Annotated in this window: 52 protein-coding genes (1 of these 52 only partly in view); 16 read left to right on the top strand and 36 right to left on the bottom strand. The window is 66.0% G+C overall.

Annotated elements, in window-relative coordinates; translation table 11 throughout:
* Positions 1–631 precede the first annotated feature (631 nt).
* Entirely contained in the window at positions 632–1,030 is a 399-nt protein-coding gene (locus J2X50_RS21415) for a VOC family protein (protein WP_429097929.1), read from the top strand.
* 112 nt (positions 1,031–1,142) lie between these two features.
* Here the strand turns inward: J2X50_RS21415 and J2X50_RS21420 are convergent, their stop codons facing one another.
* Together J2X50_RS21420 and J2X50_RS21425 are read right to left on the bottom strand one after the other, a co-directional pair.
* Complete coding sequence (locus tag J2X50_RS21420) at positions 1,143–4,226, bottom strand: efflux RND transporter permease subunit (protein WP_429097930.1); 3,084 nt, start codon at positions 4,224–4,226, stop codon at positions 1,143–1,145.
* The gene (locus J2X50_RS21425; RefSeq protein ID WP_429097931.1) at positions 4,223–5,395 is read right to left on the bottom strand and encodes an efflux RND transporter periplasmic adaptor subunit; all 1,173 of its coding nucleotides are present in this window, start codon (positions 5,393–5,395) and stop codon (positions 4,223–4,225) included. The genes J2X50_RS21420 and J2X50_RS21425 overlap by 4 nt, the downstream gene beginning before the upstream one ends.
* A gap of 155 nt (positions 5,396–5,550) precedes the next feature.
* On the opposite strand from J2X50_RS21425, the gene J2X50_RS21430 reads away from it, so the two are divergent.
* Positions 5,551–6,114, top strand: a complete 564-nt coding sequence (locus J2X50_RS21430) for a TetR/AcrR family transcriptional regulator (protein WP_429097932.1) — start codon at positions 5,551–5,553, stop codon at positions 6,112–6,114.
* Positions 6,115–6,182: 68 nt separating this feature from the next.
* On the opposite strand, the gene J2X50_RS21435 is transcribed toward J2X50_RS21430, so the two are convergent.
* From J2X50_RS21435 to J2X50_RS21445, 3 genes are all read right to left on the bottom strand, one after another.
* Positions 6,183–9,641: an AAA family ATPase gene (locus J2X50_RS21435; protein ID WP_429097933.1), complete on the bottom strand. Its 3,459-nt coding sequence runs from the start codon at positions 9,639–9,641 to the stop codon at positions 6,183–6,185.
* Between the two features lie 60 nt (positions 9,642–9,701).
* Positions 9,702–10,433 (bottom strand): DsbA family protein, encoded by a 732-nt coding sequence (locus tag J2X50_RS21440; protein WP_429097934.1) that lies wholly within the window; start codon positions 10,431–10,433, stop codon positions 9,702–9,704.
* Positions 10,434–10,573: 140 nt separating this feature from the next.
* On the bottom strand, positions 10,574–11,068 hold the full coding sequence (locus J2X50_RS21445; protein WP_429097935.1) for a DUF721 domain-containing protein: 495 nt from the start codon (positions 11,066–11,068) through the stop codon (positions 10,574–10,576).
* A 75-nt stretch (positions 11,069–11,143) separates the two neighbouring features.
* Between J2X50_RS21445 and mutY the strand changes: the two genes are divergently transcribed.
* Both mutY and J2X50_RS21455 read left to right on the top strand, forming a co-directional pair.
* Positions 11,144–12,256 (top strand): A/G-specific adenine glycosylase, encoded by a 1,113-nt coding sequence (gene mutY / locus J2X50_RS21450; protein ID WP_429097936.1) that lies wholly within the window; start codon positions 11,144–11,146, stop codon positions 12,254–12,256.
* A 4-nt stretch (positions 12,257–12,260) separates the two neighbouring features.
* The gene (locus tag J2X50_RS21455) at positions 12,261–12,872 is read left to right on the top strand and encodes an HAD family hydrolase (RefSeq protein WP_429097937.1); all 612 of its coding nucleotides are present in this window, start codon (positions 12,261–12,263) and stop codon (positions 12,870–12,872) included.
* 160 nt (positions 12,873–13,032) lie between these two features.
* Here J2X50_RS21455 and J2X50_RS21460 read toward each other — a convergent pair whose 3' ends face one another.
* Positions 13,033–14,166, bottom strand: coding sequence for a site-specific DNA-methyltransferase (locus tag J2X50_RS21460; protein ID WP_429097938.1), 1,134 nt, complete (start codon positions 14,164–14,166; stop codon positions 13,033–13,035).
* Positions 14,167–14,337: 171 nt separating this feature from the next.
* Here J2X50_RS21460 and J2X50_RS21465 point away from each other — a divergent pair, with 171 nt between their 5' ends.
* Positions 14,338–15,027 (top strand): HAD family hydrolase, encoded by a 690-nt coding sequence (locus J2X50_RS21465; protein WP_429097939.1) that lies wholly within the window; start codon positions 14,338–14,340, stop codon positions 15,025–15,027.
* A 40-nt stretch (positions 15,028–15,067) separates the two neighbouring features.
* On the opposite strand, the gene J2X50_RS21470 is transcribed toward J2X50_RS21465, so the two are convergent.
* On the bottom strand, positions 15,068–15,607 hold the full coding sequence (locus J2X50_RS21470) for a hypothetical protein (protein ID WP_429097940.1): 540 nt from the start codon (positions 15,605–15,607) through the stop codon (positions 15,068–15,070).
* A gap of 185 nt (positions 15,608–15,792) precedes the next feature.
* Between J2X50_RS21470 and thrC the strand changes: the two genes are divergently transcribed.
* The 4 genes from thrC to J2X50_RS21490 are packed head-to-tail and all read left to right on the top strand — an operon-like array spanning position 15,793 to position 22,000.
* Positions 15,793–17,190: a threonine synthase gene (gene thrC, locus J2X50_RS21475; RefSeq protein ID WP_429097977.1), complete on the top strand. Its 1,398-nt coding sequence runs from the start codon at positions 15,793–15,795 to the stop codon at positions 17,188–17,190.
* Positions 17,191–17,204: 14 nt separating this feature from the next.
* Positions 17,205–18,497 carry a M16 family metallopeptidase gene (locus J2X50_RS21480; RefSeq protein WP_429097941.1) on the top strand — a complete coding sequence of 431 codons (1,293 nt, stop codon included), beginning with the start codon at positions 17,205–17,207 and terminating at the stop codon, positions 18,495–18,497.
* A 9-nt stretch (positions 18,498–18,506) separates the two neighbouring features.
* Positions 18,507–19,103 (top strand): GNAT family N-acetyltransferase, encoded by a 597-nt coding sequence (locus J2X50_RS21485; protein WP_347964715.1) that lies wholly within the window; start codon positions 18,507–18,509, stop codon positions 19,101–19,103.
* A 2-nt stretch (positions 19,104–19,105) separates the two neighbouring features.
* Positions 19,106–22,000 carry an EAL domain-containing protein gene (locus J2X50_RS21490; protein WP_429097942.1) on the top strand — a complete coding sequence of 965 codons (2,895 nt, stop codon included), beginning with the start codon at positions 19,106–19,108 and terminating at the stop codon, positions 21,998–22,000.
* On the opposite strand, the gene J2X50_RS21495 is transcribed toward J2X50_RS21490, so the two are convergent.
* Complete coding sequence (locus tag J2X50_RS21495) at positions 21,983–22,591, bottom strand: YqgE/AlgH family protein (protein ID WP_340035482.1); 609 nt, start codon at positions 22,589–22,591, stop codon at positions 21,983–21,985. The genes J2X50_RS21490 and J2X50_RS21495 overlap by 18 nt on opposite strands.
* A gap of 158 nt (positions 22,592–22,749) precedes the next feature.
* Here J2X50_RS21495 and J2X50_RS21500 point away from each other — a divergent pair, with 158 nt between their 5' ends.
* Entirely contained in the window at positions 22,750–23,559 is an 810-nt protein-coding gene (locus tag J2X50_RS21500) for a protein-disulfide reductase DsbD domain-containing protein (protein ID WP_429097943.1), read from the top strand.
* Between the two features lie 196 nt (positions 23,560–23,755).
* Entirely contained in the window at positions 23,756–24,241 is a 486-nt protein-coding gene (locus J2X50_RS21505; RefSeq protein ID WP_340035480.1) for a peroxiredoxin, read from the top strand.
* Between the two features lie 64 nt (positions 24,242–24,305).
* On the opposite strand, the gene rnhA is transcribed toward J2X50_RS21505, so the two are convergent.
* The 11 genes from rnhA to coxB all read right to left on the bottom strand — a co-directional run bounded on the left by rnhA (position 24,306) and on the right by coxB (position 33,272).
* Positions 24,306–24,761, bottom strand: a complete 456-nt coding sequence (gene rnhA / locus J2X50_RS21510; RefSeq protein WP_429097944.1) for a ribonuclease HI — start codon at positions 24,759–24,761, stop codon at positions 24,306–24,308.
* Positions 24,758–25,720, bottom strand: coding sequence for a homoserine kinase (locus J2X50_RS21515; protein WP_429097945.1), 963 nt, complete (start codon positions 25,718–25,720; stop codon positions 24,758–24,760). The genes rnhA and J2X50_RS21515 overlap by 4 nt, the downstream gene beginning before the upstream one ends.
* Entirely contained in the window at positions 25,720–26,730 is a 1,011-nt protein-coding gene (gene ispH / locus J2X50_RS21520; protein ID WP_429097946.1) for a 4-hydroxy-3-methylbut-2-enyl diphosphate reductase, read from the bottom strand. Before ispH ends, J2X50_RS21515 begins: the two co-directional genes overlap by 1 nt.
* 66 nt (positions 26,731–26,796) lie before the next feature.
* Positions 26,797–27,552, bottom strand: a complete 756-nt coding sequence (locus J2X50_RS21525; protein WP_429097947.1) for an SURF1 family protein — start codon at positions 27,550–27,552, stop codon at positions 26,797–26,799.
* Entirely contained in the window at positions 27,549–27,935 is a 387-nt protein-coding gene (locus J2X50_RS21530; RefSeq protein ID WP_429097948.1) for a DUF983 domain-containing protein, read from the bottom strand. Before J2X50_RS21530 ends, J2X50_RS21525 begins: the two co-directional genes overlap by 4 nt.
* An 80-nt stretch (positions 27,936–28,015) precedes the next feature.
* Positions 28,016–28,906 carry a cytochrome c oxidase subunit 3 gene (locus J2X50_RS21535; RefSeq protein WP_347964708.1) on the bottom strand — a complete coding sequence of 297 codons (891 nt, stop codon included), beginning with the start codon at positions 28,904–28,906 and terminating at the stop codon, positions 28,016–28,018.
* 1 nt (position 28,907) lies between these two features.
* Positions 28,908–29,546, bottom strand: a complete 639-nt coding sequence (locus tag J2X50_RS21540; RefSeq protein WP_429097949.1) for a cytochrome c oxidase assembly protein — start codon at positions 29,544–29,546, stop codon at positions 28,908–28,910.
* The gene (locus J2X50_RS21545) at positions 29,543–29,701 is read right to left on the bottom strand and encodes a hypothetical protein (protein ID WP_429097950.1); all 159 of its coding nucleotides are present in this window, start codon (positions 29,699–29,701) and stop codon (positions 29,543–29,545) included. The genes J2X50_RS21540 and J2X50_RS21545 overlap by 4 nt, the downstream gene beginning before the upstream one ends.
* Before the next feature lie 2 nt (positions 29,702–29,703).
* On the bottom strand, positions 29,704–30,645 hold the full coding sequence (locus J2X50_RS21550) for a heme o synthase (protein WP_429097951.1): 942 nt from the start codon (positions 30,643–30,645) through the stop codon (positions 29,704–29,706).
* 73 nt (positions 30,646–30,718) lie between these two features.
* Entirely contained in the window at positions 30,719–32,368 is a 1,650-nt protein-coding gene (gene ctaD / locus J2X50_RS21555) for a cytochrome c oxidase subunit I (RefSeq protein ID WP_429097952.1), read from the bottom strand.
* Between the two features lie 37 nt (positions 32,369–32,405).
* A complete protein-coding gene (coxB, locus tag J2X50_RS21560) occupies positions 32,406–33,272 on the bottom strand; it encodes a cytochrome c oxidase subunit II (protein WP_429097953.1) in 867 nt (288 codons plus the stop codon).
* Positions 33,273–33,641: 369 nt separating this feature from the next.
* Between coxB and J2X50_RS21565 the strand changes: the two genes are divergently transcribed.
* Positions 33,642–34,157: an invasion associated locus B family protein gene (locus J2X50_RS21565; RefSeq protein ID WP_429097954.1), complete on the top strand. Its 516-nt coding sequence runs from the start codon at positions 33,642–33,644 to the stop codon at positions 34,155–34,157.
* Between the two features lie 84 nt (positions 34,158–34,241).
* The gene (gene tldD, locus J2X50_RS21570) at positions 34,242–35,654 is read left to right on the top strand and encodes a metalloprotease TldD (RefSeq protein WP_429097955.1); all 1,413 of its coding nucleotides are present in this window, start codon (positions 34,242–34,244) and stop codon (positions 35,652–35,654) included.
* Between the two features lie 141 nt (positions 35,655–35,795).
* On the opposite strand, the gene J2X50_RS21575 is transcribed toward tldD, so the two are convergent.
* From J2X50_RS21575 to J2X50_RS21595, 5 genes are read right to left on the bottom strand one after another with little or no spacing between them, the layout of a single operon-like run.
* On the bottom strand, positions 35,796–36,812 hold the full coding sequence (locus J2X50_RS21575; RefSeq protein ID WP_429097956.1) for an ABC transporter ATP-binding protein: 1,017 nt from the start codon (positions 36,810–36,812) through the stop codon (positions 35,796–35,798).
* Positions 36,809–37,804 carry an ABC transporter ATP-binding protein gene (locus tag J2X50_RS21580; protein WP_429097957.1) on the bottom strand — a complete coding sequence of 332 codons (996 nt, stop codon included), beginning with the start codon at positions 37,802–37,804 and terminating at the stop codon, positions 36,809–36,811. The genes J2X50_RS21575 and J2X50_RS21580 overlap by 4 nt, the downstream gene beginning before the upstream one ends.
* Positions 37,797–38,705 (bottom strand): ABC transporter permease, encoded by a 909-nt coding sequence (locus tag J2X50_RS21585; RefSeq protein ID WP_429097958.1) that lies wholly within the window; start codon positions 38,703–38,705, stop codon positions 37,797–37,799. The genes J2X50_RS21580 and J2X50_RS21585 overlap by 8 nt, the downstream gene beginning before the upstream one ends.
* Positions 38,696–39,631 (bottom strand): ABC transporter permease, encoded by a 936-nt coding sequence (locus tag J2X50_RS21590; RefSeq protein ID WP_429097959.1) that lies wholly within the window; start codon positions 39,629–39,631, stop codon positions 38,696–38,698. The genes J2X50_RS21585 and J2X50_RS21590 overlap by 10 nt, the downstream gene beginning before the upstream one ends.
* Positions 39,632–39,643: 12 nt before the next feature.
* Complete coding sequence (locus tag J2X50_RS21595; protein ID WP_429097960.1) at positions 39,644–41,221, bottom strand: nickel ABC transporter substrate-binding protein; 1,578 nt, start codon at positions 41,219–41,221, stop codon at positions 39,644–39,646.
* Positions 41,222–41,614: 393 nt separating this feature from the next.
* On the opposite strand from J2X50_RS21595, the gene J2X50_RS21600 reads away from it, so the two are divergent.
* Positions 41,615–42,391, top strand: coding sequence for an aspartate/glutamate racemase family protein (locus tag J2X50_RS21600; RefSeq protein WP_429097961.1), 777 nt, complete (start codon positions 41,615–41,617; stop codon positions 42,389–42,391).
* A gap of 10 nt (positions 42,392–42,401) precedes the next feature.
* A complete protein-coding gene (locus tag J2X50_RS21605; protein ID WP_429097962.1) occupies positions 42,402–43,058 on the top strand; it encodes a flavin reductase family protein in 657 nt (218 codons plus the stop codon).
* A gap of 103 nt (positions 43,059–43,161) precedes the next feature.
* Here the strand turns inward: J2X50_RS21605 and gabT are convergent, their stop codons facing one another.
* The 9 genes from gabT to J2X50_RS21650 all read right to left on the bottom strand — a co-directional run bounded on the left by gabT (position 43,162) and on the right by J2X50_RS21650 (position 51,866).
* Positions 43,162–44,439, bottom strand: coding sequence for a 4-aminobutyrate--2-oxoglutarate transaminase (gene gabT, locus J2X50_RS21610; RefSeq protein ID WP_429097963.1), 1,278 nt, complete (start codon positions 44,437–44,439; stop codon positions 43,162–43,164).
* A gap of 216 nt (positions 44,440–44,655) precedes the next feature.
* Positions 44,656–45,897, bottom strand: coding sequence for a class I SAM-dependent RNA methyltransferase (locus J2X50_RS21615; protein ID WP_429097964.1), 1,242 nt, complete (start codon positions 45,895–45,897; stop codon positions 44,656–44,658).
* On the bottom strand, positions 45,894–46,658 hold the full coding sequence (locus J2X50_RS21620; protein WP_429097965.1) for a TlyA family RNA methyltransferase: 765 nt from the start codon (positions 46,656–46,658) through the stop codon (positions 45,894–45,896). Before J2X50_RS21620 ends, J2X50_RS21615 begins: the two co-directional genes overlap by 4 nt.
* A gap of 41 nt (positions 46,659–46,699) precedes the next feature.
* Positions 46,700–48,613 carry a 1-deoxy-D-xylulose-5-phosphate synthase gene (gene dxs, locus J2X50_RS21625; protein WP_429097966.1) on the bottom strand — a complete coding sequence of 638 codons (1,914 nt, stop codon included), beginning with the start codon at positions 48,611–48,613 and terminating at the stop codon, positions 46,700–46,702.
* Between the two features lie 71 nt (positions 48,614–48,684).
* Entirely contained in the window at positions 48,685–49,605 is a 921-nt protein-coding gene (locus J2X50_RS21630; protein ID WP_429097967.1) for a pirin family protein, read from the bottom strand.
* A gap of 50 nt (positions 49,606–49,655) precedes the next feature.
* A complete protein-coding gene (locus J2X50_RS21635) occupies positions 49,656–49,922 on the bottom strand; it encodes a DUF2277 domain-containing protein (RefSeq protein ID WP_347964689.1) in 267 nt (88 codons plus the stop codon).
* A gap of 83 nt (positions 49,923–50,005) precedes the next feature.
* The gene (locus J2X50_RS21640) at positions 50,006–50,257 is read right to left on the bottom strand and encodes an exodeoxyribonuclease VII small subunit (RefSeq protein WP_018426797.1); all 252 of its coding nucleotides are present in this window, start codon (positions 50,255–50,257) and stop codon (positions 50,006–50,008) included.
* Positions 50,258–50,260: 3 nt separating this feature from the next.
* A complete protein-coding gene (locus tag J2X50_RS21645) occupies positions 50,261–51,187 on the bottom strand; it encodes a histone deacetylase family protein (protein WP_429097968.1) in 927 nt (308 codons plus the stop codon).
* A 73-nt stretch (positions 51,188–51,260) separates the two neighbouring features.
* A complete protein-coding gene (locus J2X50_RS21650) occupies positions 51,261–51,866 on the bottom strand; it encodes a TetR/AcrR family transcriptional regulator (protein WP_429097969.1) in 606 nt (201 codons plus the stop codon).
* 122 nt (positions 51,867–51,988) lie between these two features.
* Between J2X50_RS21650 and J2X50_RS21655 the strand changes: the two genes are divergently transcribed.
* A complete protein-coding gene (locus J2X50_RS21655; RefSeq protein ID WP_429097970.1) occupies positions 51,989–53,197 on the top strand; it encodes an MFS transporter in 1,209 nt (402 codons plus the stop codon).
* A gap of 56 nt (positions 53,198–53,253) precedes the next feature.
* On the opposite strand, the gene J2X50_RS21660 is transcribed toward J2X50_RS21655, so the two are convergent.
* The 3 genes from J2X50_RS21660 to aroC all read right to left on the bottom strand — a co-directional run.
* Positions 53,254–54,237 (bottom strand): hypothetical protein, encoded by a 984-nt coding sequence (locus J2X50_RS21660; protein ID WP_429097971.1) that lies wholly within the window; start codon positions 54,235–54,237, stop codon positions 53,254–53,256.
* 89 nt (positions 54,238–54,326) lie between these two features.
* Complete coding sequence (ribB, locus tag J2X50_RS21665; protein WP_429097972.1) at positions 54,327–55,424, bottom strand: 3,4-dihydroxy-2-butanone-4-phosphate synthase; 1,098 nt, start codon at positions 55,422–55,424, stop codon at positions 54,327–54,329.
* A gap of 93 nt (positions 55,425–55,517) precedes the next feature.
* Positions 55,518–56,052 carry the 3' end of a chorismate synthase gene (gene aroC / locus J2X50_RS21670; RefSeq protein WP_429097973.1) on the bottom strand. The gene runs 566 nt beyond the window's last position, so the window shows 535 of its 1,101 coding nt (coding positions 567–1,101); its start codon lies beyond the right edge, outside the window; it ends in the stop codon at positions 55,518–55,520.

The following is a 56,052-nucleotide window of genomic DNA, read 5'->3' on the forward strand; positions in this document are numbered from 1 at the left end:
GCGGATTGACGTCTCCCAGGCCATGATCCTCGTCGCCATGGGCGGCAACCTCCTACGCCGGAATGCCCATCCCTGACTTTCCAAACGGACTCTAAGAAGGTGCTATGCAATCTAAAGTTGACCAGAGGCAAACGTGAACGACATCGATTCCAAATTGATTGTCAATATATCAATACTAATTTTTGGAATTATTTTGGCTACATTCCATATCTCAAGAGAGATATACTATGAAATAAATAAAATTCCACTTATCAGAAGAAAGCCTATTATGTTTTCAGATCTACTCTCGTCAACATACAAATCAATTTCTCCGCTTCAGGCCAGATATATACAACTTTCCTCTTTATTGTTCGGGATAATAGTTGTTATTATTTCGATGTTTTAGATAATAATATTTACTAAAATTTTTTAATATAGGCCGCGGCCTTTCCTTGCGGAACATCTCTCGACCTTTGATCCAGTAATACACGCGCTGCTGCTCGCCCTACATTCGACTCATCTGGGCAGTGCGCGTGCTCGGCCCATCATGTTCCCAGCAGCACCACCATTCTGCTAGACTTGGCAGCCATGGGAACGATATGGCGCGGGGCGTATTACAGCGGCGTGGTGCAATCAATATCGCGAGGCCAAAATGACTGAGATTGCCGTCAATGTCCGCTACATGGTCGACGACGTCCAGGCTGCCGTGGAGTGGTACACCAGGCATCTGGGCTTCTCGCCCCTCACCAACTTTGCCCCGGCTTTCGCGGACGTGACGCGGGGCGCGCTGCGATTGCTGCTCAGCGGTCCGACCAGTTCGGCGGGCCGCCCGATGCCCGACGGCGACCGGCCGGGTCCGGGCGGCTGGAACCGCATCCATCTCATCGTCGATGACCTGAACGCCGAAGTCGCGCGGCTGCGGGCCGCCGGCGTCATCTTCCGCAACGACGTCGTCAGCGGCCCCGGCGGGCAGCAGATCCTGCTCGTGGACCCGTCGGGCAACCTGGTCGAATTGTTCCAGCCGGCTGAACGCGGGCCGGCAGCGAAGTAGCCTGACCGCGACCGATCACCGCCAGCGTCGTGGTGGCAGGGCGCAAGCCTTCCAATGCAAAAGGCCCCGGATCGCTCCGGGGCCTTTTTTCGTTTCGGACCGTTCCCCCGCCTCAGTGATGCGCGGGTTCCGCCATCTGCCTGGCGTCCGGCACCTCGGCGTGGGGCGCGACGTCCTTGCGGGCGATGAAGGTGTAGAACATCGGCACCACGAACAGCGTGAACACCGTTCCCACCAGCACGCCGGCGAAGATCACCAGGCCCATCGAATAGCGCGCCGCGGCTCCCGCGCCCGAGGCGATGATCAGCGGCACGACGCCGAGCGCCATCGCCGCCGTGGTCATCAGGATCGGCCGCAGGCGGACCTTGGCCGAGGCGATGATCGCATCCTTGCGCGACATCCCGTGCTCCTCGCGCTGCTGGTTCGCGAATTCGACCAGAAGGATGCCGTGCTTGGTGATCAGGCCTATCAGCGTGATCAGCCCCACCTGGGTGTAGATGTTCAGCGTACCCAGCCCGAGATTGAGCGGAACGATGGCGCCGAAGATCGACAGCGGCACCGACATCATGATGATGAACGGGTCGCGGAAGCTCTCGAACTGCGCGGCCAGCACCAGGTAGATCACGACGACCGCGAGCGCGAAGGCGATCAGGATGGTGTTGCCCTGCTCGCTCTCGAGGCGCGACTGGCCGGCATAGTCGATGAAGAAGCCGGCCGGCAGCAGCGGCCGGGCAATCTCCTCGATCGTCTTCAGGCCGTCGCCCGTGGTCACGCTCGGAACCGGCAGCGCCGAGATCGTCGCCGAATTGAGCTGGTTGAACTGCTCGATCGACGCCGGCGAGGCGTTGGTCCGGATCGTCACCACCGCCGACAGCGGCACCATCTGGCCGTTGACGCTGCGGACGAAGAACTCGCCGAGCTTCTCCGGATTCTCGCGGTACTGCTGCGGCACCTGCATGATGATGTCGTAGCTGTTGGAATCGCGGTCGAACTGGGCGATCGATCCGCCGCCGACGAGCAGGCTCAGGGTCTGGCCGATCTCGCGCACCGACAGGTTGAGCGCGGCCGCCCGGTCGCGGTCGATGGTCACGGTGACCTGCGGCGCATCGAAGGACAGCGAGTTCTGCACGACGATGAAGCGCCCCGAGGCCTGCGCCTTCTCGCGGATCTGCTCGGCCACCTCGTAGACCTGGCTCGGGTCGCCGGTCGACTGGATGACGACCGAGATCGGCAGGCCGCCGCCGGCACCCGGCAGCGATGGCGGCGCGAACACCAGCGCCTCGACGCCGTTGACCTTCGACAACCGGCCCTGGATGTCGGCCTGGATCTCCTTCTGCGAGCGCGTGCGGTCCGCCCAGTCCTTGAGCGCCCAGACGGAGAAGCCCGAATTCGTGCCGCCGTCCATGCCGACGATCGAGAAGGTGGTCTTGAGTTCCGGCAGGTCCTTGGTGAGGTCGCGGATCTGGTCGGTGTAGAGGCTGGTGTATTCGGTCGTCGCGTAGCGCGGCGCCTTCACCAGCGCGAACAGGGCGCCCGAATCCTCCTCGGGCGCCAGTTCGCTCGACGTCTTGAAGAACATGAACGCCGTCACCGAGACCAGTGCCGCGACGACCAGAAGCGTCACCGGCCGGTAATTGAGCGAACCCGCGACCAGCCGCTCGTAGCGGTTGGTGACACGCTCGAAGGTGCGGTCGACGAAGGCGGAGAAGCGGCTGTGGCTGCCCGACTTCAGGATGCGCGCCGACATCATCGGGGTGATCGTCACGGCGATGAAGCCGGAGAGGATCACCGCGCCGGCGAGCGTGATGGCGAACTCGCGGAACAGCGAACCGGTCAGGCCGCCGGTGAAGACGAGCGGGGCGAACACGGCGGCGAGCGTGATGGTCATCGCCACCACCGGCGCGAAGATCTCGCGCATGCCCTTGAATGCCGCCTGCATCGGCGTCATGCCGTCCTCGATGTGCCGGTGGATGTTCTCCACCACCACGATCGCGTCGTCGACCACCAGGCCGATCGCCAGCACCATGGCCAGGAGCGACAAGAGGTTGATCGAATAGCCCATCATCAGCAGCACGAAACAGACGCCGATGAGCGACAGCGGGATGGTCACCACCGGCATCAGCACCGACCGGAACGAGCCCAGGAACAGCAGGATGACCACGATGACGATGGCGACCGCCTCGGCGATCGTCTTGAACACTTCGTCGATCGAGGCGGCGATGGTTTCCGTCGAATCGTAGACCATGGTGATGGTCATGCCGTCGGGCAGGCTGGCCCGGATCGCCGGCAGCTCGTCGATGACGGCGGCCGCCGTGTCGAGCGGGTTTGCCGAAGGCGTCGGGAAGATGCCGATGAAGGTGCCCGGCTCGCCGTTGAAGTTGACGACCGTGTCCGTGCTCTCGGCCGCCAGCTCGACGCGCGCCACGTCGCGCAGCCTGACGACGTTGCCGTCCTTGGACGTCAGCGGCAGCTCGGCGAAGGCTTCCGGCGTCTGCAGCGTCGACTTCATCGTGATCGAATAGGCCACGTATTCGTTCTTCGTCTTGCCGGGCGCCGACAGGAAGTTGGAGGCGTTGATGGCCTGCAGCACTTCGGCGGCCGTCAGGCCGCGCGCGGCGAGCCTGACCGGATCGATCCAGACGCGCATCGAATACTTCGCCGCGCCCAGCACCTGCACCTCGGCAACGCCCTTGATGGTCGACATGCGCGGGCGGATGACCCGCTCGATGTATTCGGTCAGCTCCTCCGACGTCATGTTGGGGTTCTGCATCGCCAGGTACATGATGGCGAACTGCATGCCCGTGCCCTTGACGATGGTCGGGTCCTCGGCGTCCGACGGCAACTGGCCGCGCACCTGCTGAACCTTCGACATGACCTCGGTGAGCGCCGTGTCGGGGTTGGAGCCGAGTTCCATCTGGACCGTCACCGTGCTCGACGACGGACGGCTCTGCGAGGTCACGTAGTCGATGTTCTCGGTGGTCGAGACGGCCGAGGCGATCGGGGCGGTGATGAAGCCCTGGATCAGGTCGGCGCTGGCGCCGGGATAGACGGTGGTGATGGTGATCACCGTCTCCTCGACCTCGGGATACTGCCTCACCGCCAGGTTGAAGATACCCTGGAAGCCGACGAGCAGGATCATGAAGGCCAACACCGTCGCCAGGACGGGGCGGCGGATGAAGATGTCGGAGAAATTCATTTCGATGCCGCCTGCGCATTGGTCGACGCCGCGGGCGACACGGTGTTGTCAACCTTGACCGGAGTTCCGTTGCTCAGCCTGTTCTGGCCGGCGATCACGAGTTCGTCGCCCAGCTTCACGCCCTCGAGAATCTCGACGCGTCCTTCCGAGCGGCGGCCGACCTTGACGAAGACCTGGTGGGCGGAAAGCGTCGGCACGGCCTGCGCCTGGGCCTGGGCCTGGGCGGCGCCTGCCTCGGCCTTGGCGGCCTCCGGCTGTGCCGCCGGCCGCACGACATAGACGAAATCGCCATAGAGGCTCGAGGTCAGCGCGGTCTGCAGCACGGCGACGACGCCGTCCTCCTCGGGCAGCACGATGCGCACGCGCACGAATTGGCCCGGGCTCAGCTTGCCCTCGGGATTGGCGATCTCGGCGCGCACGGACACCAGGCGGCTCTGGGGATCGACCTTCGGATCGATGCCGACGATCGCACCCTTGAACGGCATGTCGCCCTCGGCGAGGCCGAACTGCACGGGCTGGCCGATCTTGAGCAGGCCGAGCTGCTGCTCGGGAACCGAGAAGTCGGCCCGCATGGTGTCGAGGTCCTGGAGCGTCGCCACGATGTTGCCGGGCGCGACATACTGGCCGTTGTCGACCTTCGGGATGCCGATCATCCCCGAGAACGGAGCGCGCAGCTGCTTCTGGTCCAGCACGGCCTGCAGCTTCTGCACCTGCGAGGCCGAGGTCGACGCGGTCGCGCGCGCCGCGTCCAGCGCGACGTCGGAGCCGACGCCGCGGCGGCGCAGTTCGGTGGCCCGGTCGAGCGCCTGCTGGTCCAGGTCGGCCTGGGTCTTGGCGGCGGCCAGGTCGGCACGCTGCACGGTGTCGTCGAGCTGGATCAGGATGTCACCCGCCTTGACATGCTGGTTGGCCGAGAACCCGATCTCCTTGACGATGCCGTTCACTTCCACGGTCAGGTCGACGCCCTGGGACGCGCCCACCGTGCCGATCGTTTCGATGCCAGGCTTCCACGGCGCCGCTTCCACCTTGTCCGTCGCCACGGTCACGGCAGAGACCGGCATGTTGGCGAAGAATTGCTCGATGGCCTTGTCGCGGAACATGTTGAACCCGACGATACCGCCCACGACCAGGACGAGCAGCACGAGGGCGATGATGAGACGCTTGATCAAAGGAGATCCCCATTCTCTGTCAGGAATCTGCATCCGGCTGCGGCCCGATGCACATTGGCTCGACATATCATGAAATCAGAGGCGCGCTTACTGTACCGTCTGGACGGTAATGTCAATCGGGGTTAAAGATGCTGCTGACAAATGAGGTGCCGCTAATGTCTGGAAACAGAGCCAGTTCCCGCGAGAAGATCCTCGCGGCAGCAGCCGAACTCGCCGATTGCGTCGGCCCGGGCAACCTTTCGCTCGACGCCGTCGCGCAGCGCGCCGGCGTTTCCAAGGGCGGCCTCATCTACAACTTCCCCAGCAAGGCCAAGCTCATGCAGGCGCTGGTGGAAGACTACATCTCGAAGTTCGATACCGACCTTGCCGCCAAGTCCGCGAACCAGCATGGCGGTCCTGTCAGCCGCCTTGCCGCCTACATCGAGTTGTCCGCCGAAGAGTGCGCGCAGGTACACCCCTCCGCGGCCGGAGTCGTCGCGGCCCTCGCCGAGGACCCGGATTTCCTCAAACCCATCCGCAACTACAAGCGCCGCCTGCTCGACAGCCTGAAGGCCGAAAGCAAGGATCCCGCCAAGCTCATCGTCGCATTCCTGATGATCGAAGGCCTGCGCAGCATGAAGCTGTTCGACATGGACATACTGCACGAAGATGAACGCAGCATGACGCTCTCCTACCTGCTGGCGGAGGCCGCGGCGTCGCAGGACCCTGAGGCAAACTGAGCGGGGCGGCCGGCTTCGAGACCGCCGGCAACGTTGGACAGCGCCAAGCTGGCGGCTGCCGCCCGGTATCAGCTCGCCTCGCGCATCGCTTCGGCCGCCTGGAGATCGACCGACACCAGCTGGCTCACGCCCTGCTCGGCCATGGTCACGCCGAACAGCCGGTCCATGCGCGCCATGGTGATGGGGTTGTGGGTGATCACGACGAAGCGCGTCTCGGTCGAGGCGGACATCTCGTCCATCAGGTTGCAGAAGCGCTCGACATTGTGATCGTCGAGCGGAGCGTCGACCTCGTCGAGAACGCAGATCGGCGCCGGATTGGTCAGGAACACCGCAAAGATCAGCGCCATCGCCGTCAGCGCCTGTTCGCCGCCCGAAAGCAGCGTCATGGTCTGCGGCTTCTTGCCCGGCGGACGGGCCAGGATCTCCAGCCCGGCTTCCAGCGGATCCTCGGACTCGATCAGCTGCAGTTCGGCCGTTCCGCCGCCGAACAGATGCGTGAACAGCCGCTGGAAATGGCCGTTGACCAGGTCGAAGGCTGCGAGCAGCCGTTCGCGGCCCTCGCGGTTCAGACCCTGGATGCCCTGGCGCAGCTTGCGAATGGCCTCGATGATGTCCTCGCGCTCGGAAACGATCGCTTCGAGGCGCTCGGACAGCTCCTTCTGCTCTTCCTCGGCGCGCAGGTTGACCGCGCCCAGGCGTTCGCGCTCGAGCTTCAGCCGCTCCAGCGTCCGCTCGATGTCCACCGGATCCGGCATCGGGCTGTCGGCATCGAGGCCGGTGTGGCGGAAGACGAGATGCGGCGGCGTGTTGAGCGCCTCCTGGATGCGCGCCTCGATCTCGCGGCGGCGCTCGTCGGCGGCGGTCAGGCGTTCTTCGGCCCGCGCCCTCGCCTCGCGCGCCTCGGCGAGCCCCTGGATGGCGGCCGTCGCCGACTTGTCGAGCGCCGCCTGCCTGGCCTCGGCTTCCTGCAATCTGTCCGTCGCGTCCTTGCGCAGCGCCTCAGCCTGGGTCAGCTGCGACATCAGCATGCGGCGGCGGGCGTCGAGTTCGTCGGGCGCCTCGGCCAGCGCCTCGCGCTCGGCGGCGGCTTCCTCGCGCCGTTCGGTCAGCGCCTCGATCTGCTCGGCAGCGCTTTCGGCGCGCTGCACCCAGCTCTGCCGCTCGGCGGCTATCGAACCCAGCCTGCGCGACCGCGCCTCGGCCTCGCGGTTGAGGCCATCGTGCACGGCGCGGGCGTCGGCGAGCGCGGAGCGATCGCGCGCCACGGCAGCCGAAAGCTGGTCCAGCAGCGCTTGCAGTTCGCCGAGATCGGGGGCGGAACCCAAGAGGTCCTCGGCCTCTACATAGGCGGCCTGCGCTTCCTCGTGCGCGTCGGCAACACGGGCCCGGGCCTCGTCAAGGGCCGCGCGCCGGCTGACCAGTTCGCCGGCCGCCTTCTCGGCCTGCGCCAGCGCGTCACGGGCCGCACCGACCTGATGCTGGGCGTCGCGCCATGCCTGGCGGGCCAGCCGCTCGGCTTCGGTGCCCGCGCGCACGGCGGCTTCGGCACGCGCCAAGGCCTCTTCGGCCGCGCGCACGAGCTGCGTCGCCTCGACCGCCTCGGCATCGAGTTCGGCGAGCCGGTTCTTCTGGGCCAGCCTCTGGGCTGCGGCAGTCGGGGCATCGGCGCTCGCCGTGAAGCCGTCCCAGCGCCACAGCGCGCCCTCGCGGCTGACCAGCTTCTGGCCGGGCGCCAGCAGCAGCTGGAGCCTCGACCCGTCGGCGGCATCCACCACGCCGATCTGGGCGAGACGCCGCGCCAGCTGGCGCGGTGCGCGCACGACTTCGGCAAGGCTGCGCACGCCAACCGGCAATTTCAGCGCGGCGTCCGCCGGCCCCATGTCGCCCCAATGGACGGGTGCTGCGGGGTCGAGCGCCGCGTCCAGGTCCTCGCCCAGCGCCGCACCGAGCGCGGTCTCGAAGCCGCGCTCGACACCGATCTGCTCCAGAACCGCCGGATAGGTATCGCCCGCGGCCGCGTTGATGATCTTGGCCAGCGTCCGCGCCTCGGTCTCGATGCGCGCGAGTTCCGCCCTGGCCTCCTGCAGGGGCTGGCGCGAGGCAGCTTCAATCTGCCTGGCCTCGGCAACGGCGCGCTCGGCCTCGGTCGCCGCATATTCGGCCTCTTCGAGCCCTTCCTGCGCCGCTTCGGCGAGCATGCGCTTTTCCGCCGGGTCGGCGAGCGTCGCGATGCGTGCGGCGATCTCGCCGGCCTCGCGGTCGAGTTCGGCCAGTTGCCGGGCAAAGCGGTCGCGCCGCTCGGCGGCTTCGCGCATCGCGCGCTCGGCCTGGGTGCGGCCCGCGGCAGCCTCGGCGCGCTCGGCGGTCGCCCGCCCCAGCTCGGCCTCGGTCCCGGACAGCGTCGCCATCGCCTCTTCGAGGGCTTCGCGGGTCGTCGCCTCGCGATCGGCGGCGCCGTCATTCTCTTCCCGCAGCGCGTGTTCCTCGGCGTCGAGGCGCGCAAGGATAGCGGCATTGTCGCCGATCATGCGCTGCTCGCGGGCGATATCGGCGTCGAGCTGCTGCAGCCGGCGGTCGAGTTCGCTCTGGCGCTGGCCGATACGGCCGGCCTCCTCCTCGAGCTGCGAACGGGCGATCGACAGGCGCTGGAAGGTCGCCGCGGCGGTCGCCTCGGCCTCGCGCAGCGCCGGCAGCTTGTGCGCGCCCACCCCCTGATCCTTGGCGGCCGTCATCTGGGCTGTAGCCCTTTCGCCGACCAGCGCGGTCGCCGAGGCGAGAGCCGACTGCGCCTCGCCCTCCTGGGTCTTGGCGAGCGTCCAACGCAGGTGAAGCAGGATCGCCTCGGCCTTGCGGATGTCGGCCGACAGGTTCTTGAAGCGGGATGCCTGGCGGGCCTGGCGCTTCAGGCTTTCGATCTGGCTTTCGAGTTCGCCGACCACGTCGTCGAGCCGCTCGAGATTCTGCTCGGCGGCGCGCAGTCGCAGTTCCGCCTCGTGCCGGCGCGAATGCAGGCCGGAGATGCCGGCCGCCTCTTCGAGCAGGGCGCGGCGCGCCTGGGGCTTGGCCTGGATCAGCTCGCCGATGCGCCCCTGCCCCACCATCGACGGCGAACGGGCGCCGGTCGACTGGTCGGCGAAAAGCAGCTGCACGTCCTTGGCGCGGGCTTCCTTGCCATTGATGCGATAGACGGAGCCGGCCTCGCGCTCGATGCGGCGCGACACCTGCAGCTCGTCGGCATCGTTGAAGGAGGGAGGTGCCGTGCGGTCGCTGTTGTCGAGGAACAGCGTCACCTCGGCCGTGTTGCGCGCCGGGCGCGTGCCGGAGCCGGAAAAGATGACGTCGTCCATGCCGGAAGCGCGCATGTTCTTGTACGAGCTTTCGCCCATGACCCAGCGCAACGCTTCGACCAGATTGGACTTGCCGCAGCCGTTCGGCCCGACGATGCCGGTGAGGCCACGTTCGATGACGAACTCACCGGGCTCGACGAAGGACTTGAATCCGAGGAGGCGGAGGCGCGAAAACTTCATTCGCGCCAACCCGCGCAGAAGGGCGCACCGAAGCTGGACCGCTTCGGTGCCGCGAGAATGTCAGAGCATGCCGTCGATGATCGCCGACATTTCCTCAATCGACATTGCCCCCTTGTACAGCTTTCCGTTGATGAAGAACGTCGGCGTCGAGTCCACCGCGAAATCCTTTTCGCCGCGGGCGCGCACGGCCCTGATATCGTCCAGAAGCTTCTGATCCGTCAAGCAGGCCTCGAACGACTCCTGTGTAAAGCCGGCGAGCCGCGCGATCTGCAGCAGCGCATCCTTGGGGTTCTGCGAGGCTGCCCAGGTCTGCTGCTGCTTGAACAGCACGTCGACCATCGGGAAGTAGTTGTCCTTGGAGCAGCGCGCCAGCATGAAGCCGGCCTCGGCCAGCGGATCGAAGGCGAACTCGCGATAGAGCAGGCGCACCTTGCCGGTGTCGATGTACTTCTTGGTCAGCTCCGGCAGGGTCGTTTCATGGAAGCGAGCGCAGTGCGGGCAGGTCATCGACGCGTATTCGACGATGGTCACCGGCGCGTCCGCCTTGCCGAGCACCATCTCCGGCAGCGGACCTGCCTCGAGCAGCTTGGCCATGTCGGCGGTGCCCTGCGAGGGCGGCGCCTGGACCGTTGCGGCCGGCGCGGCCGACTGGCCCGAGGCGGCGGCAGGTTCGGCAGGCTTCGCGGTCGCCTTGGCCTCCTCGCTGGAGTCGCTGCATGCGGACAGGAGCGTGGCCGCCGAAACGGCTGCCAGCCCGGTAAGTGCGGTCCTGCGGGAAATGGGTCGGATCATGCGAATCACCTGACGATGGTTGAATTTTGCAGTACGCGAATACGTGAAAGCGAGAGTTGGCGCGAATTAAGGCATCGATTTCCCCAAGCCAATCGCCAGCCGCCCTGCTTCCGATCACAATGTTGCGAGTGGCTGGAAGGTTACTTGCGGGAAGCGACGATGGCGGCCCCGAGTTTTTCGAGCGAGGCCCTCAGGCCTTCGTCCTCGATCTTGCCGACGGTGCCTGACAGTTTCGACCGCTCGGCATCGCTGAGCTTGCGCAGCCGAGGGCGGGCCGGCGCCATCGATGCGACGGGTTTCTGGACGATGCGCACGCGGCCCACCGCATTGAAGCCGAGGAAGGCGTTCACCCGGCCGATGATCTCGCCGGTCTCGTGCTGCAGGTGAAGGGCCGCGGGTCCCGAGCAGGCGACAACCAGGACCGCCGGCTCGAAGGGATCGTCTTCATGCAGGCGCCTCGGCCACTGGATCTTCTCGGGCCGCGAGTTCAGCGCCAGCCTCGGCCCGACGATCTCTTCCCAGGACTGGATGAGGCCGACCGAGATGCCGGTGCGCTTGCGCAGCACCGGATCGAGGATCGCGCTCGCGAGGTCGCTGACAGGCACGGGATTGCCGCGCCACTTGTTCCCTGCCATGTCGTACTCCAGAAATGACATGTCGCCAGATATGAGCCTGGCGACACGCAACGCCGAAGGCAGTCCGGTCCATCAATGGCATTCCGAAACGATACCCGCAAGCTTGCGACTAACGCGGACGGCCTGATCGCAACCCTGCTGCTCGACTGGTACGACACCCACCACCGCGACCTGCCGTGGCGCATGCCGCCGCGCCAGCTGGCGAAGGGCGAACGGCCCGATCCCTACCGCGTGTGGCTGTCGGAAATCATGCTGCAGCAGACGACGGTCGAGGCGGTAAAACCCTATTTCCGTGCCTTCCTGGAGAAGTGGCCGGATGTCAGGTCGCTCGCCTCGGCCGACACGGAGGACGTCATGAAAGCCTGGGCCGGGCTCGGCTACTATTCGCGCGCCCGCAACCTCAAGGCCTGCGCGGAGGCCGTCGCCGCCCTCCCCGGCAGCCGCTTTCCCGACACCGAGGCCGGCCTGCGCGAACTGCCCGGCATCGGCCCCTACACGGCTGCGGCCATCGCCTCCATAGCCTTCAACCGGCCGGCGGCGGTGGTGGACGGCAATGTCGAGCGCGTCGTCACCCGGCTGTTCTCGATCGCCACGCCCCTGCCCGAGGCCAAGCCCGGGATCCGCGCCCATGTCGAGCGCATGCTGGCGGCCGCGCGGCCGGGCGACTTCGCCCAGGCGATGATGGACCTGGGCGCCACGATCTGCACGCCGCGCCGGCCGCGCTGCATGCTGTGCCCACTGCGGGAGGACTGCAGTGCGATCGTCAATGGCGACCCCGAACTCTACCCGGTCAAGCCGCCCAAGGCCGAGCGGCCGACGCGTCGGGGTGCAGCCTTCGTCGCGGTCGCACCGGATGGCGCGGTGTTGTTGCGCAAGCGGCCCGGCAAGGGCCTTCTCGGCGGCATGACCGAGGTTCCGACAACAGGCTGGACCGCGCGGGTCGACGGCGCCACCGGTGCGGACAGCGCCCCCTTCCCCGCCAAGTGGCAACGCGCCGGCAGCATCAGCCACGTCTTCACCCATTTCGCGCTCGACCTCGAAGTCTTCCGCGCCGACGTGTCGTCGGGCACGCCGGTCGACGGTCACTTCTGGTCGGCTTCAGCCGCGCTAAATGGCGAAGCCTTGCCAACCGTCATGAAAAAGGTCATCGAAGCTGCCATACCGGGCGCAACGCAACGAGGACGCTAGGGAAATGAGCGAGATCCGCCACATCGTCTACGACATCGGCAAGGTCCTGATCCACTACGACCCGGACCTCCCCTTCAGCCGCATCATCCCGGATCCCGCCGAACGCCGCTGGTTCTTCGACAACGTCTGCACCAGCGAATGGAACATCGAGCAGGACCGCGGCCGCAGCTGGGAAGAGGCCGAGGCGCTGCTGATCGCCGACTTCCCCGAGCACGAGAAGAGCATCCGTGCCTTCCGCGAGCACTGGCACGAAATGGTGCCGCACCACTACGAGGACAGCGTCGCCCTGATGGAAGGCCTGGTCGCCGCCGGCCACGACGTCACCATGCTCACCAACTGGGCCTCGGACACCTTTCGCGAGGCGCGCGGCCGCTTCCCCTTCCTCGAGACGCCGCGCGGCGTGACGGTCTCGGGCGACATCGGCCTGATCAAGCCCGACCGTCGCATCTACGAACACCACGCCGCCGCCTTCGACCTCGACCCCAAGGCGTCGCTGTTCATCGACGACAGCCAGAAGAACGTCGACGGCGCGATTGCTGCGGGCTGGCAGGCGGTGCTGTTCACAAACGCGAAAACGCTCGAGGCGGACCTCGAGCGTCTCGGGATCGGACGGTGACTGGAAACCGGCCGATCGGCGAACCCTAAGACGCCTGGGCGCCCGGAATTCGAACTGTTCTGCCAGGTCTGGCAGGGCTTCTGAAGGTCCAGATGGCACAAGCCATGGAGCCTGATCCGCCGCGTGGGTGAAACGCGACGGAAGCCGATCTTGAAGCGGCCTACGCCCCGGCCTTTTCCATGCCGACGCGGACGATGCGGCGCAGTTCGTCGATCTGGGTCAGGCCGCCGGCCCGCTCATAGTGCCAGAAGGTCCAGCCGTTGCAGGCGTCGAGCCCCTGCACGGCGGCACCGACGCGATGGATCGAGCCGGCGGTTTCGCCGATCGCCAGCGTGCCGTCGGCGCGCACCTTGGCGGCCCAGCGCTTCTTGGCGTCGTAGAGCGTGGCGCCCGGCGCCAGCAGGCCCATGTCGATCAGGCTGACGAAGGCGACGCGCGGCTCGGCGCGTTTTCCCGTCAGCACGGTGAGTTCGGGACCGTCGAGCGTGCGCACCGAGGCGATGCGCTCCTGGGCGGCATCGATGTAGGCCTGCTCGCGCTCGATGCCGACGAAGTGGCGGCCGAGCCGCTTGGCGACCGCGCCCGTCGTGCCCGAGCCGAAGAACGGATCGAGTATGACGTCGCCCGGCTTGGTCGATGCCAGCATGATGCGGGCCAAAAGCGCTTCCGGCTTCTGGGTCGGGTGCAGCTTGTTGCCGTTGTCGTCCTTCAGGCGCTCGCCGCCGGTGCAGATCGGGAACAGCCAGTCCGAGCGCATCTGCACGTCGTCGTTCGACGCCTTCATGGCCTCGTAGTTGAAGGTGTAGTTCTTGCCCTTCTGGTCGCGCGAGGCCCAGATCATGGTCTCGTGCGCGTTCTGGAAGCGGCGGCCGCGGAAGTTCGGCATCGGATTGGTCTTGCGCCAGACCACGTCGTTGAGGATCCAGAAGCCGAGATCCTGCATCTTGGCGCCGACGCGGAAGATGTTGTGGTACGAGCCGATGACCCAGATCGTGCCGTTGGGCTTCAGCACGCGGCGCGCCGCCAGCAGCCAGGCGCGGGTGAAGGCGTCATAGGCCTCGAAGCTCTCGAACTGGTCCCAATGGTCGTCCACGGCATCGACCTTGGACTGGTCGGGCCGGTGCAGGTCGCCGTCGAGCTGCAGGTTGTAGGGGGGGTCGGCGAAGATCACGTCGACCGAGGCCGAAGGCAGTTTGTCCAGCGCTGCGATGCAGTCGCCCTTGATGATGGTGTCGAGCCATTCGGACGGCTGGGGCGTGCGGGAAAGCTGGCTGAGAGGACGCACTGCTGACATGCTGATACCCAAATGACGCGTTACTGTTTACTCGCCGTTATGGTTACCGATCAGCGTAAACAATTGATGAAGCAGGCGTCCGAATTTGCGGTTCCGGCCGGAATGGTGTAATCGCCGCGCCTTGAGTTCCCCGGCCCGCGCCAGGCGCCGGCCCATTCTTTCCGGATCGCCATGAACCAGCCAGACCTAGTCATCTTCGATTGCGACGGCGTGCTCGTCGATTCCGAAATCATCGCCGCGCGGGTCGAGGCCGATCTGCTGACCGCGGCAGGTTTCGAGATCTCGGCCGAGGAGATCGCCGAGGCCTATGCCGGCCTCACCTTCAAGGACATCCTGCTCAAGATCGAAGAGAAGGCCGCCATCCCGTTTCAGGCCTCGCTCATCACCCAGGCCGAAGAACTGGTCGATCGGCGCCTCAAGAACGAGGTGCGCGCCATCGACGGCGTGCATGAGGCCGTCGCCGGCGTCACCGCGCCGAAGTGCATCTGCTCGAACTCGACATCCGAGCGCATCGAGATGATGCTCGATCGCACCCGCATCCTGCCGCTGTTCAAGGGCCGCATCTTCTCGGCGCTCGAAACGCCGAGCCGCAGGCCGAAGCCGGCTCCGGACGTTTTCCTGCACGCAGTCAGCACGCTCGGCGCGAACCCGGCCAACACCTTCGTCATCGAGGATTCCGTCCACGGCATCGCCGGCGCGGTGTCGGCCGGCATGCGGGTGATCGGCTTCACCGGCGGAGCGCACAGCTATTCCGGCCATGCCGACATGCTGACCGACGCGGGCGCCGAAACGGTGATCCGGCGCTGGGCCGACCTCGGCGGCGTCATTGCCGCGCTGAGCATGTGGTCGGAGCACGCCTGAAAGCAAAAGCGCCGGTCGTGTTGACCGGCGCTCCGATGGCTCAGCCCTGGGGCTTCTTCTTCTGCGGGCCCTCGTCGTAGCCCACGAAAATCTGGACATCGCGCGCCGTCGGCTTGGGGATGGTGATGTTCGGGACGGTGAACACCCACTGGGTCGCCATCGACGGATCGGCGACCTGCACAGCGTTCTTGTGCAGTTGCGAGTAAAGAACCTCCTCGCCGCGAATGACCGCGATGCGGATCGGCATGTTGACGGTGCCGGGGCCGCCCGCCGGTCCGGTGACCACCTTGCCGGCGACGCCGACATTGATGCTCATGGTGGTGTCGGTGCGGGTGCAGTTGCGGGTCGCGTCGGTGATGGCCGACTGGTAGGTGAGCTTGGCCGGGTCGTCCTGGCCGCCCTTGGCATAGCTGTTGAAGAAGGCCGTGCCGTCGCGGAGCGTCACGTTCGGGCAATAGGCGAGCAGTTCGCTGGCCAGGATCTTGCCTTCCTCTTCGGCGATCTGCTTCGGATCCTTGGGCTGAGGAGGGGCAAAGAAGCCGCTGCTGCCGCCGGATTGGCAGGCTGCGACGATAAGCATAAAGCTGGAGGTCGCCAAAGTCGCCATAAAGCGACCGTCGATCTTACGAAACAACATGAACTGCACTTCCCTCTCGCAAAGCTGTCGTTCTATATCAACCGCGCGGCAAAAATGCGACTGAGGGAGCGCAGTTTTCCCCTTCCCGCCGATGACCGGCAGGACGCACCGCCTTGGAACGGATAGATATGCACTATGTGAGCACCCGCGGGGAAGCTCCCGCGCTTGGATTTTCGGACGCAGTTCTGGCCGGCCTCGCGCGCGACGGCGGCCTCTACCTCCCCGCCCAGTGGCCGACCTTCAGTGCCGCCGAAATCCGCAAGATGCGCGGCCTGTCCTATGCCGACCTGGCCATCAGGCTGCTCACCCCGTTCCTCGGCGGGGAGATCAAGCAGGACGTGTTCGAGCAGCTCGTCAGGGAAGCTTACGCCACCTTCCGCCACGACGCCGTCTGCCCGCTCGTCCAGACCGGCACGAACAGCTTCGTGCTCGAGCTCTTCCATGGCCCGACGCTCGCCTTCAAGGACGTCGCCATGCAGCTCCTGGCCCGCCTGATGGACCATGTGCTGGCCGAGCGCGGCCAGCATGCCACCATCGTCGGCGCCACCTCGGGCGACACTGGCGGTGCGGCCATCGAGGCCTTCGCCGGACGCGAGCGCACCGACATCTTCATCCTGTTCCCGCATGGCCGGGTCTCGCCGGTACAGCAGCGGCAGATGACGACTTCGGCGGCGGCAAACGTGCATGCGCTGTCGATCGAAGGCAATTTCGACGACTGCCAGGGCCTGGTGAAGGACATGTTCAACGACCATGGCTTCCGCGACCGCGTGCGGCTGTCGGGCGTGAACTCGATCAACTGGGCGCGCATCATGGCCCAGATCGTCTACTACTTCTCCTCGGCGATCTCGCTCGGCGCGCCCGACCGGCCGGTTTCGTTCACCGTGCCCACCGGCAACTTCGGCGACATCTTCGCGGGCTACGCCGCCAAGCGCATGGGCCTGCCGATCGACCGGCTGATCATCGCGACCAACGACAACGACATCCTCGACCGCACGCTGAAGAGCGGCGAGTACCGCACGACGGGCGTCGTCGCGACCACCTCGCCGTCCATGGACATCCAGGTTTCCTCGAACTTCGAGCGCCTGCTGTTCGAGGCTTCCGACCGCGACCCAGCCGTCGTGCGGCGCTACATGGCCGGCCTCAAGCAGTCGGGCGCCTTCACCATCGAGCAAAAGGCGCTGGCAAGCATCCGCGGCGAATTCGCCGCCGGTCGGGCGACCATGGACGAGACCGCCGCCACCATCCGCAGGACGCTCGAAGGCACCGGCTATCTGCTCGATCCGCATACGGCGACCGCGGTGCATGTCGCGGCGGGCCAGCCTGCCGGCGACGCGCCGATGATCGTGCTTGCCACCGCGCACCCGGCGAAATTCCCCGCGGCGGTAGAGGCCGCGTCGGGCATCGCACCCAATTTGCCGAAATGGCTCTCCGGCCTGATGGAACGTAACGAAAGGTTCACGGTACTTCCATCAGAGATAAAAATGGTGGAAGATTACATTAGCCGCCGCACACGAGCGGCACGCTAGGGAGTACGTTGCATATGAGTGTTGAGGTAAGCCGTCTGTCGAACGGCCTGACAGTAGCCACCGAAACACTTCCAAGCGTAGAGACCGTAGCTCTAGGGACCTGGGTCAAGTCCGGCGCGCGCAACGAGCGCGACGACGAGCATGGCATGGCCCACCTCCTCGAGCACATGGCCTTCAAGGGCACCAAGAGCCGCAGTGCCTTCGAGATCGCCTCGCAGATCGAGAACGTCGGCGGCGAGATCAACGCCGCGACGAGCGTCGAGACGACGTCGTTCTACGCGCGCGTGCTCTCCGGCGACGTACCGCTGGCGGTCGACATCCTCTCCGACATCCTGCAGGATTCCGAATTCGATCCCGACGAACTCGAGCGGGAGCAGCACGTGATCCTCCAGGAGATCGGCGCCGCCCACGACACGCCCGACGACATCGTCTTCGACCGCTTCACCGAGACGGCCTTCCGCCACCAGACCATCGGCCGCTCGATCCTCGGCACGCCCGAGACGGTCAAGTCGTTCACCTCGGCGCAGCTCCACGACTTCATGAAGCGTCAGTACGGCGCCGAGCGCATGGTCGTGGTCGCCGCCGGCGACGTCAAGCACGACGACTTCGTCCGCGAGGTGGAAAAGCGGCTCGGCAACTTCCGCACCAAGGCCGAAAGCGCCATTCCCCAGTATGCGCAATATGTCGGCGGCGACTTCCGCGAGGATCGCGACCTGATGGACGCGCAGATCGTGCTGGGCTTCGAGGGCCGGGCCTATCACGTCCGCGACTTCTACGCCTCGCAGGTCCTTTCGATGATTCTCGGCGGCGGCATGTCGTCGCGCCTGTTCCAGGAAGTCCGCGAGAAGCGCGGCCTCTGCTATTCGGTCTACGCGTTCCACTGGGGCTTTTCCGACACCGGCATCTTCGGCATCCATGCCGCGACCGGCCAGAGCGACATCGCCGAACTTTTGCCGGTCATCATCGGCGAGTTGCAGAAGGCCGGCGAAAGCATCCTCCAGGAAGAGCTCGACCGCGCCCGCGCTCAATATCGCGCCGGCCTGATCATGTCGGCCGAGAGCTGCTCCAGCCGCGCCTCGCAGATCGCCCGCCAGCTCCTGCTGTTCGGTCGCCCGATCGCCAAGGAAGAATTGATGGAGCGGCTTTCGGCACTTACCGTCGAACGGCTGACCGACCTGTCCTCGCGGCTGTTCTCCACCCGGCCGACCATCACCGCGGTCGGACCGGTCGGCACGCTCGCGCCCTACGAATCGATCCTGGATTCCCTGCCGGGCACGCAGACCGCCGCGCGCAAGCTCGCGGTCTGAGCTTGCGGCATGCTTTCGCTCCCGTTCTTCCGCCGCGAAGCGCCGGCGCTGAAAGGCGAGCGCGTTACGCTGCGCATGCCGGTCTCGCGCGACTATCACGAATGGGCGACGCTGCGCGCCGAAAGCCGGTCCTTCCTGGTGCCGTGGGAGCCGAGCTGGGCGCCCGATGAACTGGACCGCTCGGCGTGGCGCGTCCGCCTCGCCCGCTACCAGGACGACAACGTCCAGGGAACCTCGGCGGCCTTCTTCATCTACGAAAATGCCGGCGGTAAGCTCGTCGGCGGCATCACGCTCGGCAACATCCGCTACGGCGTCGCCCAGACCGGCCACATCGGCTACTGGATCGGCGAGCGCTATGCCGGCCAGGGCCTGATGCTGGACGCCGTGCGCCTGCTAGCAAGGCATGCCTTCGATACGCTGAGATTGCACCGGATCGAGGCTGCCTGTATCCCGGAAAACACCCGCTCCGTACGCGTGCTTGAAAAAGCCGGATTCCGGCGCGAAGGACTTCTGCGATCCTATCTGCGGATCAACGGCGAATGGCACGACCACTATCTTTACGCGCTGATCGCGGACGACCCGCAGGCTGTCATCACGAAGGGCTGAACTTGTCGAAGCACCTGCTGTCGCCGCTGTTTGCGTTTGTCTTGTCGATCGTGGCGATCGTCCTCGCGGCGTCGCAGGCGTCCGCCGTGGAGGCAATCAAGATCTCACGAGACGATGTCGCGCTGAACCTTACCGGCGCGGTCGAGATCTATCGCAATCAGGGCGAGAATTTCCAGATTTCGACGGCCCCCGGCCCGGATGGAATCGTCCGCCGCATCGAGGTCGAAGCAAAGGACAAGCGTTCGAGCGGCGACTGGGCCGTGTTCGCGCTCGCCAACACCACCGACCAGCAGCTCGACCGGCTGATCGTCGCGCCGCATTTCCGGCTCGTCGGTTCGGGGCTGTTCTGGCCCGACCTCGGCTCGAGCCGAATCGCTTCCATCACCCCGAGCGAGGGCTTTGCGCTCGACCGGCAGCAGAGCAGCGACGCGGACGTCTTCCTCGTCACGCTCAACCCCGGCACGGTGGTGACCTTCATCGCCGAGCTCGCCTCGCCCAAGCTGCCGCAGGTCTATCTGTGGGATCCGGAATCCTACAAGGACACGGTCAACTCCTACACGCTGTTCCGCGGCATCGTCATCGGCATCGCCGGCCTGCTGGCGCTGTTCCTGACCATCCTGTTCGTCGTCAAGGGCACCTCGATGTTCCCCGCGACGGCGGCACTGGCCTGGGCGGTGCTCGCCTATATCTGCGTGGATTTCGGCTTCCTCAACAAGGTCATCGAGGTCTCGCCGGGCAGCGAGCAGATATGGCGCGCCGGCACCGAGGTGGCGCTGGCGGGCACGTTCGTGGTGTTCCTGTTCGCCTATCTCAACCTCAACCGGTGGCACGGACATTTCAGCTACGGCGCCTTCGTCTGGATCGTCGGCCTGCTGCTGATCGCCGGCGTCGCCATCATCGATCCGGCCGTGGCCGCCGGCATCGCACGCATCTCATTTGCGGCGACAGCGATCACCGGCCTCGGCCTGATCGTCTACCTCAGCATCCGCGGCTACGACCGGGCCATCATGCTGGTCCCGAGCTGGGCGATGGTGCTCATCTGGCTCGCCGGTTCGTGGATGGCGATCACCGGCGTGCTCGACAACGACGTCGTGCAATCCGCCCTCGGCGGCGGCCTCATCCTCATCATCCTGCTCATCGGCTTCACCGTCATGCAGCACGCATTCGCCGGCAGCGCCCTGCACCAGGGCCTGTTCAGCGACATGGAGCGGCAGGCGCTGGCGATCGCCGGATCGGGCGACATCGTGTGGGACTGGGATGTGCTGCGCGACCGCGTCGTCACCCGGCCCGACGTCAGCATCCAGCTCGGGCTTCCGGCCAACAGCCTGGGCGGCGCCGCGCGCAACTGGCTGCCGGTGCTGCATGCCGACGACCGCGATACGTTCCGCACCACCCTCGACGTCGTGCTCGAACACCGCCGCGGCCGCGTCTCGCAGAGCTTCCGCCTGCGCGGGGCCGACGGCCACTACCACTGGTTCTCGCTCAAGGCGCGGCCGGTGATCGGCTCGGACGGCGAAGTGATCCGCTGCGTCGGCACGCTGGTCGACGTCACCGAGCAGAAGAAGTCGGAAGAGCGGCTGCTGCACGACGCCGTGCACGACAACCTCACCGGCCTGCCCAACCGCGAACTGTTCATGAACCGGCTGGAGGCGATCATCTCCATCGCCCGCACCGAGGAGAAGGTCAGGCCCTCGGTCTTCGTCATCGACATCGACCGCTTCAAGCAGGTCAATGACGGTCTCGGCATCTCGGCCGGCGACACGATCCTGTTGACCATCGCGCGCCGCCTGCACCGCCTGCTCAAGCCGAAGGACTCGCTGTCGCGCTTCGCCGGCGACCAGTTCGCGCTCATGCTGCTGTCCGAAGAGGACCCCTCGCGCATCGCCGCCGTGGCGGACGCCATCAAGCAGGCGATCAAGGCGCCGATCACCTTCGCCAAGCGCGAGATCGTGCTTACCGCGTCGGTCGGCCTCATCACCTGGACCACGGCCCAGGCCTCGGCGGAAGACATGGTCAAGGACGCGGAACTCGCCATGCACCAGGCCAAGCGCTTCGGCGGCGACCGCATCGAGCCGTTCCGGCCCGCCTTCCGCACGGTGGGCACCGACCGACTGCAGCTCGAATCGGATCTTCGGCGCGCCATCGAGCGCAAGGAGTTCACGCTCGCCTACCAGCCGATCGTGCGGCTCGAGGACGGCAGCGTCGCCGGCTTCGAGGCGCTGCTCCGATGGGACCACCCGCGCCGCGGCCTCATTCCGCCGGGCGACTTCATCCCCGTCGCCGAGAGCTGCGGCCTGATCGTGCAGCTGGGCCTTTTCGCCATGCAGCGCGCCGCCGAGGACCTGGCGGAATGGCAGAAGCAGATCGGCGACCAGCCGCTGTCGGTTTCAGTCAATCTTTCGAGCCGCCAGCTCATCCGCCGCGACCTCGTCAGCGACGTGCGCTCGGTCATCGCCCGCGCCAATCTCAAGCCGCGCTGCTTCCGGCTCGAGCTCACGGAATCGCTGGTCATGGACAATCCGGAGCAGACCAACCACGTCCTGACCAAGCTCAAGCAGCTCGGCATCGGCCTGTCGCTGGACGATTTCGGCACCGGCTATTCGTCGCTCTCGTACCTCACCCGCTTCCCCTTCGACACGATCAAGATCGACAAGAGCTTCGTCGACGACACCTCGCCGAAGCGCGCCGTGCTCATCAAGTCGATGGTCAACATGGCGCATGAACTCGGCCTGTCGGTCGTAGCCGAGGGCATCTCGGACGAAAGCGACGCGCTCGAACTCAGGCAGATGGGCTGCGAGTACGTGCAGAGCTTCATGTTCGGGGCACCGGTCCCCGGCGATCAGGCGCTGAAGCTCCTGAAGGAGCAGTTCTCCACCGGCTCAGGCGTGGCCGGCTGAGCCGCTCAGCCGCGCCAGGTCGATCCCGAGCGAAGCCACCACGCGGTCGTACTTGCGGTCGAGATCGGTGTCGAAAAGCAGTTCCGGCGTGGCCGGACAGGTCAGCCAGCCATTGGCGGCGATCTCGCCTTCCAGTTGGCCGGCGCCCCATCCCGAGTAGCCGAGCGCCATCAGGGCATGGCGCGGCCCGCGCCCGACCGAGATGGCGCGCAGGATGTCGACGGTCGCGGTGAGGCAGATCGCATCCGAGACCGGCAGCGAGGACTCGACCTTGTAATCGTCGGTGTGCAGGACGAAGCCGCGGCTGCGGTCGACCGGCCCGCCGTTGCGCACGATGAAGTCCTTGGCCTTCAGCGGCAGCCTGATTGCCTCCTGCTCGTCGAGGATGCCCAACTGCACCAGGAGGTCGGGGAACAGCAGCGGCTGGACCTGGTTGATGATCAACCCCATGGCCCCCTCGTCGCTGTGGGCGCAGATGTAGATGACGGCGCGCGCGAACCTGTCGTCCTTCATCCCGGGCATTGCGATGAGGAACTGGTCGTCGAGGAAACCGCGCCGCGAGGCGCCCTTTTTCTGGCGCAGAATATCCATGCCGACAGCGTAACGCGTTTCCCTTCGTCTTGAAAGATGGGGATGCGGCGGCGCCGGGGCCGAAGCGTTCCGATCGGAACATTCCGTCACGGAAATATGATTGCCCAAGGACAACGTGACCGATTGCGATTGCACGTCGACACGTTCAAATCACGGGCATGATACCGCAGAAAACTCTCGCCGCCGGCCTTGGACTCGTCCTGTTCGGTGCAGCCGCACCGGCATATTCCTCCGCATCGGACTGGGGCACGACCGAGGGCGGCCGCTTCCGCCTGGTTACCGCAGGCCGGCCCGACGCGGAGGGCAAGCTCCAGGGCGTGCTGTTCATCGAACTGAAGCCAGGCTGGAAGACCTACTGGCGCGACCCCGGCGATTCCGGCGTGCCGCCGCAGATCGAAGTCACGGCCTCGCGCAACGTGTCGGCGGTGGAGATGTCGTTTCCCGCGCCGCAACGGCACGACGACGGCTATTCGATCTGGGCCGGCTACGACTATCCGGTGGGCCTGCCCGTTACCTTCACCATCCCCTCGCCCGGCGAACCCTCGCTGATCGAGGCGGACGTCTTCCTCGGGGTCTGCGAGACGATCTGCGTGCCCGTGCAGGCCCGGTTGCAGGTCGACCCCGCGGCCGATCCGGACAACCCGGAAGACGTCGCGCTGGTGGAGGCGGCCTTTGAGGCGCTGCCGGCTCCGGCGCAGGCCGACTTCGGCGTCACGCCCGCCCCGGGCGGGGACGGCATGCTGTCGGTCGTAGCCAACGTGCCGGGAAGTCCGGAGGGCGTGGATTTCTTCGTCGCCGGCACGGACGGCTACCTGTTCGGCGTGCCGAAGCGGAACGCGGAGGCGGGCAAGCTGACCTTCACGGTCAAGGTGATCGACCGCCCGGATGTGCCCCCGACCGGCAAGGGCATCCCCTATACGCTGACGACGGCAACGTCCGCGGTCGAAGGCTTCCTGCCCTATCCCTGAGCCAATGGTTCGGGGGCGGGCGGGTGTTGGCCTGGGCCGCCAATCTGCGCTAGAGAAATTCGCGGAAAAGTGCGAAGCGGTTTTCCGTCCGGAATTGCGTCCAGACAGAGAGATGGAGCGCTTTCGCGTTTCTAAGAAAAACGGAAATGCTCGGTGGACGTCTGATCCGATACCTTCAACCGACATGCGAGGAACCATGACCATTGCCATCGGCGAAAAGCTGCCCCAGGCCACGTTCAAGACGATGACGGCCGACGGCGCCAAGAGCCTCAACACCGACGACGTCTTCGCCGGCAAGAAGGTCGTCCTGTTCGCCGTGCCGGGCGCGTTCACCCCGACCTGCAGCAACAACCACCTGCCCGGCTACATCGAGAACTTCGATGCCATCGTCTCCCGCGGCGTCGACACCATCGCGGTCGTCTCGGTCAACGACGTGCACGTCATGGGTGCCTGGGCACGCTTCAGCGGCGGCGAGGGCAAGGTGCAGTTCCTCGCCGACGGCAGCGGCGATTTCGCCCGTGCCATCGGCCTCGACACCGACCTGTCGGCCAACGGCATGGGCCTGCGCTCGAAGCGCTATTCGATGATCGTCGAAGATGGAAAGGTCGCGCAGCTCAACCTGGAGGGCGCTCCGGGCCAGGCGGTCGATTCGGGCGCGGCGCGCATCCTCGAGCAGCTCTGAAACGCGGCCGGCGCGCCGTCTTGAGGCGACACGCCCCTGCCTTGGCCGCAACGGCGGCCAGGCTCTAGGCGGATGCCCTGCGACCGCCCTTGAAGGGCGCCATGCCCTCGCGCGCCAGCTCGTCGGCGCGCTCGTTCTCGGCATGGCCGGCATGGCCCTTGACCCAGTGCCACTTGACCTTGTGGCGCCTGTTGGCCTCATCGAGCGCCTGCCACAGCTCGCCGTTCTTCACCGGCTTCTTATCGGCGGTCTTCCAGCCGTTCTTCTTCCAGCCGAAGATCCACTTCGAGATGCCGTCCATGACGTATTTGCTGTCGGTGTGCAGGTCGATCTCGCACGGCTCCTTCAGCGCGTTCAGCGCCGAGATCGCCGCAAGCAGTTCCATGCGATTGTTGGTGGTCTCGGCCTCGCCGCCCGACAGTTCCTTGGTCTTGCCGTTGTAGCGCAGGATCGCGCCCCAGCCCCCGGGGCCCGGGTTGCCCGAGCAGGCGCCGTCGGTGAAAATCTCGATGTGCTTCATTTCAGTCCGTATTCCTGCGGCGACCGGATCGCCCTGTGGAAGCGCAGGCGGCGGATGTATTCCATCGGATCGCGCTTCATCACCAGCCCGCCGTCGGGGATGGTCAGCCAGTCGTAGAGCCTCGTCAGCATGAAGCGCAGCGCCGAACCGCGCGCCAGGATCGGCAGCGCCGCCTTCTCGTCCTCGGTCAGCGGCCTGACGCTCTGATAACCGTCGAGCAGCGCCGTGCCCTTGGTGAGGTTGAAGGAAAAATCCTTCTCGAAGCACCAGGCGTTGAGGCAGGTGGCGAGGTCGTAGGCGTAGAGGTCGTTGCAGGCGAAGTAGAAGTCGATCAGGCCCGACAGCCCGTCGCCGAGGAAGAAGACGTTGTCGGGGAACAGGTCGGCATGGATGACGCCCGACGGCAGGCCTTTCGGCCAGCCCTTCTCGAACTCGGCGAAATCGGCATCCACCTCCCTGGCCAGCCCCGGCTCGACCTCGTCGGCGCCCGGCCGCGCCGCATCCCAGAGCTTGCGCCAGCCGTCGATGGCAAGCGCGTTCGGGCGCGTCATCGCAAAATCCTGGCCGGCGAGGTGCAACTCGGCCAGCGCCTTGCCGACCTCGCGGCAATGCACTGCCTGGGGCCGGCGCAGCCACATGCCTTCGAGGAAGGTGATCACCACGGCGGGACGCCCCGCCAGCGTGCCGATGACGTTGCCGTCCTTGCCGTCGACCGGCAGCGGACAGGAAATGCCCTTGTGGGCGAGGTGCTGCATCAGGCCGAGGAAGAACGGCAGGTCGGATTTCTCGACGCGCTTCTCGTAGAGGGTCAGGATGTACGACCCCGTCGTCGTGTGCAGCAGGAAGTTGGAGTTCTCGGTGCCTTCGGCGATGCCCTTGTAGGACAGCAGTTCGCCGACCGGATAGTTGCGGAGGAACGCCTCGAGTTCCCCCTCCGTCACGTCCGTGTAGACGGCCATCAGCGGGTACCGTTGACGAAGGCCATGTCGGCCGGGGTCAGTTCCACGTCGCGCAGAGCCCGCATCACCGGGAAATCCTCCGTCTCGGTTGCCGTCACGGCGAGTTCCACGGTCACGTCGAAGCGTTCGCGGAAGGCGTTGATGATCTCGTCGACTATGATCTCGGGCGCCGAGGCACCCGCCGACAGGCCAAGCGTAGCGATGTCGCCGACCCCGCTCCACGGGATCTCCGACGCGCGCTGGACCAGCAGCGACATCTTCGCTCCGGCCCGCTCGGCCACTTCGACCAGGCGTCGGGAATTCGACGAATTGGGCGCACCCACGACCAGATAGAGATCGGCGCCGGGGGCCGTTTCCTTGACCGCCTCCTGGCGGTTGGTCGTGGCGTAGCAGATGGATTCGGCGGCCGGTGCCTGCAGAGCGGGAAAACGCTCCTGCAGCGCCCGCAATATGCCGGCGGTGTCCTCGACCGAGAGCGTCGTCTGCGTCACGAAACCGAGCGCCTCGGGATCGGCCGGCTGGAAATTCTGGACGTCGGCCTCGGTCTCGATCAGCGTCACGCCGCCTTCGTCCAACTGCCCCATCGTGCCGATGACCTCTGGGTGGCCGGCATGGCCGATCAGCAGCACGTGGCGGCCATGGCGGCGATGGCGCATCGCCTGCTTGTGCACCTTGGAGACCAGCGGGCAGGTCGCATCGAGATAGAACAGGTTGCGCGCCTGGGCGTCGGCCGGAACCGACTTGGGCACGCCGTGGGCGGAAAACACCACCGGAGCGTCGTGATGCTCGTCGGGGATCTCGTTGAGCTCCTCGATGAACACCGCGCCCAGGTTCTGCAGGCCTTCGACCACATAGCGGTTGTGCACGATCTCGTGGCGCACATAGACCGGCGCACCGTATTTCTTGAGCGCCAGGACGACGATCTGGATGGCGCGGTCGACACCGGCACAGAAGCCGCGCGGCTGGCAGAGCCTGATCGTCAGTGGCGGTTTCGTCGCGGTGTCGAGCATGTGAATCTGGTTCCGTTCAGAGCCGAGATGATGGGGCGCCGCCCTGCTGTCAAGGGCAGGCAGGCGTCATTGGCGTTCCGGCTTGCGCAGCAGCCAGACGGCCATGACCCCGAGCAGCGCCGCCGCCAGCCCGTACCAGGTGATGACGTATTGCAGGTGATTATTGGGCATGTCGACCAGAGTGACGCCGCCGGCGGGCCAGCCGCCGGGATTGGGCGCCTTGTCGGCGTCGACGAAGAACGGCACGACGACGGCGCCGGCGGGCAGGCCCGCTGTCGCGGCCATGGCGTCGCGGTCCTTCCAGTAGAACACGTTCTTCTTGAGGTCGTTGTCCGGCACCAGCGAGCCCGGCTTGCCGTCGAGCGGATTGCGGGCAAGGCCGGTGATCGTCACCGGGCCGGCGACCTGGCCGTCCTGGCGCTTTGCCGCGTCCTTGCGGTCATAAGGCACGAAGCCGCGGTTCACCAGCACGTAGCGCCCGTCGTCCAGCCTCAGCGGCGTGTAGACGTAGAAGCCCGACTGGCCCTGCCAGGTGGCGAGGAAGTGGCGTTCGCCCCCGTGCTGGAACGTGCCGGACACGGTCACCGGCCAGTAGTCGACGTCGCCGGTGGCCCGGTACTTGACCTCCATCTCGGCGAACGGCAGCGGTTCGGACTGGATGCGTCCGTCAATCTGAGCGATCAGCGCATCCTTCCAGTACATGCGCTGGACCTGCCAGCTGCCGAGCGCGACCAGCACGGCGAAGACGATCAGGCCGAGCACGAGGGCCAGCACACGCCGGGGACGCTTGGCGGAAACGGAACCTGTCACGGGAACGCTCATTCGCGGGTATCCAGCCGTCCTTCGGCTGCCTTGTTGCGATATTGAAGGGTGATCAGCACGCCTTTCAGCAGGCGCAGCGCAGTGAGGCTGAGGATGACCGCCAGGGGTATCCACAGCAGGAAATGCAGCCACAGCGGCGGCGCCAGCGACACCTCCGTCCACAAGGCGAGGCCGACGACCACGAAGCCGATGATGAGGATGACGAAGACCGCGGGGCCGTCCCCCGCGTCGGCGAAGGAATAGTCGAGCCGGCACACGCCGCACTGCTTGCCTACCTCGAGGAAGCTGGAAAACAACTTCCCCTCGCCGCAGCGCGGGCACCTGCCCTTGAGCCCGGCGGAAACGGGATCGACCGGCGGCCAGATCGCCTTGTCCTCAACCATGATTCAACTCTCCTCGCCTGCCCCAAAAGACGAAGGCGGCTGCGTTGCCGCAGCCGCCTTCCAATGCCTCGCGGTCCCGCTCAGCCGCCGTGCGCGATGGGCGCGCCGGACGAAGCCCAGACATAGATCGCGGTGAACAGGAACAGCCACACCACGTCGACGAAGTGCCAGTACCATGCGGCCGCCTCGAAGCCGAAATGCTGCTTCGGCGTGAAGCCGCCGGCCATCGCGCGGAGCAGGCAGACCAGCAGGAAGATGGTGCCGACGATGACGTGGAAGCCGTGGAAGCCGGTCGCCATGAAGAAGGTCGCGCCGTAGATCGAGTCACGGAAGCCGAACGGGGCGTTCATGTACTCGTAGGCCTGCACGAACGAGAACAGCAAGCCGAGCGCGACCGTTATCGCGAGGCCGTTGACCAGGCCCTTGCGGTCGTTGTGCAGCAGCGCATGGTGCGCCCAGGTCACGGCAGTGCCCGACAGCAGCAGGATGATGGTGTTGTAGAGCGGCAGGTGGAAGGGATCGAGCACCTCGATGCCCTTCGGCGGCCACACCCCACCGGTGTAGGCGGTACGGGCGACCTGGGCTGCCTCGCCCGGGAAGAGGCTTGCATCGAAGAAGGCCCAGAACCAGGCGACGAAGAACATCACCTCGGAGGCGATGAACATGATCATGCCGTAGCGCAGGTGCAGGGAGACGACGCGGGTGTGATGACCCTCGTTGGCTTCCTTCACCGTGTCCGACCACCAGCCGAACATGGTGTAGAGCACGATCGCCAGGCCGATGGCGAAGATCCAGTACTTGGCGTTGGCCATGTCGTAGCCGAAGATCGGCAGGTTGCCGCCCTTCAGGTACGACATCCATGCGACGCCGCCAAAAGCCATGACGAGCGCGCCCAGCGACCCGAGGAAGGGCCACGGGCTGGGATCGATGATGTGATAATCGTGTTGCGGTTTTGCGTGCGCGTCTGCCATCTCATCCCCCGGCTTTTACGTCGGAATTAACAGTTGTCGTTTCGCCGTCGACCTTGGGCGCGGCAGCTACTGGCTTCTCCCGCTCGAGCGGGAAGAAGGTATAGGACAGCGTGATCGTCTTGATGTCCTTGAGTTCAGGCACGTTCACGATGTCGGGATCGACATAGAAGACGACCGGCATGTCGATCGAGGCGCCCGGCTCCAGCGTCGTATCCGTGAAGCAGAAGCACTCGACCTTGTTGAAATAGGCTCCGGCCAGTTCGGGCGTGACGTTGAAGGTGGCGCGGCCCGCCGTCGGCTGGTCGAACAGGCTCGTGGCCTTGTACTGCGCCTGCGTCGTCTCGCCAATCTTGATCTTGATCTCGCGCGCGACCGGCTTGAAGTCCCACGGCACGCCCGCCGTATTGGCGTCGAAACGGACGGTGATCTCGCGGTCGAGAACGCGGTCTGAATACTGTTCGACGCGCTGCGTGGTGCCGCCATAGCCGGTGATCTGGCAGAACATGGCGTAGAGCGGCACCGCCGCATAGGCCATGCCGACCATGCCGCCGACGAAGGCCAGGCACATGCCGGCGATCATCCCGTTGGAGCGCGGCTTCCGCACCGCGGCCGGCTGAGCCTCCTTGGTCGCCTCGCTCATAGCGGACGATCCAGGATGGCCGGACCGAACTTGGCGATCGTGGCCAGGTAGAAGATGATCACCAGCGCCGCCAGCGCGATTCCGATGGCGATGTTGCGGCTGCGCCGCGCTTTCTGCTGGCTTTCGGTAAGCGTAACCATTTCCTTGTCCGTCATGTTCAGACGCCTCCAAGCGCAACGACTCGGCCGATGACGCTGTCTGCGAGGTAGGCGGCAAAGATCGCGAAAAGATAGAGCAACGAATAGGCAAACAACGCCTTGGCCGGCTTCATCGCCTTGTCGGTGTCGGGCATCCGGAGCACCTTCCAGGCGTACCAGACAAAACCCGCGCCCAGCGCCACCGACACCGCGCCGTAGCCGGCGGTCGTGTAGCCAAGCAGCCAAGGCGCCACGCCGACCGGCGCAAGCAGCAGCGAATAGGCGAATATCTGCCTGCGGGTCGAGGCGGCGCCCGCCACGTTCGGCATCATCGGGATGCCGGCGCGCTCGTAGTCCTCCGACTTGAACAGCGCCAGCGCCCAGAAGTGCGGCGGCGTCCACAGGAAGGTGATGAGGAAGAGGACGAAGCTCTCGAAGCTGACATTGCCGGTCACGGCGGCCCAGCCGATCATCGGCGGCAGCGCGCCGGCGGCTCCGCCGATGACGATGTTCTGCGGCGTCCAGCGCTTCAGCCACATCGTGTAGACGACGGCATAGAAGAAGATGGTGAAGGCGAGCAGCGCTGCCGACAGCCAGTTGACCAGCACACCCAGCGTCATCACCGAGAGAACCGACAGCACGAGGCCGAAGGTCAGCGCCTCGCGCGGGCTCACCTTGCCCATCGGCACCGGCCGTTTGGCCGTGCGCGTCATGACGGCGTCGATGTCGGCGTCGTACCACATGTTGAGGGCGCCCGAGGCGCCGGCGCCGACGGCGATCGCCAGGATAGCGACGACGGCGAGGAAGGGATTGATGGTCACCGGCGCGGCCACCATGCCCACGAAGGCCGTGAACACAACCAGCGACATCACGCGCGGCTTCAGCAGGGCGAGAAAATCGCCCGCCGTCGCCTCCGACATGCGGAAGGCCTGATCGTCAAATCGGTTGTTGACAAGGGCCATGCGTACCTGCGTCCAGTCGTTCGGTTTGTCCGAAGCCGCCGGTCGCCCGGCGGCTTCGATTTCAGTCAGTGCCTTACTTGATGCGCGGCAGCTGTTCCCACTGGTGGAACGGCGGCGGCGAAGGCAGCTGCCACTCCAGCGTGGTCGCACCCTCGCCCCACGGATTGGCGCCGGCGGCGCGCTTCTTCGAGAAGGCCTCGAAGACACCGAACAGGAAGATCAGCACGCCGACGGCGGAGATGTAGGAGCCGTAGGACGACACCATGTTCCAGCCGGCATACGCATCCGGGTAGTCGATGTAGCGGCGCGGCATGCCGGCCAGGCCGAGGAAGTGCTGCGGGAAGAAGATCAGGTTCACGCCGACGAACGTCACCCAGAAGTGCGTGTTGGCGATAACCGGCGAGTACATGTAGCCGGACATCTTCGGGAACCAGTAGTACCAGGCGGCGAAGATGGCGAACACGGCGCCCAGCGACAACACGTAATGGAAGTGCGCGACCACGTAGTAGGTGTCGTGCAGCGAACGGTCGAGACCGGCGTTGGCCAGCTGCACGCCGGTGACGCCACCGACGGTGAACAGGAAGATGAAGCCGATCGCCCACAGCATCGGCGTCTTCATCTGGATGGAGCCGCCCCACATGGTGGCGACCCACGAGAAGATCTTCACGCCCGTCGGCACCGCGATGACCATCGTGGCGAAGACGAAGTAGCGCTGCGTGTCGAGCGACAGGCCGGTGGTGTACATGTGGTGAGCCCACACGACGAAGCCGACGGCGCCGATGGCGACCATGGCGTAGGCCATGCCGAGGTAACCGAAGATCGGCTTGCGCGAGAAGGTCGACACGATGTGGCTGATGATGCCGAAGCCCGGCAGGATCAGGATGTACACTTCCGGGTGACCGAAGAACCAGAAGAGGTGCTGGAACAGGATCGGGTCGCCGCCGCCTTCGGGTGCGAAGAAGGTCGTGCCGAAGTTGCGGTCGGTGAGCAGCATCGTGATGCCGCCAGCCAGGACCGGCAGCGACAGGAGCAGCAGGAAGGCGGTGATCAGCACGGCCCAGGCGAACAGCGGCATCTTGTGCAGCGTCATGCCCGGGGCGCGCATGTTGAAGATCGTGGTGATGAAGTTGATCGCACCGAGGATCGACGACGCGCCGGCGATGTGCAGCGACAGGATCGCGAGATCCATCGCCGGTCCGGGCTGGCCGGTGGTCGAGAGCGGCGGATAGATCGTCCAGCCGCCGCCGACGCCGTAGGCACCCGGGGCGCTCGGCACGAAGGCCGAGATGATGAGCAGGATGAAGGCCGGCGGGAGCAGCCAGAAGGAGATGTTGTTCATGCGCGGGAACGCCATGTCCGGCGCGCCGATCATGATCGGCACCATCCAGTTGGCGAAGCCGCCGATCAGCGCCGGCATGACCATGAAGAAGATCATGACCAGGCCGTGGGCGGTGGTGAACGCGTTGAACATGCTCTTGCCCGCGTCTATCGCGGCGTCGCCCTCGACGCCGTAGACCATGGAGGCAAGGCCGTGGAAGATCTGGATGCCCGGCTCGGCGAGCTCCCAGCGCATCATGACGGACAGGAATCCGCCGACACACCCCGCCATGATCGCGAAGATCAGGTAGAGCGTTCCAATATCCTTGTGGTTGGTCGAGTACACCCACCGGACCCAGCCCTTCGGCTTGTGGTCGTGGTGGTCGTGAGCTGCAGCGCCTGCCATATTCCGCTCCGTTCCCTGATCCCTATTCAACCGCGGCTCAGTTGCCGGCGGCCGCGACCTTGGCAGCGCCGTCGACCTCGGCCATCAGCGCCTTGTTGGCACCCGGCAGATCGGTCTTCGCGGCGGCCAGCCACGTGTTGTACTGCGCATCGTTGACGACGCGGATTGCGATCGGCATGAACGCGTGGTCCTTGCCGCAAAGTTCGGAGCACTGGCCGTAATACAGGCCTTCCTTCTCCGCCTTGAACCAGGTCTCGTTGATGCGGCCGGGCACGGCGTCGGTCTTCAGGCCGAAGGCCGGCATGGCGAAGGCATGAATGACGTCGCTCGCGGTGACGAGCAGGCGCACCGTGGTGTTGACCGGCACGACCACCTCGTTGTCGACGGCCAGGAGACGCGGATAGGCGCCCTTGTCTTCCTTGCCGGCCGCGGCGCGATCGCCCTCGGCGAGCATCGCCGAGTTGAACGAGAGCGGCTCGTCGACCTGGTACTCGTAGTCCCAGTTCCACTGGTTGCCGGTAGCCTTGATGGTCAGCTTCGCCTCTTCCGGCGGCGTGTACTGCGCCGTCAGCAGCTGGAAGGACGGAACCGCGAGGAACAGCAGCACGACCACCGGCCCGACGGTCCAGACGACCTCGATCAGCGTGTTGTGGCTGGTCCGCGACGGCGTCGGATTGACGCTCGCGCGGAACTTCACGATGCAATAGGCCAGAAGCGCCAGCACGAAGAGCGTGATCGGGACGATGAACCACAGGGTGTAGCGCTCGAACCACGTGATCTGTTCCATGATGCCGGTCGCGGCCGGCTGGAACGTGGCCTGCCAAGGTGTCGGCTGAGCCGCAAGGGCCGCGACACTGGCAAGGGAAGCAGTCGCCGTGACGGCGCTAGCAAGGATCTTTCTCATTACCCTCTGTATCTCCCAACTCCGCGCGGGCTGACCGCAAGGACATCTCGCCGCTCCGGGACGGGAATCCCAGAGACGTTCGGAGGTTCAAACCATACTCTCTTTGCATCCGCAAGGAAGCAGAGGCATAACTCATGCGGCATTTTTGCGCGCAGGGTGGACAACCCGGCACGGCCGGCCTAGTGGCGCCGGGTCGGGAAGGCGATGCGTCCGCACAGCATGGTCATAGTCCTGCAGCATGCCCAAATTCGGGCCGATTTGGGCTGGAAGTCTGGGAAAAGTGCAGATTTCAGGATGGCGTGCGGGGCCTCTTGTTATTTACTTGCCGCACGCGCGACCTAAATTGTCGTGATTCGCAATGGAGCCGTCATGAAGTCTGGGCTGTTTAAAACCTTGGCGAAGGTGTTGGTCGCCGCCGCCTTCGTGGCGCCGCTGCCGGCAGGCGCCCAGCAGCAGAGCGGCAAGGTGAAGTCGACTCACGGCGCGTGGTCCATCATCTGCGATACGCCGGCAGGCGCCAGCACCGAGCAATGCGTGATGATGCAGAACGTCATCGCCGAGGACCGCCCGGAAATGGGGCTTTCGGTCGTCGTGCTGCGCACCGCCGACAACAAGGCCGAGATCCTGCGCGTGCTGGCACCTCTCGGCGTTCTCCTGCCCAACGGCCTCGGCCTCAACGTCGACCAGAAGGATATCGGCCGCGCCTATTTCGTGCGCTGCTTCCAGGACGGCTGCTATGCCGAGGTGATCCTGGAGAAGCAGCTGCTCGACACGCTGAAGACCGGCAAGGCCGCCACCTTCATCGTCTTCCAGACTCCGGAAGAAGGCATCGGCATCCCGGTCGACCTGAACGGTTTCGCCGAGGGCTTCGCGGCGCTGCCGTGAGCCATTGACCTGGAGGCATTGTCCGGCGTCGCTGCGTCGCCTACATCGGGGAGACGACCTCCCAAGGATCAAAGGCGACGTGCCATGACCAGTCTGCTCAGCCAGTTCGACATCTCCGAAGACCGCGTGCGCCGGATCGTCGCCGACACGATCGCGGGCGCCGACGACGGCGAGCTCTACGTCGAATATCGCGAGGGCGAAGCCCTGATGTTCGACAACGGCCGGCTGAAGACGGCCAATTTCAACACCGACCAGGGGTTTGGGCTGCGCGCCGTCGCCGGCGAGGCGACCGGCTATGCTCATGCGAGCGAGCTATCGGAAGCGGCGCTGCTGCGCGCCTCCGACGCGGTATCGGCCGTCAAGGGCGGCTACAGCGGCACGCTTGCCGCCGCGCCCGCCCGCACCAACCGCCACCTCTACGGCGAGGACAACCCGATCCCCTCCCCTTCCTTCGAGGCCAAGGCCAAGCTTCTGCAGGAGATCGACGCCTGGGTCCGCGCCAAGGATCCGCGCGTGCGCCAGGTGACGGCGTCGCTCGCCTCGTCGTGGCAGCATGTCGAGATCCTGCGCGGCGACGGACATGTGGTACGCGACATCCGCCCGCTGGTGCGCATGAACGTTGCGGTGGTCGTCGGCGATGGCGACCGCCAGGAGAGCGGCTCCTACGGCGTCGGCGGTCGCAAGAGCTTCGACGAGTTCCTGACCGAGGAAAGCTGGCAGGGCGCGGCAAGCGAGGCACTGCGCCAGGCGCTCGTCAATCTCGAGGCCATCCCCGCCCCGGCCGGCACCTTCGACATCGTGCTGTCGTCAGGCTGGCCGGGCGTGATGCTGCACGAAGCCGTCGGCCATGGGCTCGAAGGCGACTTCAACCGCAAGAAGACCTCGGCCTTTGCCGGCCTTCTCGGCCAGCAGGTCGCTGCCAAGGGCGTCACCGTCGTCGACGACGGCACCATCGCCGAGCGCCGCGGCTCGCTGACCGTCGACGACGAGGGCACGCCAAGCGCCCGCAACGTGCTCATCGAGGACGGCAAGCTGGTCGGCTACATGCAGGACCGGCAGAACGCGCGGCTGATGGGCATGGAGGCCACCGGCAACGGCCGGCGCGAATCCTATGCGCACCAGCCGATGCCGCGCATGACCAACACCTACATGACCTCGGGCGACATGACGCCGGAGGAGATCATCGCCTCGGTCAAGACCGGCATCTATGCCGTCTCCTTCGGCGGCGGCCAGGTCGATATCACCAGCGGAAAGTTCGTGTTCGGCTGCACCGAGGCCTACATGATCGAGGACGGCAAGGTGACCCAGCCGATCAAGGGCGCCATGCTGATCGGCAACGGACCCGACGCCATGCATCGCGTCGCCATGGTCGGCAACGACATGAAGCTCGACACCGGCATCGGCATGTGCGGCAAGGCCGGACAGGGTGTGCCGGTCGGCGTCGGCCAGCCGCACCTGCGCATGAACCAGATGACGGTCGGCGGCACCCGCACGTAACAGCCGGCTGCTCAACCTTGCCAGTTGCCGGCGCGGACGCGCCGACCGGCAAAGAAACTCCGCGGATACATGCCCCGTCGCCTGGACGACGGTGCATGCACCCGCGGAGCATCAAGATGCGTTGAGCCGCCTGGGTTCAGCTCAAGCCGCATCTGCCTCTGGCTGGATCAATGCCGTGCGCTTGCCCCGGTGCAAATCCACGGCAAAGGTGCAGGCTGCACTATGGCCGGGCGACAGCTTGTAGGCAGCCGGCACCTGCTGCTTGCACTCGTCGACCGCCAGCGGGCAACGGGTCCGGAACCGGCAGCCCGACGGCGGATTGGTCGGGCTCGGCACCTCACCGATCATCAGCGGCGCCTTGCGCTGCCTTTCGGCGATGGGATCGGCCTCGGGAACCGAAGCCAGCAGCATCTGCGAGTATGGATGGCTCGGATGGTCGTAGAGTTCCTGCGACGGTCCATGCTCGACGATCTTGCCGAGATACATGACATAGACGCGCGAGGCCGCCTGCCTGACGAGCTCGAGGTCGTGGGCAATGAACAGGCAGGCCACGCCCAGGTCCTTCTGCAGCCGCAGGAACAGGTTCATCACCTGGGCGCGGATGGACAGGTCCAGCGCGCTGACCGGCTCGTCGCAGATCAGCACGCGGGGATTGACCGCCAGCGAGCGGGCGATGGCGACGCGCTGGCGCTGGCCGCCGGAGAGTTCCCGCGTGTGACGGTCCTTCACCGCATCCGCAAGGCCGACCTGGTCGAGCAGCTCCTTGGTGCGGCGCTCGCGATCGGTCCTCGACTTCATCCCGTCGATCTGCAGGGCCTCGTCGATGGCTTCGCCCACCGTCTGCCGGTCGTTGAGCGACGAGTAGGGATCCTGGAACACGTATTGCAGAGCCCTGCGACTGTTCCGCAGCGCCGTGCCCGAAAGCGTGCTGAGGTCCACGCCGTCGAGCAGCACGCGTCCGGAGCTCGCCTTTTCGAGCCCGACGATCGTGCGCCCGAGGGTCGACTTGCCGCAGCCCGACTCGCCGACCAGGCCGACGATCTCGCCCGGGTACAGCTCGATGGAAACGTCGTCGACGGCATGCACGAACTTGCCCCGCTGCACGCTCTTGAACCGCGTCTGCAGGTTTTCGACTTTAAGAACAGGCGCGTGTGTCATGCGGCTGCCTTTCCTTGATTGACGACCGGGCAGGCCACGAAGACGCTGCCGTCGGGCGTTGGCACCAGAGGGGGACGGCTGGCTGAACACGCCGCCACGGCGAATTCGCAGCGCGACGCGAAGGCACAGCCCTTGAACGGCGCGCCGAGCGTCGGCGGCACGCCCGGCAGGCCGCGGAACTCCGAGCCGATCGGGTCTTCCCGCCGCGGGATCGCGTTGATCAGGCCCCTGGTATAGGGGTGGCGCGGACTGACCAGGACCTTGTCGACCGGGCCGCGCTCGGCGGCGCGAGCCGCATACATGACGACGATGTTGTCGGCGGCGCCGGCAACCACGCCCATGTCGTGGGTGATCAGCACCATGGCCATGTCGAGACGCTTCTGCAGGTCCTTGAGCAGCCGCAGGATCTGCGCCTGCACCGTCACGTCCAGCGCGGTCGTCGGCTCGTCGGCGATCAGCAGCTTCGGCTCGCCCGCCAGCGCGATGGCGATGACGATGCGCTGCCGCAACCCGCCCGAAAGCTCATGCGGATATTGCCGGAGACGCGCCGCGGGATCCGAGATGCCGACGAGCTTGACCAGTTCGAGGGCCCGCGCTTCGGCTGCGCTCGCCGTCATGCCGAGATGCAGCTCCGCCATTTCAGCGATCTGCCGCCCGATGCGGCGCACCGGGTTGAGCGCGCTCATCGGGTCCTGGAAGATGAAGCCGATGGACCTGCCGCGGAACTTGCGGATTTCCGACTCCGGCCGGCCGATGAGTTCGTGCCCGTCGAACTTGACCGAGCCCGACAACACCGTGGTCACGCCCGTCGGCATCAGCCCGAGCGGGGCGAAGTTCATCACGGTCTTGCCGCTGCCGCTCTCGCCGACGATGGCGAGGCATTCGCCCTGGCGGACCGAATAGCTCACGCCGTCGACCGGGCGCACCGCGGATTTTGCGGTCAGGAGGTCGACCGTCAGGTTGCTGACGGTCAGGAGGGGTTCGTTATGCATCGGAATTCTCCTTGGCCCAGCCCGCGGCCTCGAGCCGGCGAGCCGCAAGCGTGCGCCTGGTGAGCGGCTTCGGAATGCGGTTGAGCGCGATGGATTCGCCCAGCGTGTTGAAGCCGATGACGGCTGCGGTCAGCGCGAGACCGGGCAGGAGCACCTGGCGCGGGTCGGATTCGAGGTAAGGCAGCGCATCGACGAGCATCTGGCCCCATTCGGGCGTCGGCGGCTGGATGCCGAGGCCGAGGAAGCTCAGCGTCGCGACCGCAAGGGCGGCGGTGCCGGCGTCGGCCGTCGCATACACCATCACCGCGCCGATGGTGCCGGGCAGCAGGTGGCCGAAATAGATGCGCCAGGGGCTGGCGCCCAGCACCCGCAGCGCCTCGATATGCGGCTTACTCATGATGCTCACGGCCACCGCACGGCTGATGCGGCCGCTCATCGGCCACCAGGCGAGCGCCAGCGCCATCACCATGGTCCAGTAGCCCGGGCCGGCGATGCCGATCACGGCGAGCGCGATGATCAGGCTGGGGATGGAAAGGCCGACGTCGACGACGCGCATCAGAAGGTCGTCGACCCAGCCGCGGTGGTAGCCGGCGATCGTCCCCATCAGGATGCCGATCGTCATGGCGATGCCGAGCACCGAGCCCACGCTGACGAGCGAGGTATTGGCGGCGATGATCAGCCGGCTCAGCGTGTCACGCCCGAGATGGTCGGTTCCGAGCCAGTGTGCGGCGCTCGGCCCGAGGCTCGCGTCCAAAAGGTTCTGGGCGCTGGGATCCTGGGGAGCCAACCAGGACGCGAAGGTGCCCAGGGCAACGAACAGGCCGATGGTGATCAGTGCCGCGCGCGGCATCTTCTTCAACCGGGCCAGGATAGGATTGAGTTTTTCCATGATCAGCTCCATTGCCGCCGAATGCGGGGATCGGTCAGCAGAACCGCGAGATCTACGATCAGGTTCACGATGATGAAGAAGGTGAGGAAGATGAGCAGGCACGCCTGCACCACCATGAAGTCGCGGAAGCGCACGCCGTTGAGGAAGTAGTCCCCTAGTCCCTGCCAGGCGAAGAGCGGTTCGACGATGATGGCTGTCGCCGTCATCAGGCCGACCTGGGTGCCGAGCGCATTGATGAACACCGGCGTGATGTTTGGCAGCGCATCGCGGAACAGGATCGCGGTACGGCCCAAACCCTTGCTCTTGGCTGTGAGCACGAACGGACTGGTCATCGCCTCTTCCAGCCCGACGCGCACGACGCGGCTCAGCACGGCGGCTGGCAGGACGGCGACGGTGAGCCAGGGCAGGATCCAGCTTTCCGGACCATCGAAGCCGAAGGACGGGAAGAGCTGAAAGGTGACGGAAAAGCCGTAGATCATCAGCGCCCCGACGAAGAATGTCGGTGTCGAGGCGCCGATGAGCGCCAGACCGCGCGATACGCGGTCCGGCAGTTTGTATGGCCAGAGGGCCCCAAGGAAGCCAAGCGCCAGGCTGATCAGGGTGGCGATCGCACCGCCACCGGCGACGAGCGTTCCCGTGACGAGCATGCGCTTTGGCAGGTCCGCGCTGACCTCCTGGCCGGTCCGGTAGGAGATGCCGAAGTCTCCGCGAACGGCATCGCCGAGCCAATCCACGTACCGCACCAGCAGTGGCTTGTTCAGTCCTATCTCTTCGGCAATCTGATCGACATATCCCGGAACCGAGACCGCACCACGCAGTTCGGCAATCAGGACCGCGACATTGCCCGGGGCGGAAACCACGAGCGTGAAGCAGACCACGGACGCGAGGAAGAGCAGGACCAGGGAGTGCTTCAGCCGCTTGCTGATGAAGTGGATCAACTCAACCTCCCGTTAGTCGGCCAGCACGATGTTTTCGTACGGCATGTCGTATTCCGTGGCCGCAACGCTGAAGCCCTGGACCCGCTTGGAATGCGCCCAAATGGTGGGGACATAGATCAGCGGCGCGATCGCGTCGTTGTCCCGCAGCCAGTCGTAGAACTTCTGCAGGGCGGGCTGCACCTCTTCTTCCGAAGCCGACGCGGCGGCGTTGATCAGCGGATCGAGGTTGACCGGATCGGTGACCAGCTTGCCCTCGACGTCATTCTTGAACGTGGAGAGGAAGAGACCGACGATGGTTCCGAACGGCTCGAAGGGCGCGCCATAGGTCAGGAAGAAGCCGAGATCGTACTTCTTCTCCAGCATGTCGGTGTGCTTCGAGGCATGGTCGACCGAACGGACGGCCAGGTCGATGCCGATCTCCTTGAGCTCGGACTGGATGACCTCGGCCACCACGCGCGCGCCAGGTATGGCCTCCGGGCTGACGACCATCTCGAGCGTCAGCGGCTTGCCGTCCTTGGAGCGCACCGGACCGCCGGTCCAGCCGGCCTTCTCGAGCAGCGCAGACGCCGCCGCCACGTCGCGGACCGGAGCGTCATATTGCTTGCCGGCCAACGGCAGTGCATCGGAAAACAGGTTGCCGGCCGGCCTGGCATAGCCGAGATAGAGCGCCTGCGCGATCGCGGCACGGTCGATGCCGGTGCTGATGGCCTTGCGCACCAGAGGATCCTTGAGGACCTCGGCTCGATCGGGGTTGAAGGCCATCACCAGGGTGACGTTGCCGGGATCGATGACGACGGGAACTCCGGCCGCGTCGAGCTGCTTGGCTTCGACCGGGGTCAGTCCGGCCACCCAGAAGCCGCCGATCAAATCGAGTTCGCCGGCCCGCAGTGCGGCGACGCGTGAGCGCGGATCGGGGACGACCTTGGCTTCGAGACGGTCATAGGACGGCTTGTCGCCCCAGTAGCCGTCGTAGCGTTCGAATACGCTCTGGGTGTCGTCGGCGCTGATCTGGCGCCACGGTCCCGTACCTACGGGTTCGCCGAACTTGCCATCGGCCCCGACGGACTTGGGGCTCAGGAAGCGCGGCGGCCGGGTGTAGGAGAGTTCCTGCATCAGCGCGAGCGGAGCTTCCTTGAAGCGCAGGGTGATGTGATAGTCGTCGACCACCTCGACCGACTGGAAGTACTTGGAGCAGTTCATCCAGCTGAACTGATCCTTCCCCATCCAGCGATCGAGGTTCCACTTGCACGCAGTCGCGTCGAAGACGGTGCCGTCCTGGAAGGTGACGCCCTGGCGCAACGTCAGCTGGAGCGTCTTGCCGCCGTCCTCTTGCTTCCACTCGGTGGCAAGGCACGGTTCGATCTTGCCACCCTTGCCGTATTTCACCAGCGGCTCGAACATCAGGTCCTGGATGGCCCAGATCGCAAAGTGGCTTTGCGGATCGAGATTGCCCGCCGGCTTGGCGATCGCCACGCGCAGCGTGCCGGTCGCCCCTTGCGCATAGGCAAGCTTGGTAAAGGCGGCCTCGGCCATGACCAGCCCCAGGGCGCCAGATGTGCCCTGCAAGAATGTACGCCTATTCAATGACATAGGTATCTCCTCTCTAAGTTTGTGGATCCCGTGGCGCCTTTCATCTGCCGTTACGTCAGAAGCGCTCTTTTTGTATAGACATATTATGTCTGTCATGTATACGATCTTTCGTCAATATCGTATTTTAATAGGAATGCGATTGTGATCACTGAATGTATCACCGCGCCGCGAAACGCGGGGCCTGCTCCCTAGGCACAACCGTGTGAAATACCTGTCAAAAGGCCCATTGCGCAGCATCAGAAGCCCACGTTGCAAGGATTTTTGCGGCATCCGACATAAATCGGCACCGTTTTCGATCGCGTCAAAATGCAGGTGGAAGGTCTATTGCTGACCACGATACTGCATACAACAAGAAGCAATATCGTATACTTCAATAACCGCGAGGGGTAGGAAATGCAGATCAAGCTAATAAATCCAAATACGACCGCCTCCATGACCGAACTCATGGGCGAAGCTGCTCGCGCGGTGGCCGCACCCGGCAGCGAAATTCTTCTCGCGACGTCGCGCTCGGGTGCGGCGTCGATCGAAGGACACTATGACGAGGCCCTCAGCGTTCTCGGCATCCTGGATCAGATCCTGGAGGGCGATCCGGCCGACGCCTATGTGATCGGATGCTTCGGAGACCCGGGCTTGCTCGCCGCACGCGAAGCAACCGCATCTCCCGTCTTAGGCATCGCCGAAGCCGCCATGCACGCCGCGACATTCGTGGCCACGGGTTTCTCGGTCGTCACCACGCTCGAGCGCACCCGCGTGATTGCCGAGCATCTCGTGCGCAACTACGGCATGCAGGATCACTGCCGGCGGGTGCGCGCCACCGACGTGCCGGTCCTCGATCTCGACAGGCCGGAATCGAATGCCCGCGCCGTCATCCTGGCCGAGTGCGAGAAGGCGCTGCGCGAAGATCGCTCCGAGGCGATCGTGCTCGGCTGCGCCGGCATGGCGGATCTGGCGCAATTTCTCGAAAGAGAGCTCAGCGTGCCTGTGATCGACGGCGTCGCCGCGGCCGTGAAATTCGCCGAGGCGATCGTCGGAATGGGCCTTCGCACCTCGAAGGTCGGCGATCTCGCCTATCCGCTGCCCAAGCCCTATGTCGGGAAGCTGTCCGGCTATGCTCCGGCCCGGCTGTTTCCAGCCAACGAGCGCCGGCGCGTCGCCCACACGGCGATTTGAGGAAAAGACCATGGATTTCGATTTCGCCGAACTGCCCGAGAAGGACCGCTACCGGCTGCTCAGCAACTTCGTCGGGCCGCGGCCGATCGCGCTCGTCACCACCATCGACGAGCACGGCTGCAACAACGCCGCGCCGATGAGCTTCTTCAACGTGTTCTCGCACGAGCCGCCGCTCTTGATCCTCGGCATGCAGACCAGGCCAGACGGCACCGCCAAGGACACCGTCGCCAACATCCGCCGCTCCGGCGAGTTCGTCGTCCACATGGTCGACATGGCGATCGCCAGGGAAATGATCGTCACCGGCATCAACTTCCCCGCCGATGTCGACGAGATCGAGTTCGCCGGGCTGACCAGCACGCCTTCGGTCAAGGTGGCCGCGCCGCGCATCGAGGAATCGCCCTGCGCCATGGAATGCCGGGTGTCGCAAATCCTCGACTACGGCCGCCGCACCATCGTCGTCGGCGAGGTCGTGCAGATGTATGTCCGCGACGAGTGCCTCGACGAGCGCGGCCGCTATGTCCGCCCCGAGGTCTACCAGCCGATCGCGCGGCTGCATGCCGACAACTACATCGTCGCCGACAACCAGTTCGTGCTGAAGAAGCCGGAAGACCTGCTCCATCACGAATTTTGGACAAGCGGCGAAGCCCCCCCGAAGGACGAGAAATAGCCTGCGAGGCTATCTCCCAACGTCGCCGATCCGTCCCGATGACAGGTAGCCGACCGCCGGCGGCAGCGTAGCCCGCTTCCGGTTTGGCCGCCCCTCGGATCGGTCAGACGGCGAGCGCCCTTTCGAGCAGGTCGAGGCCCTCGTCGACGATCGCGTCCGACGCCGTCAGCGGCACCAGGATGCGGATGGTGTTGGCGTTGACGCCGCAGGAAAGCAGCACCAGGCCGTTCTCGTAGGCGGCCCTGGTGACGCGCCTGGTGGCCTCCGCGTCCGGCACCTCGCCGGCGCGGTCCTGGACGATGTCGAAGGCGACCATCGCGCCGGGGCCCCGCACCGCCGCTGTCGGCAGCAGGTCGTTGCGGGTCCTGAAGCTTTCGAGGCGGGCCCTGAGGCGCGCGCCGATGGCATTGGCGCGCTCCAAAAGCTTCTCCTCCTCGAACACGTCGAGCACGGCCAGCGCCGCCGCGCAGGCGAGCGGGTTGCCGGCATAGGTGCCGCCCAGGCCGCCCGCCTCTGCCGCGTCCATGATCTCGGCGCGGCCGATGACGCCCGACAGCGGCAGGCCGCCGGCCAGACTCTTGGCCACGCAGATCAGGTCGGCATGGACGTCGTAGTGCTCCATGGCGAACATCTTGCCGGTGCGGCCGTAGCCGGTCTGCACCTCGTCGGCGACGAGCATGATGCCGTGGTCGTCGCAGACCTTGCGCAGCCCCCGCATCAAGTCGGCCGGCGCCTGGTGGAAACCGCCTTCGCCCTGCACCGGCTCGATGACGATGGCCGCGACGCGGGCCGGGTCGATGTCGGCCTTGAACAGGAACTGCAGGTATTTCAGCGCCTCCTCGACCGAGACGTCGTTCTGCGGGCTCGGGAACGGCACGTGCCAGGTCTCCGGCTGCGCCGGCCCGAGCCCCTTCTTGTAGGGCACCACCTTGCCGGTCATCGACATGGCCATGATGGTGCGGCCGTGGAAGCCGCCGGTAAAGGCGATGACGCCCGAGCGGCCGGTCGCGGCGCGGGCGATTTTGATGGCGTTCTCGGTCGCCTCGGCGCCGGTGGTGAAGAAACCGGTCTTGGCCGGCCCCTTGATCGGCGCCAGCGCGTTGATGCGCTCGGCCAGCTCGACATAGGGCTCGTAGAGCAGCACCTGGAAGCAGGTGTGGGTGAAGCGCTCCATCTGCTCGCGCACGGCGGCCATGACCTTGGGATGGCAATGGCCGGTGTTCAGCACGGCGATGCCGCCGGCGAAGTCGACATAGCGCTTGCCCTCGACGTCCCAGACCTCGGCGTTCAGCGCGCGCGCCGCCGATATCGGGGTGGCGTGGCCGATGCCGCGCGGCACGGCGTTCTGGCGGCGGGCGTAGATTTCAGCGTTGGTGCTCACGGCAACTTCTCCTGAACAGGGGAATGCGAGGCGTTTGCGATCGGCGGCGACTGGGGCCGAGCCCATACGGGCGGCGTGAACTCTATGCCGCCGTCGCCGACGAGGCAAACGGCCGGGCGCCGCCGTCCGACCGGCGCGCCGGGGCGAGCAAGATGCCTGCCGAGCCCTGCCCGCGCCGCAGGCCTCGTGGTCCGGGCCGCTGGCCTGCCCGGCCCTCTACCGCCGTTTCTTCGGCTTCTCCAGCAGGGCCACGGCCTCGACGTGATGCGACCAGAGGAACTGGTCGATGGGGGTGACGCTCTTCAGCGTGTAGCCGCCGTCGATCAGGATCCTGAGATCCCGCGCGAGCGTCGCCGGATTGCACGACACGGCGGCCACATAAGGCACGTCGGAGCGGGCGATCTGCTTGCACTGGTCCTCCGCACCTGCCCGCGGCGGATCGAAGACGATGCCGTCGAAGGCGTTGAGCTCCTTGAAGGTCAGCGGCCGGCGGTCGAGGTCGCGGCGCTCGACGGTCACGCGCTTCAACCCGCTGGCGAAGCGGAAACCGCGGTCCAGGGCTGCGAGTGACGCGGCATCGCCTTCCACCGCATGGACCTCGGATTTCGCCGCGAGGCGCAGCGAGAATGTCCCGCAACCGGAATAGAGGTCGGCGACCTTCTTGGCCTTGCGCAGGTGCTCCACGACGAGCCCGGCCATGGCCTCCTCAGCCGCCGCGACCGCCTGGACGAAGCCGCCGGGCGGCGGGGTCACGGTGGCGGAACCGAAGGACAGCGTCGACTTCACCGGCTCGACGATGATCTCGCCGTCGATGGAAAGCCTGGCGATCCTGGACTTGATGACGAAATCGGTCGCGGCGCGGCGGATGGCTTCGGTCGGCTTGCCGCAGTCGGCGGCCGCCACGTCGAAACCGGTGGCGGTGGCGGTGACCAGGAACTTGAAAGGCTTGGATGTGTTGGCGATGATCCCGGCAAGATGCCGCAGGGTGCCGGCCGCCTCGACGATGGACGGCAGCAAGACCGGGCACTCCTCGATGTCGACGAGGGTGTGGGAGAACGCCTTGTTGTAGCCGAGGTGGAGCCCTGTCTCGGTGTTGCGTGCGGTGAAGGCGGCGCGCCGACGGCTGTGCGGCTCGCACGGCACGAGTTCGCCGACCGGCACCTCGATGCCCCTCGCCTTCAGCACATGGACGACCAGCCCGCGCTTCCATTCGCGGTAGGCACCGTCTTCGAGATGCTGGATCGAGCAGCCGCCGCATTCGGTGAAATGCCGGCAGGCGGGTTCGATGCGTTCGGGCGCGGCCTCGAGCACGGCAAGCAACTGCGCCCGGTCCTTGTCGCGCGCCGCCGTTACCGTCTCGCCGGGCAGCGCGAAGGGAATGAAGACATGGCCGCCATCGACGTCGGCGATGCCGTCGCCGTGCCCGCCCAGCCGCGCGATCTCGAAACGCACCGTCATCGATCCTTCACTCCGCCGAGCAGAAATTCATGGTTGCCGTCGCCGCCTTCGACCGGCGAAGCGCAGACGCCGAGCGCCCGCCAGCCGGGCACGGCGTCGAGCCAGGCCCGCAGTTCCTCGGCCACACGCGGCCCGTCGGCCGGGTTCTTGAGCAGACCGCCTTTGCCGACCGCCTCGCGCCCCGCCTCGAATTGCGGCTTGACCAGAAACACGCCGCTGGCGCCCGCTGCGGCCAGGTCGAGCGCGTTGGGCAAGGCCAGCTTGAGCGAAATGAAACTCACGTCCGAGACGAGCAGGTCGGGCCGGCGGCCGTCGAGATCGTCGAGCACGAGATTGCGCGCATTCAGCCCTTCCCGGCAGGTGACGCGTGGATCGGCCTTCAGCTCCACGTCCATCTGGCCGTGGCCGACATCGATGGCGACGACATGCGCGGCACCTCGTTCCAGCAGCACCTGGGTGAAGCCGCCGGTGGAGGCGCCGATGTCCAGCGCCTGGGTGCCCGCCGGATCGAAGCCGAAATGGTCGAGGCCGGCGATCAGCTTGAGGGCCGCGCGCGACACATAGGCCTGCGCCGGATCGTCGACGGCAATCTCGACACTTGCCGACACCGTCTGGCCGGGCTTCCTGGCCGGCTGGCCGTCGACCGTCACGGCACCGCGCGCCACCGCGTCGCGGGCGCGCGAGCGGCTGGCGAACAGCCCACGGCTGACCAACAGCTCGTCGAGCCTAAGGCCGGCGCTTGCTTGCCTAGATGTTTCCATGGCCTTCAATGGCGAATGCGCAGCCGCAACGCAAGCGCCGGTCAGGCGCGCGCCGCCCGCACCGACTTGCCCAGCGCCGCGAATGCCGCCCGCACGATGCCGGCGGCATCCAGCCCGGCGTCGGCATACATCTTGTCGGGGTTGGCGTGGTCGACGAAGCGGTCGGGCAGTGTCATCGGCCTGACCTTGAGGCCGCTGTCGAGCAGGCCGTTGCGGGCGAGGAAATCCAGCACCTGGCTGGTGAAGCCGCCGACCGAGCCCTCCTCGACCAGCACCAGCACCTCGTGCGAGCGCGCCAGGCGGCGGATCAGGTCCTCGTCCAGCGGCTTGGCGAAGCGCGCGTCGGCAACCGTGGTCGAGAGACCGGCCGCGCCCAGCTCCTCGGCGGCGAGCAGGCAGTCCTTGAGGCGCGTGCCGAAGGACAGCAGCGCCACCTTGGTGCCTTCCTTGACGATGCGGCCCTTGCCGATCTCCAGCACCTGGCCGCGCTCGGGCATGTCGACGCCGACGCCGTTGCCGCGCGGATAGCGGAACGAGATCGGGCCTTCGTCATACTCGGCCGCCGTGCGCACCATGTGGCGCAACTCGGCCTCGTCGCTTGCTGCCATCACCACGAAATCGGGCAGCGCCGCGAGATAGGCGGTGTCGAAAGCGCCGCAATGGGTCGGGCCGTCGGCCCCGACGAAGCCGGCGCGGTCGATGGGGAAGCGCACCGGCAGCTTCTGGATCGCCACGTCATGCACCACCTGGTCGTAGGCACGCTGCAGGAAGGTCGAGTAGATCGCCACGAACGGCTTGTAGCCCTCGGTCGCGATGCCTGCCGCAAACGTCACCGCGTGCTGCTCGGCGATCGCCACGTCGAAGGTGCGCGACGGAAACGCCTGGCCGAACAGGTCGAGGCCGGTGCCCGAGGGCATCGCTGCGGTGACGGCGACGATCTTGTCGTCCTCGCGCGCTTCCTGGATCAGGCTCTCGGCGAACACCTTGGTATAGCTCGGGGCGTTCGCCGGCGCCTTGGCCTGGGCGCCGGTGATGACGTCGAACTTGTTGACGCCGTGATACTTGTCGGCGGCCGCTTCGGCGGGCGCATAGCCCTTGCCCTTCTGGGTAACGACGTGGATCAGCACCGGGCCCGTGCCGTTGTCGCGCACGTTCTTCAGCACCGGCACGAGATGCTCGAGATTGTGGCCGTCGATCGGGCCGATGTGGAAGAAGCCCATCTCCTCGAACAGCGTGCCGCCGGTGACGAAGCCGCGCGCATGCTCGACGGCGCGGGTGATGGCGCGGTCGACGCGGCGGCCGAGATAGGAGGTCAGCTTCTTGCCGAGTTCGCGCACGCCCGCATAGGTGCGGCCCGAGGCGAGACGCGCCAGGTAGGCGCTCATCGCGCCGGCGGGCGGGGCGATCGACATGTCGTTGTCGTTGAGGATGACGATCAGCCGGGCGTCGAGCGCGCCGGCATTGTTCATCGCCTCATAGGCCATGCCGGCCGACATCGCGCCATCGCCGATCACGGCGATCACGTTGTTCCTGCCGCCCTGGAGATCGCGCGCCACGGCCATGCCGAGGCCGGCCGAGATCGAGGTCGACGAATGCGCCGTGCCGAACGGGTCGTACTCGCTCTCGGCTCGCTTGGTGAAGCCGGAGAGCCCGCCCTCCTGGCGCAGCGTGCGCATGCGCTCGCGCCGGCCGGTCAGGATCTTGTGCGGATAGGCCTGGTGGCCGACGTCCCAGATGATGCGGTCGTCAGGCGTGTCGAACACGTAGTGCAGCGCCACCGTCAACTCGACCACGCCGAGGCCCGCGCCGAGATGGCCGCCGGTCTGCGACACGACGTCGATCAGTTCCGCGCGCAGCTCGCTGGCGAGCTGCGGCAGCTGGGCTTCGTCCAGCTCGCGAAGGTCCGCCGGCAGGCGAACCTTGTCGAGCAGTGGCGTTTCGGGCTTTGCGTTCATCAATCCGCACCAGTTGAACTTCGGCAGATACGGCGACGGGCCTGGAAAGTAAATGCGTGGCGGTACCGCGCTCACCCCTCAGGCAGCGGGATGAACTCCTCCTCATCGCCTGGAACGATATCGAAGCGGCCGGTCTTCCATTCATTCTTGGCCTGCTCGATGCGCTCCCTGGAGGAAGAGACGAAGTTCCACCAGATATAGCGCTTGGACCCGAGCGACGCCCCACCAAACAGCATGAAATGCGCGCCACGCTCCGACGACACCACGATCTCGTCGCCCGGGCGGAACACCAGCAGCCGCTCGATTGGGAAACGATCGCCCAGAATGTCGATCTCGCCGCCCAGGGTGTAGATCGCGCGCTCCTCGGCATCGGCCGGGATCTTGATCCTGGCCCCCGGGGCCAGCCGGATGTCGGCATAGAGCGTATCGGAGGCCTGGCGAACCGGCGACTTGACGCCCTTGAACTCGCCGATGATGAGGCGGCCGGAAGCGCCGTCGCCGTCGAATGTCGGCAACCCGGCGGCGGCCGTGTTCTCGAACAGCGGCGCCATCTCCTCCCTGGCATCGGGCAGCGCCAGCCAGGTCTGCAGGCCCGAGATCGACATCGGCGCGCCGCGCAGCTCCTCCGGCGTACGCTCGGAGTGCACGATGCCGCGGCCGGCGGTCATCAGGTTCACGTCGCCCGGCGCGATCACCATCTCGGTGCCGAGCGAATCGCGGTGCCTGATCTTGCCGTCGAACAGATAGGTGACGGTTGCGAGGCCGATATGCGGATGCGGACGCACGTCCAACGCATGTCCCGCCCTGAGGATCGCCGGGCCCATGCGGTCGAAGAAGATGAACGGCCCGACCAGCCGGCGCCTGGCCGTCGGCAGCGCGCGGCGAACCTGGAAGCCGTCTATGTCCTTGGCGTTGGGCACGACCATCAGTTCGATCTGGTCGCAGGAGAAGGCATCGCCCGGTGTCGGGTCTTCGGCTGGGAAGAAACTCATGATCTCATCCTGAGCTGGTTGAAGCGTGGTTGTCGCCGGAGCCGGTCCACTCAGGCGAACCGCAGCGCCGAGCGCGCCTTCGCCTTGGCTGCCTCCTCCTCGCGATTGCGGGGATGCTGGTGCGTTTCCATCGCATGCAGCATCTCGTGCGCGGCGTCGGCAATCCGGTCCACCGCGAGGAAGAACGCCTCTTCGTTCTTCTTCGAGGGCTTCGTCGATCCGCTCAGCTTGCGGACGAACTGAAGTGCCGCGTCGCGGATTTCGTCATGCGTCGCCGGCGGTTCGAAATTGAACAGTGTCTTGATGTTGCGGCACATCGCCTGCTCCCGGGCTTCATCAACCTATGGGCACCCCTTAACTGGGCGCAACATACCGCGACGTCAAGCCATTCCGCCGCCGGTCACTCGGCGTCGAGCGGCTCCGTGCCGACGGGCTTGCCGTCGCGCGACAGGCGGATCTTCTCGACCTTGTCCTCGGCCGATTTCAGCAGCCGGTCGCAATGCGCCTTCAGTGCCTCGCCGCGCTCGTAGATCTTGATCGACTGGTCGAGCGGCACGTCGCCGCGCTCGAGGTCGTCGACGATCTTTTCCAGAGCGGCCAGCGCCTGCTCGAAGCTCATCGCCTTGATTTCGTCATTGGGCTCGACGGCCATGGTTCATCCTTTCATCAGGCGTTTAACGTGGGCGGCAACCGAGAAGGCCAGCCCCTGCAGGTCATAGCCGCCCTCGAGCAGGCTGACGAGGCGGTTCGACGAATGCCGCGCGGCGCGGTCCATCAATTGCCCCGTCGCCCAGTCGAAATCGGCTTCGGTCAGGTTGATCTCGGCCAGCGGATCGCGATGGTGCGCGTCGAATCCGGCCGAGATGATGATCAGGTCGGGCGCGAAATTGTCCAGCGCCGGCAGCACGCGCGAGCGGAAGGCCTCGCGGAAATGGTCGCTGCCGGTGTCGGGCGACAGCGGCGCATTGACGATGTTGCCGACGCCCGTCTCGCTCCTGGCGCCGGTGCCCGGAAACAGCGGCATCTGGTGCGTCGAGCAATAGAGCACCGTCGGGTCGTTCCAGAAGATGTCCTGCGTGCCGTTGCCGTGGTGCACGTCCCAGTCGACGATGGCGACGCGCTCGGCGCCGTGCCGCCTCTGGGCATGGCGCGCCGCAATGGCCGCGTTGTTGAACAGGCAGAAGCCCATCGCCGTGGTCTTTTCGGCATGGTGGCCCGGCGGACGCGAGGCGACGAAGACGTTGTCGGCCTTGCCGGCGAACACGTCGTCGACGGCCGCATTGGCGGCACCGATGGCGGTCAGCGCCGCCTGCCAGCTCTTCGGGCTCAGCACCGTGTCGCCGTCGATCCGCTCCATGCCCTCTTCCGGCACCTTCCTGCGGATGCCTTCGACGAAAAGCTCGGGATGGACGTAGAGAATCGTCTGCTCGTCGCCCTCCGGCGCCTCGACGCGGTCGAGCGCCTCGAAAGGCTCGTCGTCGAGCACGCGCTGGATGGCGCGCAGCCGGTCGGGCCGCTCGGGGTGGCCGGCGGGCGTCAGATGTTCGAGATAGATCGGATGGGTGTAGAGCCGCGTGGTCATCGCCTCACTCTATCAGCAATGACCGGCCAGACCACGCAATACGTGTCAAAGCCCTGGGGAAAATCGGCGGGCTTCACCTGGCAGCCGCACCGTCCCCGCTGCGCAAGCCTTCGAGCATCGCCTTGGTGGCCTTTACTGCCCTCGGCGCCACGGCCTCGGGATCGTCGGCATTGGCGATCCACTGGGCGGCATGGATGGTGGCGCCGTTGATCAGCCGCGCCGCGGCCTCGGGGTCGATGTCGACCAGCGTCCCGTCCTCGACCAGCCTGCGCAGGCCCTCGGTCATCGCGCGGATGCAGGCGCTCTGGGTCGGCCAGTTCCAGGGATCGCCGAGCACGGCGGGGCCGTCGCGCAGCACGATGCGCTGTATTTCCGGCTCCAGCGCCATTTCGAGGTAAGCGATGCATTCGTCGACGAAGCCCTGCCAGGGGTCTTGCGCCCGGGCGGAAACTGCCCACAGCCGCTCCGACATTTCGGCGTCGATCTGCAGGATCACCGCCTCCAGCAGCCCCTTCTTGTCGCCGAAATGATGATAGAGCGCGCCGCGCGTCAGCCCCGCCGCGGCGGTGAAGTCGTCCATCGACGCATCGGCGTAGCCAACCGTGCCGAACGCGTGGCGCGCGGCGGCCGTGAGCTTGGCGCGCGTCTCGGCGATCATCTCCTTGCGCGGCTTGTGCATCAGCAAACCCTTAAATGACATACGCAATGTATGTGAATTTGACATTTCCAGCCTGCGCCCCTAACTAACTCACATACGCGCCGTATGTAAGTGCCATGCGGCGGAAATTCCAGGATATTCCCATGCCAAACCCCTATGGCGAGATCTTCACCACGCCTGGCGCGAAGGCCTTTTCGGCAGCAGGTTTCATCGCCCGCCTGCCGCTGTCGATGATCACGCTCGGCATCGTCACCATGCTTTCCGAAACCCATGGCGAGTATTGGCTCGCCGGTGCGGTGGCTGCGACCTTCGCCTTCTCCAACGCCCTCATCGCACCGCAGGTTTCGCGGCTGGTCGACCGCTTCGGCCAACGCAGGATCATCATCCCCGGCACGCTCTTGACCGTCGTCGCCTTGAGCGGGCTCATTCTGGCCACCCGCTATGGCGCGCCGAACTGGATGCTGTTCGCCTTCGCGGTGCTTGCCGGCGCCATGCCGAGCATGAGCGCGATGGTACGGGCGCGCTGGACCGCGCTCTATAGCGGCACGCCCAAGCTGCACACGGCGTTCGCCTTCGAATCGGTGGTCGACGAGGTCATCTTCATGACCGGCCCGATCGTGGCCATCGGGCTCAGCGTCGGCGTCTTCCCCGAGGCGGGTCCGCTGGTCGCAACCGTCCTGCTCGCCATCGGCAACATACTGTTTGCGGCGCAGAAGGCGACCGAGCCGCCCGTCCATGCGCGCAACAGGAGCGACGGCGCCTCGGTGATCCGGCTCGGCTCGCTGCAGGTCATCGTGCTGACGCTCATCGCCATCGGCGCGATCTTCGGCACCGCCGAGGTGACGGCGGTGGCCTTCGCCGAGGGCCAGGGCAACAAGGCCGCCGCCGGCTTCGCGCTGTCGGCCTATGCCGCGGGCTCGCTGGTCGCTGGCCTCGCCTTCGGCGCGCTCAAGATTCGGATGCCGCTCGCCCGGCAGTTGCTGATGGCGATCGCGCTCGCGGCGCTGACGACCCTGCCGCTGATGATGGTCTCCGACATCACCACGCTCGCCGTCGTGTTCTTCTTTGCCGGCCTGGCCGTGTCGCCGACCATCATCCTGTCGATGGCGCTGGTGGAGAAACTCGTGCCGTCGGCGAAGCTGACCGAAGGCATGACCTGGGCGATCACCGGCATCAGCATCGGCATGGCAGCGGGCTCGTCGGCCTCCGGCTGGTTCATCGACGTGCTCGGCCCGACCAGCGGCTTCATGATCTCGCTTGCCGCCGGCTTCGTCGCCCTGCTCATCACCTTCGTCGGCCAGGGAAAACTGCATCGCGGCGTCCGCGCGCCGTCACCGGTGGCCGCGGAATAGACGGAAGCGGCGGCCGGCCGCGCCTCGAACGGGCATTGCCGGCCACACGCACTGCTTCAGACGCGGCGCGGCGTGCCGTCCCAGCGCGAGGCCTCGCCCGAGCCGAAGGCCTTTTCCTTGAGTTCGCGGAACTTGGACGAAGCTTCCTCGAGCTTCCGGTCCCATTCCGGATTGGGCACCTGGCCCTCGATGACCCGGAAGTAGACCTGCATCAGCGACGCCACGGCGAAGGGCTCGATGAACGCCGCCTTGAAGGCCCAGGCGAAGACGATCGCCAGCACGAAGGCCCAGCCGGCGAGCTGGCCGGGCATGAAGTAGAGGATGGCCCCGGCAGGGGCCAGCATGAACAGGAAGATCAGCAGCGACACCACCCAGACGAAAAGCGAGAGCCAGACGGCGTTCTTGACCATGGTCTTGCCGTTCTGGGCATAGAGCACGACGCCCTGGCGCGCCGTCTGCCAGGGCGAATTGCTGCCGACGCGGATGTTGTAGCCGAGGATGATCTCGTCGACATAGGTCAGCGACATGCGGATCACCGTGTTGACGAACCTGACCAGCCCATCGAGGCCGGGGATGGGCAGGAACGCCGCAATCCCGCCGATCAGCCCGGTGATCGCGCGCACCGCACCCTTCACCAGTTGGTCGAGCACGAACAGGATGCTGGCCTCGGCGAAGCGCTCGGTGACCACCTCGCGGGCATAGACGATCTGGTTCTGGCCGCCCGGGATCTCGCGCCCGTCGATCAGATGCACCATGGCGGCGATGTGGCCGGCCTTGACCAGGTAGAGGATATACTCGCGCACCCAGTAGACCGCGACGGAGACCACGCCGAAGCCGGCGATGCCGCCCCACAGCGCAAACGAGACCGGCCCGTCGGGGTCGGAGGCGATTTGGCCGACGCCGTAGCCGACGCCGGCGCCCGCGCCCGTGGCCACGATGTAGGCGAGCGTGATGCCGAAATAGACGACCATGCGCAGCACGATGAAAGGCCACGTACGCGCCATGATCGACAGGCTCTTGCCGACGTCGAAATCCCACATAGCCGACTCGCCCCCAGGAGACGGCACGAGAATGCGCCGACGCGGGCGGAAGTCAATCGCCGCGTCGGCCCCGGGCTCTCGGCTCCCGGCTAGCGGATTTCAGTCTTGGCGATGCGGATGCCGAAGCCTTCGAGGCCGACATAGTGGCGCTCGCGCGACGAGACCAGGTTGATCGACGAGATGCCGAGGTCCTTCAGGATCTGTGCGCCCAGGCCGATCTGGCGCCACTCGTCCTCGCGGCGCCGCGCTTCCTCGTGGTCCTCGCGCTCGGCCGAGGGCCGGTTGCGGCCGAGATTGGACACGCCCACCGAGCCTTCGCGCAGATAGACGATGACGCCGCGGTTGCACTCGCCGAAGGTCTTCATGATGTCGGCCAGCCGGTTGCTGGTGCCGAACACGTCGGTCACCACGTCCTCGGTGTGCAGCCGCACCGGCACGTCCTCGCCGTCGCGGATGTCGCCGAAGACGATGGCGAGGTGCTGCATCACGTCCCAGGGCAGCGTGTAGGTGATGGCCTTGGCCTTGCCCGCCGGCGTGTCGATGTCGAAGCTGTCGACGCGCTCGATCAGCGTCTCCTGGCGCTGGCGATAGGCGATCAGGTCGGCGACCGACACCTGCTTCAGCCCGTTCTTCTCGGCGAAGGCCGCCACCTGCGGGCCGCGCATCACCGTGCCGTCGTCGTTCATCAGTTCGGAGATCACGCCGACCGGCGGCAGCCCGGCGAGCTTGCACAGGTCGACCGCGGCCTCGGTATGGCCCGAGCGCATCAGCACCCCGCCCTCGCGGGCGATAAGCGGGAAGATGTGGCCCGGACGGACGAAATCCGCGCCGCCGACGTTGGGATTGGCGAGGTTGCGCACGGTCAGCGTGCGGTCCTCGGCCGAGATGCCGGTGGTGGTGCCGTGCTTGAAGTCGACGCTGACGGTGAAGGCGGTGGTGTGGGCGGAATCGTTGTCGGCCACCATCGGCGCGAGGTTCAGCCGGCGGGCATCTTCCTTCAGCATCGGCGTGCAGACGATGCCGGAGGTGTGGCGCACGATGAAGGCCATCTTCTCGGGCGTGCAGTGGACGGCGGCGACGATCAGGTCGCCCTCGTTCTCGCGGCCGTCGTCGTCCATCACGACCACGATCTCACCGCGCTCGAAGGCCCTCAGCGCTTCGACTACTTTCTTCTGGTCGTATGGCATGGCGTTCCTCTTGTACGAGGGGAGTAGGGTAGTAGGTGAATAGGGAAGTAGGGGATTTTCTATCCGGCCCTATTCCCTTACTCCCCTACTCCCCTAGCCCCGTCCGGTCTGTCCTCGATGGCGCAGATAGTGGTCGGCAATGGCGCAGGCAACCATGGCCTCGCCGATCGGCACCGCGCGGATGCCGACGCAGGGGTCGTGCCTGCCCTTGGTCATGACGTCGACCTCCTTGCCGTCCTTGTCGATCGACTTGCGCGGCGTCAGGATCGACGAGGTCGGCTTGACCGCGAAACGCGCGATCACCGCCTGCCCGGTCGAGATTCCGCCCAGTATACCGCCGGCATGGTTGGACAGGAACTTGGGCTGTCCGTCATTGCCGATGCGCATCTCGTCGGCATTCTCCTCGCCGGTGATGCGCGCGGCCTCGAAGCCATTGCCGATCTCGACGCCCTTGACGGCGTTGATCGACATCAGGTTCGAGGCGATGTCCTGGTCGAGCTTGCCGTAGATCGGCGCGCCCAGCCCCGCCGGCACGCCCTCGGCGACGATCTCGATGACGGCGCCGACCGACGAACCCGCCTTGCGGATTCCGTCGAGATATTCGGCGAACACCGGCACCGAGGCGCGG

It is taken from the genome of Aminobacter sp. BE322, assembly GCF_050433525.1.
Lineage (GTDB): Bacteria > Pseudomonadota > Alphaproteobacteria > Rhizobiales > Rhizobiaceae > Aminobacter.

What these genes read in the sequence shown, in the direction of transcription:
- J2X50_RS21415 (WP_429097929.1), top strand. Translation starts at nt 632, where the DNA reads ATGACTGAGATTGCCGTCAATGTCCGCTACATGGTCGACGACGTCCAG.
- J2X50_RS21420 (WP_429097930.1), bottom strand. Translation starts at nt 4,226, where the DNA reads ATGAATTTCTCCGACATCTTCATCCGCCGCCCCGTCCTGGCGACGGTG.
- J2X50_RS21430 (WP_429097932.1), top strand. Translation starts at nt 5,551, where the DNA reads ATGTCTGGAAACAGAGCCAGTTCCCGCGAGAAGATCCTCGCGGCAGCA.
- J2X50_RS21435 (WP_429097933.1), bottom strand. Translation starts at nt 9,641, where the DNA reads ATGAAGTTTTCGCGCCTCCGCCTCCTCGGATTCAAGTCCTTCGTCGAG.
- J2X50_RS21440 (WP_429097934.1), bottom strand. Translation starts at nt 10,433, where the DNA reads ATGATCCGACCCATTTCCCGCAGGACCGCACTTACCGGGCTGGCAGCC.
- J2X50_RS21445 (WP_429097935.1), bottom strand. Translation starts at nt 11,068, where the DNA reads ATGGCAGGGAACAAGTGGCGCGGCAATCCCGTGCCTGTCAGCGACCTC.
- mutY (WP_429097936.1), top strand. Translation starts at nt 11,144, where the DNA reads ATGGCATTCCGAAACGATACCCGCAAGCTTGCGACTAACGCGGACGGC.
- J2X50_RS21455 (WP_429097937.1), top strand. Translation starts at nt 12,261, where the DNA reads ATGAGCGAGATCCGCCACATCGTCTACGACATCGGCAAGGTCCTGATC.
- J2X50_RS21460 (WP_429097938.1), bottom strand. Translation starts at nt 14,166, where the DNA reads ATGTCAGCAGTGCGTCCTCTCAGCCAGCTTTCCCGCACGCCCCAGCCG.
- J2X50_RS21465 (WP_429097939.1), top strand. Translation starts at nt 14,338, where the DNA reads ATGAACCAGCCAGACCTAGTCATCTTCGATTGCGACGGCGTGCTCGTC.
- J2X50_RS21470 (WP_429097940.1), bottom strand. Translation starts at nt 15,607, where the DNA reads ATGCTTATCGTCGCAGCCTGCCAATCCGGCGGCAGCAGCGGCTTCTTT.
- thrC (WP_429097977.1), top strand. Translation starts at nt 15,793, where the DNA reads ATGCACTATGTGAGCACCCGCGGGGAAGCTCCCGCGCTTGGATTTTCG.
- J2X50_RS21480 (WP_429097941.1), top strand. Translation starts at nt 17,205, where the DNA reads ATGAGTGTTGAGGTAAGCCGTCTGTCGAACGGCCTGACAGTAGCCACC.
- J2X50_RS21485 (WP_347964715.1), top strand. Translation starts at nt 18,507, where the DNA reads ATGCTTTCGCTCCCGTTCTTCCGCCGCGAAGCGCCGGCGCTGAAAGGC.
- J2X50_RS21495 (WP_340035482.1), bottom strand. Translation starts at nt 22,591, where the DNA reads ATGGATATTCTGCGCCAGAAAAAGGGCGCCTCGCGGCGCGGTTTCCTC.
- J2X50_RS21500 (WP_429097943.1), top strand. Translation starts at nt 22,750, where the DNA reads ATGATACCGCAGAAAACTCTCGCCGCCGGCCTTGGACTCGTCCTGTTC.
- J2X50_RS21505 (WP_340035480.1), top strand. Translation starts at nt 23,756, where the DNA reads ATGACCATTGCCATCGGCGAAAAGCTGCCCCAGGCCACGTTCAAGACG.
- rnhA (WP_429097944.1), bottom strand. Translation starts at nt 24,761, where the DNA reads ATGAAGCACATCGAGATTTTCACCGACGGCGCCTGCTCGGGCAACCCG.
- J2X50_RS21515 (WP_429097945.1), bottom strand. Translation starts at nt 25,720, where the DNA reads ATGGCCGTCTACACGGACGTGACGGAGGGGGAACTCGAGGCGTTCCTC.
- ispH (WP_429097946.1), bottom strand. Translation starts at nt 26,730, where the DNA reads ATGCTCGACACCGCGACGAAACCGCCACTGACGATCAGGCTCTGCCAG.
- J2X50_RS21525 (WP_429097947.1), bottom strand. Translation starts at nt 27,552, where the DNA reads ATGAGCGTTCCCGTGACAGGTTCCGTTTCCGCCAAGCGTCCCCGGCGT.
- J2X50_RS21530 (WP_429097948.1), bottom strand. Translation starts at nt 27,935, where the DNA reads ATGGTTGAGGACAAGGCGATCTGGCCGCCGGTCGATCCCGTTTCCGCC.
- J2X50_RS21535 (WP_347964708.1), bottom strand. Translation starts at nt 28,906, where the DNA reads ATGGCAGACGCGCACGCAAAACCGCAACACGATTATCACATCATCGAT.
- J2X50_RS21540 (WP_429097949.1), bottom strand. Translation starts at nt 29,546, where the DNA reads ATGAGCGAGGCGACCAAGGAGGCTCAGCCGGCCGCGGTGCGGAAGCCG.
- J2X50_RS21545 (WP_429097950.1), bottom strand. Translation starts at nt 29,701, where the DNA reads ATGACGGACAAGGAAATGGTTACGCTTACCGAAAGCCAGCAGAAAGCG.
- J2X50_RS21550 (WP_429097951.1), bottom strand. Translation starts at nt 30,645, where the DNA reads ATGGCCCTTGTCAACAACCGATTTGACGATCAGGCCTTCCGCATGTCG.
- ctaD (WP_429097952.1), bottom strand. Translation starts at nt 32,368, where the DNA reads ATGGCAGGCGCTGCAGCTCACGACCACCACGACCACAAGCCGAAGGGC.
- coxB (WP_429097953.1), bottom strand. Translation starts at nt 33,272, where the DNA reads ATGAGAAAGATCCTTGCTAGCGCCGTCACGGCGACTGCTTCCCTTGCC.
- J2X50_RS21565 (WP_429097954.1), top strand. Translation starts at nt 33,642, where the DNA reads ATGAAGTCTGGGCTGTTTAAAACCTTGGCGAAGGTGTTGGTCGCCGCC.
- tldD (WP_429097955.1), top strand. Translation starts at nt 34,242, where the DNA reads ATGACCAGTCTGCTCAGCCAGTTCGACATCTCCGAAGACCGCGTGCGC.
- J2X50_RS21575 (WP_429097956.1), bottom strand. Translation starts at nt 36,812, where the DNA reads ATGACACACGCGCCTGTTCTTAAAGTCGAAAACCTGCAGACGCGGTTC.
- J2X50_RS21580 (WP_429097957.1), bottom strand. Translation starts at nt 37,804, where the DNA reads ATGCATAACGAACCCCTCCTGACCGTCAGCAACCTGACGGTCGACCTC.
- J2X50_RS21585 (WP_429097958.1), bottom strand. Translation starts at nt 38,705, where the DNA reads ATGGAGCTGATCATGGAAAAACTCAATCCTATCCTGGCCCGGTTGAAG.
- J2X50_RS21595 (WP_429097960.1), bottom strand. Translation starts at nt 41,221, where the DNA reads ATGTCATTGAATAGGCGTACATTCTTGCAGGGCACATCTGGCGCCCTG.
- J2X50_RS21600 (WP_429097961.1), top strand. Translation starts at nt 41,615, where the DNA reads ATGCAGATCAAGCTAATAAATCCAAATACGACCGCCTCCATGACCGAA.
- J2X50_RS21605 (WP_429097962.1), top strand. Translation starts at nt 42,402, where the DNA reads ATGGATTTCGATTTCGCCGAACTGCCCGAGAAGGACCGCTACCGGCTG.
- J2X50_RS21615 (WP_429097964.1), bottom strand. Translation starts at nt 45,897, where the DNA reads ATGACGGTGCGTTTCGAGATCGCGCGGCTGGGCGGGCACGGCGACGGC.
- J2X50_RS21620 (WP_429097965.1), bottom strand. Translation starts at nt 46,658, where the DNA reads ATGGAAACATCTAGGCAAGCAAGCGCCGGCCTTAGGCTCGACGAGCTG.
- dxs (WP_429097966.1), bottom strand. Translation starts at nt 48,613, where the DNA reads ATGAACGCAAAGCCCGAAACGCCACTGCTCGACAAGGTTCGCCTGCCG.
- J2X50_RS21630 (WP_429097967.1), bottom strand. Translation starts at nt 49,605, where the DNA reads ATGAGTTTCTTCCCAGCCGAAGACCCGACACCGGGCGATGCCTTCTCC.
- J2X50_RS21635 (WP_347964689.1), bottom strand. Translation starts at nt 49,922, where the DNA reads ATGTGCCGCAACATCAAGACACTGTTCAATTTCGAACCGCCGGCGACG.
- J2X50_RS21640 (WP_018426797.1), bottom strand. Translation starts at nt 50,257, where the DNA reads ATGGCCGTCGAGCCCAATGACGAAATCAAGGCGATGAGCTTCGAGCAG.
- J2X50_RS21645 (WP_429097968.1), bottom strand. Translation starts at nt 51,187, where the DNA reads ATGACCACGCGGCTCTACACCCATCCGATCTATCTCGAACATCTGACG.
- J2X50_RS21650 (WP_429097969.1), bottom strand. Translation starts at nt 51,866, where the DNA reads ATGCACAAGCCGCGCAAGGAGATGATCGCCGAGACGCGCGCCAAGCTC.
- J2X50_RS21655 (WP_429097970.1), top strand. Translation starts at nt 51,989, where the DNA reads ATGCCAAACCCCTATGGCGAGATCTTCACCACGCCTGGCGCGAAGGCC.
- J2X50_RS21660 (WP_429097971.1), bottom strand. Translation starts at nt 54,237, where the DNA reads ATGTGGGATTTCGACGTCGGCAAGAGCCTGTCGATCATGGCGCGTACG.
- ribB (WP_429097972.1), bottom strand. Translation starts at nt 55,424, where the DNA reads ATGCCATACGACCAGAAGAAAGTAGTCGAAGCGCTGAGGGCCTTCGAG.